The following is a 56,312-nucleotide window of genomic DNA, read 5'->3' on the forward strand; positions in this document are numbered from 1 at the left end:
GGCGAGGGCGCCGTGCCGGTGGTCGACGCGCCCCCCGCGCCGGGGGTCCGGGGTGGGGTCGTGGAGGGGAACGTGGTGGTGCTCATCGGATGGCTCCTTCGATGGCTCGAACGTAGGATCGGCTCGGTACCGGCGGCTCATCCTCCGCGTAGTGCTCCACGTCGCGTGAGTGCTGGTCGGGGTCCTGGTCGGCCCCGTCCACGCGGTAGTGGGCGCCGCAGGATGCCGGCCTCCGGGAGGCTGCGTGGACGAGCAGGCGGGCGCAGAGCAGCAGGTTCTCGGTCTCGGGATCCTCGGGCGCGTGATAGCCGGCGAGGTGCTTGCGGGCGAGTTCCAGTCCGGCACCGGTGCGCAGGACACCGGCGTGGTCGGACATGACCTCCTGGAGTTCGCGACGGGTGACGGGCTGGGTGGCGGAGCGCCCGGCGTCGACGTCTGCGTCGGCGTCGAAGGGTTCCGCGTCGACGCGAGGAGCGGCTCCGCCGCCGTCGACGATCGCCTCGGCGCAGCGCGTCGCGAACACCACTGCCTCGAGGAGGCTGTTCGACGCGAGGCGGTTGGCCCCGTGCACACCCGTGCGCGCCACCTCGCCGACGGCGAAGAGGCCGGGGACCGAGGTCCGCCCCTCGGTGTCGGTGCGGACGCCGCCCATCCAGTAGTGAGCGGCGGGCACCACGGGGACGGGCTCGGAGGACCAGTCGAACCCGTGCCGCAGCGTGAGTGCCGTGAGGCCGGGGAAGCGGCGCGACAGGAAGGCCTGGCCCAGCGCCGTCGCATCGAGGTACACGTGCTCCGCCGGACCGGTGCCGACAGGAGCGGTCATCCGTCCCGGACGTCCTCTGCCGGAACGCCGCGCGAGGTGCCGGGCGATGCTCCGGGAGACGACGTCGCGGGGTGCGAGGTCGCCGTCGGGGTGGTAGTCGTGCATGAAGGCCCTGCCGTCGGCGTCGATGAGCCGTGCCCCCTCACCGCGCACCGCCTCGGAGATCAGCGGATTGCCCGGGACGTCGAGCGAGGTCGGGTGGAACTGGAAGAACTCGAGGTCGGTGACGGCCGCGCCGGCCCGCCAGGCGAGGGCCAGACCGTCGCCGGTCGCGATGGACGGGTTCGTGGTGTGGACGAAGAGCTGGCCGGCTCCGCCCGTGGCGAGCACGACGGCGTCGGCCGGTAGGTCGCGTGACCGGCCGGCGACGACGGTGGTGACGCCTGCTGCGCGCCGCAGGGCCTCTCCTGAGCCGGTCAGCAGCACACGGGTGACCGCCGCGCCCTCCAGCACGACGATGCCCGGGTCCCGGCCGACCGCCGCGGACAGCGCCCCGACGATCCGGGCGCCGGTCGAGTCCCCGCCGAGGTGGAGGATGCGCGCGGCGGAGTGGGCGGCCTCCCGACCACGGGCGAGATCAGGCGTCGTCGTCGCCGACCGCCCTGTCTCCCCGAGATCGCGGTCCGGCTCTGCCGCGCCCCCTGGTCCGGCCCCGGCACCGGCACTGTCCGCCGCGACGGTGTCGAAGACGACGCCTGCCCGCTGCAGGGACCGGACGGCGTCGGCCCCACCGTGGCACAGCACCGAGACCGCGTGCGGATCGGCCAACCCCGCGCCGGCGATCAGGGTGTCGGCGATGTGCGCCTCCACCGAATCGGCATGCGGGGATCCGCCCTCACCGCCGTCGCGCGCCCCCTGCGGGGCCGGTGCGACCCTGACGGACGGGACGACGGCGGCGATCCCACCCTGCGCGTACCGTGTGTTGCTCTCGGTGAGGGTCCCCTTGGACACCAGGACGACAGCACCCGAGGGGTCGAGCCGGCGGAGCTCGAGGGCCGTCTGCATCCCGGCGATCCCCGACCCGACCACGATGACCCTCGATCCGCCGCGAGGCGTCGGAGCCGCGGCGGGCGCTGCGGTGCCGCGGTTCATGGCCGGACCGCGAGCATCCGGTTGAGCGCCACCCGCGCTGGAGCGGCCACGCTCTCCGGCACCGTGATGGGGTTGAGCACACGGCCCTCGACGAGTCCCTCGAGAACCCAGGCCAGGTAGCCCGGGTGGATCCGGTACATCGTCGAGCACGGGCAGATCACGGGGTCGAGGCAGAAGATGGTGTGCTGCGGGAACTGGGCCGCCAGCCGGTTCACCATGTTGATCTCGGTGCCGATCGCGAAGGTGGTGCCCGGCGCGGCGGCGTCGATGGCCTTCCTGATGTAGTCGGTGGACCCCGCCTCGTCGGCGGCGTCGACGACCGGCATCGGGCACTCGGGGTGCACGATCACCCGCACCCCGGGGAACTCCGCCCGGGCCTTCTCGATCTGCCCGACCGTGAAGCGCTTGTGCACGGAGCAGAACCCGTGCCACAGGATCACGCGTGAGTCCTGCAGGACCTGCTCGTCGGTCCCGCCCCACGGCTTGCGCGGGTTCCACAGGGGCATCTGCTCGAGCGGCACCCCCATCGCCTTGGCCGTGTTACGGCCCAGGTGCTGATCCGGGAAGAACAGCACGCGCTGCCCCCGCTCGAACGCCCACTCGAGCACGGCGGCGGCGTTCGACGACGTGCACACGATCCCCCCGTGGTCTCCGCAGAAACCCTTGAGGGCGGCGGAGGAGTTCATGTACGTGACCGGGATGACGGGGACTCGCCCGTCCGCGTCGGGCTCGGTCCCGAAGAGTTCCGTGAGCTGGTCCCAGCACTCGGTCACGGAGTCGATGTCGGCCATGTCCGCCATCGAGCAGCCGGCGGCGAGGTTCGGGAGGATCACGGACTGCCCGGCGGTCGAGAGCATGTCCGCGGTCTCGGCCATGAAGTGGACGCCGCAGAAGACGATCGCCTCGGCCTCGGGGCGTTCCGTGGCCGCACGCGCGAGCTGGTAGCTGTCGCCCACGAAGTCGGCGTACTGCACCACCTCGTCGCGCTGGTAGAAGTGCCCGAGGATGACCACGGACTCCCCCAGCGTCGCCTTCGCCGCGCGGATGCGCCGGTCGAGGTCCTCCGCCGACGCCGTCCTGTAGTCCTCGGGAAGCTCTCCCTGCCGGGGCGTCGCAGGCGGTGCGGGGTCGGCCATGGACGCCCCGGGACCGTACTGCGGCATGGGCAGGGCATCGATGGTCCAGGGATCACGCACGAGGTCCGGGGAGCAGGTCGACGCCGGGACGGCTCCGTCCGCTGCGTCCCTCGAGATCAGTTCGATGGCGGTTGACACGGACATGGGGTGCTCCCTGTGGTGGGGCCTTCCGCCCACGGGCGGAAGGCAGGGTGAGTGGGATGACGTGGGGTTCGACGGATCTGGGGAGTGCCGGCCGGGACCGGCACTGGAGCCGATGACGGGCTCAGGAGGAACCGGGGCCCGACACGACGGACGGCGGCCGGGACGCCGTGCCGTCCGCCGTCGCATGGTCTGCGTCGAGGGAGCGGGCTCGGCCCGGATGCTCCCGCCCGCCCGCCGGTGCGGGCGGAGGCAGCACGTGCGGCCCCGTGTACCGATAGAGCCGCGGCGGCCGGTTCCGCCCGCCCTGCAGGACCTCCTCCGTCGGCGCGATGTCCTTCGCGGACCGGAACTGGCGTCGGAAATTGGCGGGGTCGAGTTCCCGTCCGAGCACCGCCTCGTACACGCCGCGGAGCTGCGCGAGCGTGAACCGCTCGCCGAGGAAGTGGTAGGCCACCGAGCCGTACTCGATCTTCCCGCGCAGGCGGCCGAGGGCGTAGGCCACGATCTCGTCGTGGTCGAAGGCGAGCCCCTCGACGTCGTCGGCGCGGAACCACTGAACGTTCCGGGACGCCCTGGTGAGATCGGCCTGGTCCGGTCGGACGAGCGCCCAGTAGACGATCGACACCAGTCGCTGTGTCGCCGCCCGGTCCAGCCCGCCGAAGGCGTAGAGCTGTTCGAGGTAGGTGGGCTCGAGGTCGGTCGTGTCCCGCAGGTTCCGGGCTGCCGCGTCCTGCAGCGACTCCGTACCGCCGAGTGGACCGCCGGGAAGTGCCCACTTGCCGAGATGCGGCTGACGGATGCGGCGTACCAGGGGCAACCAGATCTCGGGTCGCTGCGACTCGCCCCCGGGCCGGAGCGCGAAGATCACCGTCGAGATCGCGACCGACGGCGCCTGGGACTGCCGTTCCGACACGTTCGCCGAGCTGTGCATGGGCTTCCTTCGCAGGGCTGTGATGGAACAGAGGTTAAAGTCATATTGACTATAACTCATCCAGCCGTAACGGTGGGACTGTCGCGGATGCCGCTTCTGGCGGGGCGGCGCGTCCGGTTGCCCCGGCAGGGAGAAGTGTCTAAAGTCACAGTCGTCGGCCTTTCGGGGCCGCACGGTGGGGATGTGTTCAAGGGCGCACATGTCTCTGCCGCCCTTACGATGAACTGATGGACCACCACTCAGTACACGCCGTCGAAGGTATCGACCCACGCCTGTCCATCACCCGCAGCGATGCCCCGGATCCCCTGCCGCTGCCGCCCGTCGTCCTGCTGCACGGTTTCGGGTCGTCGTCGCACCGGAACTGGGTGGACACGGGATGGGTGCGTGTCCTGAACGACGCCGGCCGCTCGGCCATCATGATCGACCTCCCCGCGCACGGCGACAGTGCCGCTCCCGCGGATGCGGGGGCGTACGCCCCTAGCCGCATGCGCGCGGACATCCTGCAGGCACTCTTCGACGAACGCGTCCTCCCGCTCGAGGCGGACTCGGCGACGTCGGGCGTCGACGTGATCGGCTACTCCCTCGGCTCCCGCCTGGCCTGGGAACTCGGCGCCACGCAGCCCGAGATGATCCGCCGCATGGTCCTCGGCGGACCGGGTACGGCCGATCCGCTCGCCGACTTCGATCTGGCCGGGGCGGAACGGTCCCTGGCCGGCGGCCCTCCCTCCGAGGACCCGACGACGGCGGACCTCCTCCGCATGGCTCACGCCGTGCCGCACCACGATCTCCCGTCCCTCCTCGCGATGGTGTCGGCCATCAAGACCGAGCCCTTCACCCCGGATTCGGCCGTCCCGAAGATGCCCCTGCTCCTGGTGGCCGGGGACCAGGACGACTATGCCGCAGGCATCGCCGACCTCGAACGATGGGCGCCCGACGCCCGGACGGTGCGCATCGCCGGCAGGAACCACGCGAGTACCATCACGGCCCGGCAGTTCAAGGACGCTGCGGTCGATTTCCTCTCCTGAGGTCCCCGGTGACGGTTCGGTAAAGGCGCGTTGTCCCCGGGTCCGGCGCGTTGCCCCGCCGCTATACTGTGAAACGGTCAGCAGCCTTACTGTGAGGTGACGCGCCGACCGGTCACCACAACCTGTCGCGGGAGGACACCCATGGATGTGCTCCTCGCCGACCGCTACCAGACCACCCATCTCCTCGGAGTCGGCGGGGCGGCCTCCGTCTACCGGGCGGTGGACAGGAACCTCGGCCGGGATGTGGCCGTCAAGATCTTCAACCCGACGACGTCGGACGACGACAGCTACCGCCGCCAGCACACCGAGACCATGCTGCTCTCGACGCTGAACCATCCCGGCCTCGTGACCCTGCACGACGCCGGCATCCACGAGGACGAGGACGGCCGGGCGACGGGCTTCCTCGTCATGGAGCTCGTCGACGGCGAGGACCTGCGACACCTGCTCAGGCGGGGACCGATCCCCGCCGTCGATGTCGCGCAGCTGGGCGCCGACCTGGCCGACGCCCTGGCGTACATCCACTCGGAGGGCGTCGTGCACCGGGATGTGAAGCCGGCGAACATCCTCATGTTCCACAGCGGCGACAACAGTACGCGCCTATACCCCAAGCTGACGGACTTCGGTATCGCGCGCATGGTCGAGGCGACCATGGCGACGGCCGTGGGCGCCACGATCGGCACGGCGAACTACCTCAGTCCCGAGCAGGCCAAGGGTGACGCGCTGGACGAGCGCAGCGACATCTACTCCCTCGGGCTCGTGCTGCTCGAGTGCCTCACCGGGCAGAAGGCGTTCCCGGGGCCCGTGGTGGAGGCCGCACTGGCCCGGCTCCTCCGGGACCCCGACGTGCCTGCAGCCCTCGGCCCCGAGTGGGGCGATCTGCTGCGCGGTATGACGGCGCGGGATCCGGGGCTCCGACCGTACGCCCATGACGTCGCCCTGCAGCTGCGCGGGTTCGCCGACGATCATGTCGCGCCGGCGGCGGAGGTGCAGCGGCCGGGCACCCTCGCCGGGGGAACACGCGCTCGCGTCCTGCAGGACGACGTGCCGTCGTGCGACAGCGGATCGCCTGACGTCGCCACGGGTGGGGTCGTCACGGGTGGCGTCATCACCGGGGGCATCATCACCGGCAACATCAGGATTCCCGAACCGCCCGGTCGGGCACCCAGCATCCGCTGAGCACGACGAATCCTCAGCCATGACGAACACCCCGCCGAATGCTCGGCGGGGTGTTCGTCATGGATGGTCGGGAACCGCTCTCGGCGCCTCCACGGGGTGGCTGCGGTCCGGGCCGGGTCTCGCCGGCCGACGTCCCGGCGTCAGGCCCGGAGCAGGTTCCTTGCCGTCACGGCGGGGTCAGGCTCCGTCGCCCTCGTCCTCCTCGGGCTCGAAGTGGCTGGCCTCCTCCATGGCGCCCGCCGCCACGCCGTCCTCGCCCGAGGGGATGGTGCCCTCCGGGCCCGCGCCGTCGGTGTCGGCCTGATCGTGATCCTGGTGCTCGGTACCGTCGGTACTCATGCGTCCTCCTGCATCTCGGGTGTCCTTCGATCCTAGGGGTGGCGGGAGCCGATGGACAGCCGACTGATGATGTGAACGGGTGGACCGCGGTGATGAACGCTGCTGTCAGGCGGCCCGGACGCGGCGGAGAGTGATGGCCGAGGCGACGCCGAGCAGCAGCAGGACGGCAGCGGCGAGCGCCGGGACGAGCGCCGCGCCGGCAGCTCCGCCTGCTTCGGCGAGAGTGCCGGCCAGCGCTGACCCGATGGCCGTCCCCGCCACGATGCCGCTCGCCAGGAAGGTCATGACGGTACCGAGGCGGTGCGCCGGAGCCACGGCCGATCCGATCGAGAAGATGGTCACCATGGTCGGCCCGACGAAAAGGCCGAGGACCAGGAGGACCAGCACCATCGCGCCGACCGAGCTAGGCACGACGAGCGCGGCTGCGGCTGCGGTCATGGCGAGGGCGGAGGCGGTCCAGCGGGCGGTGTGGCGGAATCGTCGCGACCAGTAGGCCACGGACAGGGCGGCAGCGGCTGAACTCAGCCCCATGACCGCGTACAGCAGACCGGACGATTCTGCAGCCCCGAACTCGCCGGTGAACGCCGTGAGGAACGTCTGCGTGGAGCCGAAGAAGGTCCCCATGGCGATCATGCCCGCGACGGGGATCAGCACGAACCACGCGCCCGCAGGCGCAGGATCGGTCTCCTCCGGCACGTCCGACCCGTGCGACCGAACGGGGTCCTGACCCACGGTGACCGTGCCCGAGGATGGTCCGGCCTCTGTCCCCTGCTGCCCGTCGACCTTCCGGGGCGCGTCCCTCCGGGTATCGCTGAAGGCTACGGTCCGGTGCACGGCGAAGGCGCTGACCAGGGTGAGCGTCAGGACCGCAGCAAGAGCGAGCGGCAGCCAGGGTGCGAGGAGGGACGCGAGCAGCCCCACGAGTGCAGGCCCGAGGACGAAGGTCAGTTCGTCGGCCGTTCCCTCGTAGGACAGCGCGGTGTCCAGCGCCGAGCGGGGACCGCGCCGGGTCATCGCCATCCACCGGACGCGCGCGAGCGGACCGATCTGCGGGCAGGTGAAACCCATCGCGAAGGAGGAGAGGAGCACAAGGGCGAGTCCCGAGCCGGCGAAGCCGGAACGGGTCATCGTCACCACGAGCAGGCCGATGATGGCCAGCGTGTTCAGCACCGCCGAGGCGAGCAGGACGATCCTCTGCCCACGACGGTCGGCGAGGTACCCCAGGAGGGGCGCACCCGTCGCGGATCCGAGTCCCACGGCACCGGCCGCGAAGCCTCCGGCGGCGTAGGAGCCGCTGGCCGTGGTGACGAGCGTCAGTGCGCCGACCGTGAGCATGGCGAGCGGGAGGCGGGCGAACAGGCCGATGACGAGGAAGGACGGGCCCGCGAGCTGCGGGAGGACACCGAAGCGGCCGAGCCTGGACCGGCGGCCTGGTGTGGCCTCGGGTGGCGTGCTCGGGGGCGGCGGAGGGGTCGGCGATACCGGGGTGGGGTTCTTGTACATCTGCTTTCCGGGGTGCATGGAATGCGCATCGTCCCCCCTCCCGATGCGCCCGACCCGGTAACGCCTCGATTTTACACGCTGACGGGCTGCTCCACGAAGCGGAGACTCGAGCCCTGCCGACCCTTCACCACCTGCAGCTGGGCGCTCACGCGCTGCTTCAACTCGGGCACGTGGCTGACGAGCCCGACGACGCGGCCGCCACTGCGGAGCCCTTCCAGGGCGTCCATCACCTGCTCGAGGGCCTGGTCGTCGAGCGAGCCGAACCCCTCGTCGACGAACAGTGTCTCGATGTCGAGTCCTCCGGCTTCCTGCTGCACCACGTCGGCGAGGCCCAGCGCGAGGGCGAGGGACGCCATGAAGGACTCTCCGCCCGAGAGGGTCGAGGTGTCCCGCCGGTTCCCCGTCCAGCCGTCGATGACGTTCAGCCCAAGTCCCGAGCGCTTGTTCCCGGCCGTCGCGTCGCTGTGGACGAGCTGGTAGCGGCCGTCCGACATCTCGAGCAACCGTTCGGTGGCCGCTGCCGCGACCTGCTCGAGGCGCGACGCGAGCACGTAGGTGGCGAGCGACATCTTGTACAGATTGTCCCCGCCCCCTCGGGCTGTCTCGGCGATCGAGGAGGTGAGCTGCGCCCGCTCGCGCAGCGGGGCGATCCGCTCCTCGATCCGGGCCAGCTGGAGCGCGTACGCCTCGAGCTGCGTGACGGAGTGGCCGAGGACTTCGGCCGTGATACCCGCCCGGTGGGCCCGGGTCCGGAGTTCCACCGCGGCAGAGTGGGCCGCCCGTTCGTCGTCCTCGGTGGGGGCGGCAAGTCCGTCCGCCTCGTCCCGGAGGCCCTGCGTGATCTCGTCGTCCTCCCACGCGGCGTCGAGCCGGTGGCCCTGCACCTCGTGGTCCGCAACCGACGTGCGGGTGCGGGCAAGCAGCGCATCCGGCATCAGTGCCGTCCGCGCCTCCTCCGCGTCGTCGAACGGCGTACCGGACAGCGCGCCGAGGAGCCGCGCCCGGCTGGCCTCGAGCATGGCGCCGGCACGGTCGCAGCCTTCGGTGGCGCGACGGACCGCGTCGAGGTCGCGTGCGGCGCTCTCCACCTCCGCGGTCCGGACCGCGAGTGACGCCGCCCCGGCCCGGAGTTCGTCGATCCGGCGCGAGAGGAGGCGGTCCTGATCCGCCAGCGAGCCCTGTCGGGCCTCGGCATCGCTGCGTTCGGCACGCGCCACGTCCTGGCGGACCCGGAGCCGCTCCTCCTCCTCCGCCGCGAGCGCCACGCGCTCCTCGACCGATACGCCTTCGGCCTGCGCCGCCTCCGCCTCCTGCAGTCTGACGCGCGCGTCGAGGACGGCGGCCTCGACGTCGTCCGCACTCCGATCGCCTCCCCGCGCGGCGAGGTCCGCGATCTCGAGCCGGACGGCATCCCGCACCCCCCTCGCTTCCTGCAGCGCAGCCTCGGCCTCCGCCTGCCGGCGGCGGGCTTCCTGCTCCTGCCCGAGGGTGACCCGGTCACCGCCGGGTGACGCGACGGGCGCGGGATGCTCCGGGCTCCCGCAGACCGGGCACGGCTCGCCGTCCTCCAGGCGCTCCGCGAGCTCCTCTGCCGACTGTTCGAGCCGCAGGCGCAGCAGGTCGAGCCACCGCTCCTTGAGGTCGAGGAAGGACTCCGACGCGCGCAGGTATGCACTGTCGGCCCGCCTGCCCTGCTCCTCCGCCGCCCCGAACTGCTCGACCACCCGTCCCACAGTCTCCACCGCGACCTGTTCCGCGCGGAGGTGCGCGAGGCCGTCAGCGGCCCTACGCAACGGTCCCAGGCGTTCGAGGTCCTCCGCCCGGCGACGCCGGAGGGCATCGAGCTCCCTGTCGACGGCGTCCATCGTCGCGTCGAGGGCGGCCAGGTCCTTCTGCACGCCGACGAGGTCGCGACGCACGTCCTGGCGTCGCCGCTCGTCCGGCAGCGCCGCTTTCAGGACGGCGGACGCGGCCGACGCCACGTCGAACGCCGCCGACACCCGGGCGCGGTCCTTCTCGGACCCGGCCCCGCTGAGCACCACGTCGGCGTCCAGGTAGTCGGCCACCACGGCATTGGCTCGGGCTCGTTCGATCGACGCGTCCTGTTCCAGGCGGGCCCGGTCCGCTGCGGACGCGGCATCATCGGCGAGGTCGAGGACGCTGCCGAGCGCGCGGGCCTCGTCGTGGCGTCGCACTGCGTCGACGGACCGGGCGATCGCCTCGGCCTTCCCCTCGTGCTCCGTCCGCTGGGCACGGAGCCGCGCGAGTGCCGCCGAGCGGCTCCGCCGCCGGGATACGGCCGCCAGGGCACCGTCGGCCAGCGCGCTGCCCTCCGCCAGCTCCGTGCTCTCGGCCGAGGCCTCCTCCCACCGCGCCCGCACGGCCTCGGTCAGTCCATGGGTCCCCGTGGCGGGGTCCGGAGCAGGGGGCGACGCCCCGGCGGACACCGTCACGGTCCCCTCGACCCCGACGCCGTGCCGCTGGGCCTCGTCCACGGCCCGGAGGTAGACGTGCCGCTGGTTCGCCTGTTCCTCCTCGAGCGCCCGGGTGGAGCGGTGGCTCTCCTCGAGGAACAACCGTTCGAGGTCCTCGAACCGCGTGGTCGAGAACAGGCGCTGCAGGAGCTCCCGTCGGGGCTTCGCGTCCGCGCGGAGGAACGCCGCGAATTCCCCCTGGGGCAGCATCACCACCTTCGTGAACTGCTCCTTGTCCATGCCGAGGAGCTGCTGCAGCTCGAGCCCCGCCTCGTCGTTCCGCGCGGACTTCTGGACCCAGTCGCCATCGACGCGCTCACTGAGCAGCGTCCTCGCCTGCTCGGTCGTGGTGCCGCTCCCACGGCGTGCGGGCCGCTCCCAGGACGGTGACCGCACCACCCGGAAGCGCCGGTCGCCGACCGAGAACTCGAGGCACACCTCGGGCGCCACCGACTCCGCGGCATGATCGCTCCGGAGCCGCTTGGCTGCCTGCCTGGCGCCGGGTACGGACCCGTACAGCGCGAAGCACACCGCGTCCAGGACGCTGGACTTGCCGGCGCCGGTCGGTCCGTTGAGCAGGAACAGGCCCTGGTCCGACAGGGCGTCGAAATCGACGTGCTGACGGTCGGCGAACGGCCCGAAGGCCTGGATCTCGAGGAGATGGAGCCTCATGGCACTCCCCTACTTCTCGTACGCGCCGCTGAGGGCGGCGTCCACGGTGGTGCGGACCAGGGCGCGCTCCTCGGCCGACACCGACCGGCCCCGGACATGGTCGAGGAAACCGCAGCAGACCTCGGCGTCGTCCCTGGCCTCGGCGATCCGCTGGCTGTAGGTGCGGTGGTCCGTCCTCTCGCCGCCCTCGGGCTCGAAGGCCAGGACGAGTGTGTCCGGGAAGCGTGTGCGCAGGCGCTCCATGGCGCGGGCGGGCCGCTCGGCATCGGTGAGCGTCACGTGACAGTAGGCCGCTTCGGCCCACTCGAGTCCATCTCGGCCCAGCAGGTCGTCGAGGGTTCCGCGCAGCACCGCCAGGTCGCGGGGTGCCGGCCACTGGACCGCGCGGACCTCGCCGACGCCGTCCTGTGTCACGTCGATCAGCCACGCGCCCTTCGCCTGATGCGCTTCCGAGAAGGAGTAGGCGAGCGGTGAGCCCGAATAGCGGACCGTCTCCGAGAGCTTCTGCCGGCCATGCAGGTGCCCGAGTGCGGCGTAGCCGAACCCGTCGAACAGCGCCAGGGGCACCGAGCCGAGGCCGCCGATGGCGAGGTCCCTCTCGCTGTCGGATCCCGTACCCCCTGCGGCGAAGGTGTGCGCCATGACGATGGAGACGATGCGCCGACCCTCCGACCGCTCGGCGATGTCCGTGCGGATGCGGCCCAGGGCCGCCGTGGTGACAGCCGTGTGGGTGCTGGACCCTGCTCCGAGGGCGTCGGCGACGACGCGCGGTTCGAGATACGGGACGCCGTAGACGGCGAGGTCGGTGTCCTCCCCGAGCTGCCGCAGCACCGGGACGGCGACGTCGTCGAGCCGCGTGCGGAGGTGCACGCCGCCGCGTGCCAGGATGCGGCCGCCGAAGCCGAGGCGGGTCGCCGAATCGTGGTTGCCGCTGCTCACCACCACCTCCGCGCCCGCGACCGTCAGTCGATCCAGGGCGTCGTCGAAGAGCGCGACGACGTCGACGGCGGGCAGCGCCCGGTCGTACACGTCTCCGGCGACGAGGACCATCTCCACGCCTTCCTCGCGCACCGTCTTCTCGAGGTTGTCGATGAAGATCCGCTGCGCGTCGAGGGTCCCGGTGCCATGGAACGAACGCCCGAGATGCCAGTCCGAGGTGTGGAGGATCTTCATGATTTTCACGCTACCGCTGGTCGCCGACATTCACCGGACCGTGCGCGGCGGGCCGCCCCGAACCGCTCAGCGCGTCGGCCCGGAGGAGCGGGGCGAGGCAGTGTCCGGGCCCTCGTCCGAGGCGTCGAAGAAGGTTGCGGCGTCGTTCCGGCCGGAGTGGATGTCCTGTGCGGGGGCCGCGGCGACATCGGCCGTCCTGGCAGTCTCGGCCGTCCCGCCGGTGCCAGCGGTATCAGCGGTATCAGCGGCACCCTCCGATTCGGGGGCCCCGCCCGCGGTGATCGATGGCGAGCCCCAGGCATCGGTGCTCCGGATGACGAGCCCGGCGATCACTCCGCCGATGACCGGCGCCGCCCAGAACAGCCAGAGCTGTTCGAGCGCCCATGGGTCCGCGAAGAGCGCCGACGCCGTGGCACGGACGGGATTCAGGGCACCGTTGGTCACGGGCAGGAGGAACGAGAGCAACCCGGCGACGGTGAGTCCGACGGCGAACGGAGCGAGGTCGCGACGTGCGCGGCGGGAGCCCGCCCCGAGGAAGACGGCGACGAGCAGCGCCGTGGCGACGACCTCCAGCAGGAAGGCGCTCGTCAGCGGGAACTGCGCCGGCGAGTGCTCCCCGAAACCGTTGGACGCCGAGCTGAAGAAGGTCCGGATGCCGGTGAGCTGTGCGTTCGCGCCGAGGGCGAGCCACATCAGGCCCGAGGCCGCGACGGCGCCGATCACCTGCGCGAGGACGTAGGGGGCGACCGATCCCCAGCGCAGGCGTCCGGCGATCGCGGAGCCGACGGTGATCGCAGGGTTGAAGTGCCCGCCGGACACATGGCCGAAGGCGATCATGGCCGCGACGACGGCGAAGCCGAACACGAGCGACGGCTGGATGGAGGTCTCTGTCGCCAGCATGGTGGCCCCGAGGCCTGCGAGGATCACGAAGAACGAGCCGACACCCTCGGCCACGGACCGGGCGAGGAGGCCGGGCGTCCGGAGCTCGCCGTCGCGCCACGAGCCACCCTCGGAGCCGTTCCCCCTGCCCTGCACGGTGTTGTGAGCGGAGGCGCGCGACTCCGGGTCGGGCGCGATGCTGTGCTGCGTCATGGGGTCGTCATCCTTTGGTCGGACGTGCTGGGAGACCACCCGGGAGGAGCACCGGGCCGCCGACGAGCTTTCCATCCTAGTCTGGGCGGGCGCTGGGAGCAGGTCCGCCTGCCGGGTGCCGGGCCCTCGCCGGTCTCCCTAGACTGATCAGGTGACCACAGATGACGCCGCTCCAGCCACCCCGACCGATCTCCCGCCGGAGGTGGCGGGCGCCGGAGGCCCGGCCCCCACGTACGAGGACCGCGTCCTCGGGTGCCTGCTGGGCATCATGGCCGGTGACGCCTACGGCGTGCTCGGAGCGGTGGGGGACGACCCGACCGGGGCGCTGGGCGACCCGGCTGATCTCGCGGTCTCCGACGCGACGCAGCTGACCCTGTACACGGTGGACGGTCTCGTGGACGCGCTCGAGTGGGCGAACGACGGCGTCGCAGCGGACGAGACGGCATGCCTCTGGCTCGCGTACCTGCGCTGGCTCACCCGCCAGGGCGAACACCTGCCCGCCAACGCGCCCGCGCCGCCCGGCCGGTGGATCGACGCGCAGGAGGATCTCCTTCCCGTCCACGAGCCCGACGGCGACACGGTGCGTGCCCTGCTCACGGGCGAGATGGGCACGCGGTCACGGCCGGTCAACCCGCAGGCGGAAGGAGCTGGAGCGCTGATGCGTTCGGCGCCGTTCGGCCTCGTCCCGCGCATCCCCGAGAGCATGGTGGAACGGCTGACGGTGGATGCCGCGGCGCTCACGCACGGGTCCGCCGCAGCCCGCGGCACGGCGGCCCTCTTCAGCGGGATCATCCGGGCGCTCGCCATCGACGGGCGCTCCCTGGCCGAGGCAGTCCGTCTCGTCCGGGGTGAAGAGCAGGATCTCGCGCGGGGAGCGGCGCACGACGCCCACGCGACCGGAGTGGCGAGCGGTTCGACGGCCCCGGTCCCTCCGGCCGGCGAGGCCGACCGGCCCGGCGCTCAGCGCGGGGACGCGGGAGACGCGGGAGGCGCGGGAATCTCCGGGGACGCGGGAGACGGCAGGGTCGCCGCCGGTGCCGTGGCAGCCACCACGGCGGACGCGACGACGACGGGGAGCCGCGCGGAGGGAACGACGGCGGCCGGCACGTTCGAGGCGGCGCTCCAGGCCGTCCTCGAAGGGGCGGACGAGGCGGCATCCCCGCGCGACCAGCTCGCGGCTGCGCTGGCGCATGCGGCGGCGGCGGGACGGCCCGACGCCTCCTCGACGATCGCCGCGTCCCTCGCGGGTGGGATGATCGGCGCACTCCACGGGACGGCCGCCCTGCCCGCCGGCTATCTCGATGCTCCGGGCGTGCCCGCCGTCGTCCGCGGCATGGCCCGGTCACTGCTCTCCGCGACCACGGGCTCCTGAACCGCCGGGGTCCTCACCGGACGATCCGCGGCATGGCCCGGGCCGGCAGCGGGCGGACCGCCTAGGCTGGCCCCATGTGGAACCCCATCGCTCTCCCCTCCCTCACGGGCCGTCGCATCCTCGTCACGGGTGGCAATGCCGGGCTCGGGTACTTCGCCTGTGAGCAGCTCGCCGGCGCCGGGGCGAGCGTGGTCATGGCGTCGCGCGACGAGACGAAGGCCCGCGCCGCGATCCGGGCCATCCGGACCCGTCACACCGGTGCCGATGTCTCCTTCCAGCAGCTCGACCTCGCCGACCTCGCGTCGGTGCGGTCTGCCGCCGGCGCCCTGGCCGCGGGGCCGCCCCTGGCGGGCCTGCTCGCGAACGCAGGGGTGGTCGGCTCGCCGGAGCGGCGGACGACGGCGGACGGCTTCGAGCTGCAGTTCGGTACCAACCACCTCGGGCACTACGCCCTCGTCGCACTGCTTCTACCCGAGCTGTCGGCCGCCGGGACGAGGATCGTGCACCTCGGGAGCATCAGCCACCGCTGGGCGCGCCTGACGCCGTCGACCCTGGACCCCTCCACCTACCGGAACGCGAGCGCCTATGCCACCTCGAAGCTCGCGGTGACGGCCTTCGGGTTCGAGCTGGCGCGCCGTCTCGACCTCACCCGCAGCGCGGCCACCAGCGTCGTGGCACACCCCGGCTTCGCGCTCGGCATGTTCACGCCGGACCGGCCGGGCATCGCCGCGCACCGCGACGCCCCCGCCTGGCGGCGCGCCGTGATGCGGCGGGTGGCCCAGGGCAAGGACGACGGCGCCTGGCCGCTCGTGCGGGCGACGGTGGACCGCTCCATCCCCAACGGTGCCTACTGCGGGCCGGACGGCTGGTTGCAGCTGAAAGGCGCTCCCGCGATCGTCCCGGCCCGGCGGCACGCACGGGAGAGCAATGCCGCGTCCCGACTGATCGACCTGTCCGCCGACCTGACGGGGATCGAGCTGCGCTTCTGACGGCTGTCGGGCTCCCGCACTCCCGCGGTAGGACGCTGCCGGCTACTGGCTCTCCACGGGCCAGCGACCGCCCGTCATCTGGAGGAATTCCGCCTCGGAGAGCACCTCGATCGCCTGCCCCCGCTCGTGCAGTTCGAGGACCCGCCGCGCCTTGCCCGTGACCCGGCCATTTCTCAGGTCCGACGCGACGAACCCGTCACCGACCACGAGGACCGTGGTGCGCCGGGTGACCGCACTCGCGGGCTGCGCACCGAGCCGCGCTGCCCGTTCCTTCGCCTGCGGCCGGGAGATGCCGAGGCTGCCCGTGAAGACGACCGTCTGTCCGTACAGCGGATGACGTGGATCGGCCTGGGCATTGGCGTGCGGGTTCTCGCCCTCCTCGGGCCACCCCGACCATCCGGTGGCCGAGGTACTGCGCCCGAGGGCGGTGCGGGTCGCCTTGGACAGTTCGTCGACACCCGGCGCGTACGGTTCGGCGCGCGACAGGGCGAGGCTGTGGGATCCGAGGACGTCCTCGACCGTGTGGGCGTCGTACCGCCGGGCGATGTCGATCATGATCCCGGCGCAGGCCCGAGCGTCCTCCACGGCGTCGTGATGGTTCACGAGGGGCACGCCCGCCGCTTCGGCGACGAAGGGAAGGGAGTAGGACGGGAGCGAGTAGCTCTTCCGGGAGAGCACCACCGTGCACGCGTAGTCCCAGGCGGGACCTGCGAGCGCGGAGACCTCGAGGGCGGACCGGATCACGCCGAGGTCGAACGCCGCGTTGTGCGCGACGATCACGTCCGAACCGATGAAGCCACCGATCTCGGGGAACAGGTCGCCGAAGCGCGGGGCGTCCGCGACCATGCCGGAGGTGATCCCGTGGATCGCGATGTTGCGGGAGTCGAAGTGGTCGTGGCCCTGCGGCGGGCGCATGAGCCAGGAGGCTTCCTCGACGATCCGGCCGTCGCGGACCTTCGTCAGTCCGACGGCGCACGGGGAACCGCGGAAGCCATTCGCCGTCTCGAAGTCGACGGCCGTGAACGCGATTCCCACGTTCTCCACTGTACTGCCGCCCACCCCCAGGACCGTTCATCCGCCGTTCACCGGGGGCTCTGCGCGTCCCTCCCGGAGTGACCGCCGCAGGGGACCGCCCGCCGACATCCCGGCGGCGGTCGCCCTCGGCACCGACGCGCTGCGCTGCGAGCCGTCCTTCGAGCTCGAGGTCCGATCCCCGATCGGCTGCCGGGCGCGGAACGAAACGGGACGCCACGGGCCGGAACCGACAGCACGACGTCGTACCTGGCATCTCGGGTCAGCGCGGTGGTTCCGGGCAGAGCAGGGCGAGGGCGGCGGCTGCACCCTGCACCTCCGCGGTCCAGACCGGACGCACGAAATCCTCACGCGCGAGCAGCAGCCTCTGCAGACACTGGGCCTGACCCGCGCGGCCTTCCACCAGGGCGGTGCCATTGTCCTGGTAGCCGAGGCGGCGGGACACGCCGAGGGAGGCGGCGTTCCAGTCGGCGGCCTCCGACGTGGCCGTCGTCGCTCCCAGGTGATCGAACGCGAACTGCAGCATGCCGGCACGCATCTCCGTGCCGAGGCCCTCGCCCTGGGCGGTGCGGGTCAGCCACGATCCCGACTCCACCTGACCGAGGAGCGGGAAGGACCGGGCGGCCAGGTCCTGCACACCGATGACTTGCCCCTCGCGCAGCACGGCGAAGTTGATGGTCCAGCTCGCCACGGACACGCCGGCGCGCAGCCGCCACTGGTGCCTGGCCGTCTCCGGGATGAGCACATCGCGTGGGGCGTCGGTCCAGGGGACACCGAACGGCATCTCGCCGGGGTCGTGGATCCCCGCGAGCACGGCATCGACCAGTTCCGGCAGGTGCTCGTCGCGCACCGGGGTGAGGACGAGGCGCGGAGTCCGGATGACCAGCCCGAACAGCGGCCAGACCGCGACGAGCGGGTCGACTGCCCGCCCCGTGCCACCGGCGACCGTCACACGTGCTTCGCCCGGTGCTTGCGCACCTTGGAGACGACGAACCAGATCGCGAACAGCACGACGGCGACGATCACGATCTTCTGGAACGTGTTCGCGTACTGCTCGACGATGTGCCAGTTCTCGCCCAGGTAGAAGCCGGCGAGGACGAAGATCGAGTTCCAGATGAGGCTGCCGGCGGTCGTGAGCAGCAGGAACATGGGGACCGGCATCCGTTCGATACCGGCCGGTATGGAGACGAGGCTCCGGAACAGCGGGATCATCCGCCCGAAGAACACCGCCCGGTAGCCGTGCCGGTTGAACCAGTCCTCCACCTTGTCGACGTCCTCGATGTCGATCAGCGGCACCTTGGACACGAGGCGCCGCATGCGGTCCCGGCCGAGCCAGGCGCCGAGGGCGTAGAGCGCGAAGGCGCCGACGACGGAACCGAGGGTGGTCCACAGGATGGCCTCGAACAGGGAGAAGTTGCCCCTGCTGGCGGTGAACCCCGCGAGCGGCAGGATCACCTCGCTGGGCAGCGGCGGGAACAGGTTCTCCAGCGCGATGGCCAGTCCCGCGCCGGGGGCTCCGATGGTCTCCATCAGGTTGACCGCCCAGTCGGTGACCGCGCCGAGTGCCGAGCCGTCCGACGATGGCGTGGTCGCTGCTGCGACGTGGACCGCCTGGGCTGCCTGGATGATGCTCACGGTGGTGTCCGTCCCTCTCGAGGTCCGCCCTGCGGGACGGCCGGTGCTGGTCGGCGTCGGTGACGCCGTTCTTCGTCGGTCAGTACTGCTGGTTGCTCGGGTGTCGCTGCGTGCTGTTCGGGGTGTGCCGGTGCGGCTCAGGACAGCGCGTCGACAAGGTGCGGCAGGAGGGCCCGGAAGGCGATGCCGCGGTGGCTGATGGCGTTCTTCTCGTCACGTGTCAGTTCCGCGCAGCTGCGATCGAGGCCGGTCGGGACGAGGATCGGATCGTATCCGAACCCACCCTCGCCGCGGGGGGACACGAGCAGCGAGCCGCGCAGTTCGCCGCGCTCGGTGTGCCCGCCCGGGACCCGCGGGCGTGCCAGGGCTGCAGCGCAGACGAAGGCCGCTCCCCTGCGGTGCTCCGGGATGTCGGCGAGCTGCGCCAGGAGCAGGTGCAGGTTGGCGGGGTCGTCCCCGTGACGGCCTGCCCAGCGCGCCGAGAAGATGCCCGGAGCGCCCCCGAGGACATCGACGGCCAGGCCGGAGTCGTCCGCGACGGCGATCAGACCGGTTGCGGCGGCTGTCTGCTCGGCTTTCAGCAGGGCGTTCTCCTCGAACGTCACGCCGCTCTCGACCACGTCCGGCGCACCGGCGGCAGCGGCATCGACGACCTGCGTGTCGACGTCGAGTCCGGGGACCTGGCCCCGCAGCAGATCCCTCAGTTCCCGGAGCTTGCCCGCGTTGCGTGTCGCGAGGACGAGCCGGGGCTCGGGTGCATCAGCCACCCTGGGTGTCCCGGAGCGTGTCGATCTGGATCTGTGCGAGCTGGGCCGTGCCGAGCAGGGCCAGGTCGAGGAGGGCGTCGAGTTCGGCGCGGTCGAAGGGTGCACCCTCGGCGGTGCCCTGCACCTCGACGAACGTCCCGGAACCCGTGACGACGACGTTCATGTCCGTCTCCGCGCGCACGTCCTCGACGTAGGGCAGATCGAGCATGGGGACGCCGTCGATGATGCCCACGCTGATGGCGGCGACGGTGTCGGTCAGCGGGGACGCCGACGCCGGGATGAGCTTCTTGTCCTTGGCGTAGCGGATCGCGTCGGCGAGGGCCACGTAGGCCCCGGTGATCGCTGCGGTGCGGGTGCCCCCGTCCGCCTGGAGCACGTCGCAGTCGAGCACGATCGTGTTCTCCCCGAGCGCCTTCGTGTCGATGATGGAGCGCAGCGAGCGTCCGATCAGGCGCGAGATCTCATGCGTGCGGCCACCGATCTTGCCCTTGACGGATTCGCGGTCGGACCGCGTGTTCGTGGCGCGCGGCAGCATCGCGTACTCCGCCGTGACCCAGCCCTTGCCCTCCCCCTTGAGCCAGCGCGGCACACCGCTGGTCAGCGATGCGGTGCAGAGCACCCGCGTGTTGCCGAATTCGATGAGTGCGGAGCCCTCGGCCTGCTTCGACCACCCGCGCGTGATGCTGATGTTGCGCAGCTGGTCGGGAGTCCGGCCGTCCGCCCGCACCACGGGTGCTGCGGCGGGAGCGGAGGCGGAGGCGGGCGTGGCGTTCGCGGAGGTCATGATTTCCAGTCTAGACGGGCGGTCATGGGAGGAAACCCGGAGCACCGCGGGAGCTGCGGTGATGCGGACGCCCCTCTCCCCCGATCCGCAGACAGGATCGCCCGGGCGGTGACCGGGCCGGACGGAGCTCCTCAGACCGTGTAGGACACGCCCGCGACGGCGACGGCGAGATGGCCGTCGTAACTCTCACGCGCCTCGCTCACCGCGAGGTTGGCGTCGTTCCAGACCGGCAGGTGGGTGAGCAGCAGGCGCTTCGCCGAGGCCCGGGTGGCGACGTCCCCCGCCCGCTTGCCCGTGAGGTGGACACCCGTGATGGCGTCGTCCCGCCCCTCCTGGAAGGCGGCCTCGCACAGGAAGATGTCCGCGTCACGCGCGGCGTCGACGAGGCCCTCGCAGGCGTCGGTGTCCCCCGAGTAGGTGAGGACGTGCGCCCGCGGGCTGCCCCCGGCGTCGGTCTCCGCGACCTCTACCCGCAGCGCATAGGCCTCGTCGATGGGGTGCAGCACCTGGAACGGTGTCACGGTGAACGGACCCACCGTGACGGGCGCACGGTCGGTCCAGGAACGGAAGTCGAAATCCTCGTGCATCCCCGGATCGGGGTCGAGCCCGTAGGCGCTGGCCATGCGGTCGGCCGTCGCCGCCGGACCCCAGACGGGGATGCGCGGCATGCCCCAGCCCGAGGGATCCCAGTGCACGGCGACATGCAGACCGCAGAGGTCCATGCAGTGGTCGGGGTGCAGGTGGGAGAGGAACACGCCGTCGATCTCGCGGAGGTCCATGTAGCGCTGGAGGGCGCCGAGGGAGCCGTTGCCGAGGTCCAGCAGGATGCGCCACGTACGGCCCTGCCACTCGGCGCTCAGCAGATAGCAGGAGGCCGGCGACTGCGGGCCGGGGAACGAACCACTGCACCCGACGATGGTGAGCTTCATGCGCGCGGGAAGCCGGCGGCGGCGATCATCTCGGGGGTGATGCGCGCCAGGCTGCCGGTCGGGTACTGGGCTGCGACATGGTCCACGTGCTGCACCGACAGCACCTCGGGACCGAGGAACCGCCGGGCCAGGACCTCGAAGCTCGCGGCATCACCCGTCGCGATGAACCGGTGGACGGCGGTCTCCGTGCTGTCGCGTTCCAGCCCGTGGGACACGAGCGCCCGGTAGACGTCCTTCGCCGTCTCCTCGGCGCTGGAGACGAGCGTGACGTCGTCGCCCATGACGTAGGAGATGACGCCCGTCAGGAGGGGATAGTGGGTGCAGCCGAGCACGAGGGTATCGATCCCGGCATCCTTCAGCGGCGCGAGGTACTCCTCGGCCGTACGCAGCAGCGCGGGCCCACCGGTGATGCCCGCCTCGACGAACTCGACGAACGAGGGGCAGGCCACGGAGGTGACCTCGAGGTGTGGAGCGGCGGCGAAGGTGTCGTCGTAGGCGCGGGAGCCGACGGTGGCCGACGTGCCGATCACGCCGATCCGGCCCGATCTCGTCGACGCGACCGCGCGCCGGACGGCGGGCTGGATGACCTCGATGACGGGGATGCCGTACCGCTCGGTGTAGCGCTCCCGGGCGTCGCGCAGCACGGCCGCGGATGCCGAGTTGCAGGCGATGACCAGCAGCTTGACCCCGGAGTCCACGAGCTCGTCCATGACGCCGAGTGCGTGGGCGCGGACGCGCGCGATCGGCAGCGGACCGTACGGACCGTTCGCCGTGTCACCGACGTACATGATGGATTCGTGGGGAAGCTGGTCGATGACCGCTCTCGCGACGGTCAGTCCGCCGACGCCGGAGTCGAAGATGCCGATGGGCGCTTCGCTGCGGTCGGTGTTCGCTCGATCTGGACTCATGATCCTCCGAGAGTATGGCGTCCCGCCCGTGAACACCACGCGCCGATCCGTGGGGTTTGTCACAGGCAGACCATCGCCCCGGGCTCAGCGATCGAGCCGCGCGGCCTTCAGCATGGCCTGGACGAGGGACTCCTGCAGCCAGGTGACGAAGTTGTAGACGAGCGCCAGGTAGGACTCGACGTCGTCCACGTCCTTGGAGTCGGCGATGTCGTGGAGACGCTCGGCGTCCTCCTCCGACTCGATGGACAGCCGGTCCGCGAGGACCAGTCGCACGTCGTTCAGTGCTTGCGCCAGCAGCCTCGCCTGTTCGTCGTTCAGGGTCATGGGGCTGGACTCGATGAGCAGCGCGCTCCCCCTGAGGGCTCCGATCTTCTGCTCGCGCAGTGAACGTTCCGTCAGGCGGCGGAAGGCGAGGGCCTCGTCGTCGTCGCCCCGGACGGCGTCGGGCAGGAGGCGGCGGACCGCGGAGTCGTCGGGAGCCGTCGCCTCGGCGTCGGCTCCGGACATGCCGACCAGGGCGGCCAGCGGATCCTCGCTCGGCGCCGTGTCGGGCTCGAGCATGGTCACGACGTCGTCGAGCAGGGCACCGAGGAGTCGAGCCTCCCCCGGCTCCAGCGCACCGGTGATTCCACGGCGCGTCGATTTGAAGGCTTTAGCCATGGGGTGGGACTACTCGCTTCCGGCTTTTTCGAAGGTGGCCCAGAGACCGTAGGAGTGGAGGGCCACGGTGTCCTGCTCCACCTTCTCCCGAGTGCCGGAGACGACGGCGGAGCGTCCCTCCTCGTGCACCTCGAGCATGAGGGTGCGGGCCTTGGCCTCCGAGTAGCCGAAGTAGGACTGGAACACGTAGCTCACGTAGCTCATCAGGTTCACGGGATCATTCCAGACCACGACGACCCAGGGCTGGCCCAGATCGGTCTTCTCGTCCGTCCGAACCATTTCCTCGGTATCGGTACCGGTGGCAAAGCCTACTGTCATAGGGTTCATTCTAGGTCGCGACGCCGACGCCCCGTGGCCGGGTACTCCCACAGCGGACGCACGGCTATCGTTCTGAGGGTGACTGACGCCCTGAGCACCGATCCGCCCGCCGCCCCGCCGGCACACGCCCTGGTGAATGCGCCGAACAGCGCCCTGTTCACCGACCAGTACGAACTCACCATGCTGCAGGCCTCCCTCCATTCCGGAGCCGCACACCGCCGGTCCGTCTTCGAGGCCTTCGCACGCCGCCTCCCGGCCGGTCGCCGCTACGGCGTGGTCGCCGGAACCGGGCGGCTCCTGGAGGCGCTGTCCACCTTCCGGTTCGACGACGCCCAGCTGGCCTTCCTCTCAGATCGCGGGATCGTCGACGACACCACGCTCGCGTGGCTGGCGGACTTCCGCTTCACGGGCTCCATCTCGGGCTACGCGGAGGGAGAGGCCTTCTTCCCCAACTCCCCCATCCTCACGGTGGAGTCGACGTTCGCCGAGGCCTGCATCCTCGAGACGCTCATCCTGTCCATCCTCAACCACGACAGCGCGATCGCCTCGGCCGCCTCCCGCATGACGGGTGCGTCCGCCGGGCGTCCGTGTATCGAGATGGGCTCGCGCCGCACGCACGAGGAGTCCGCGGTCGCGGCGGCCCGGGCAGCCATCATCGGCGGATTCGCCAGCACGTCCAACCTGGAGGCCGGGCGGCGCTACGGCCTCCCGACGGTCGGCACCGCCGCCCACTCCTTCACGCTGCTGCATGATTCGGAGCGCGCGGCGTTCGAGGCGCAGGTCGCGTCGCTCGGCAGGAGCACCTCCCTGCTGGTGGACACGTACGACGTCGAGCAGGGTGTGCGCACCGCGGTCGAGGTGGCCGGACCGGAGCTCGGAGCCGTCCGGCTCGACTCCGGTGACCTCGTGGCCCAGGCACGCTGGGTCCGCCAGTTGCTCGACGACCTCGGTAACCACTCGACCCGGATCGTCGTCACCTCGGATCTCGACGAGTTCGCCATCGGGCTCCTCGCCTCCGCACCCGTGGACTCCTACGGTGTCGGGACGTCGCTCGTCACGGGCTCCGGCGCTCCGACCGCGGGCATGGTCTACAAGCTGGTCAGCCGCCAGGACGACGACGGCACGTTCGTCCCGGTGGCGAAGGCCGCGAAGAACAAGGTCTCCGTGGGCGGCATCAAGCACGCGCTCCGCCGTCTCGACGAGCACGGCACCGCGCAGGTCGAGGTGGTCGGCATCGGCCTGACGCCGGCCGACGACGGCAACGACCGCCCGCTCATCCAGGAGTTCGTCAGGGACGGCGTCGTCCTCCCCGGCTGGACCGGCCCGGAAGCGGTCACGCGCGCAGCCGAGCGCCACGCGCACTCCATCGCGGAGCTGCCCGGAGCCGTGCTGCGCCTGCAGCGCGGCGAACCCGTCATCCCCACCGAGTACGAGGAGGCATCAGCATGACACGCGCACTGATCATCGTGGACGTGCAGAACGACTTCTGCGAGGGCGGCACGCTCGCCGTGCAGGGCGGCGCCCAGGTCGCGGCCGACATCAGCGACCACATCGACGAGCAGGCGGGCTCCTACGACTACATCGTGGCGACGCAGGACTGGCACATCGATCCGGGCGCGCACTTCTCGGAGGCCCCCGACTTCGTCGGCTCCTGGCCGATCCACTGCGTCGCGGACACCAAGGGCTCCGACTTCCATCACGACCTCGACACCGAGAGCATCGACGCCGTGTTCCGCAAGGGCCAGTTCGAGGCGGCCTATTCGGGCTTCGAGGGCGTCAAGGCCCCCGACGACGAAGTGCCGACGGGCGAGCAGAAGCTGGGCGGGGCCGCCGAGAGCGACGACGACCCGATGACGCTGGACGACTGGCTGCGCGACCACGAGGTCGACGAGGTCGCCGTCGCGGGACTCGCGACCGACCACTGCGTGCGGGCGACGGCTCTCGACGCGCTCCAGGCCGGTTACGCCGTCACCCTGCTGACCGGGCTGACGAAGGGCGTGCACGCCGAGCGGACCGACGACGTCCTCGACGAACTGGAATCAGCCGGTGTCGAGCTGGCGCGCTGACAACTGAGAACGCAGGAAGGCCGGGCTGCTGCAGCCCGGCCTTCCGTCGTCTCGCGGGCCTTCCTGGGCGGCCGGTCTTCCCTCGGTGACAGCGCTGTGTGTGCGAGCCACCTTCGACCCGCCTCCCTCAGGCGCCGGGCCGTCTCCTGCCCGCCCTACTTCTTGCCGATGAACCAGTCCTGCAGTTTCTGCAGGCGCCGCTGCAGCTGGTCCTCATTGGCCTGGGCGACGGCGGGGCCGCCGCATTGCCGCCGCAGCTCCGTGTGGACCTGGCCGTGGGGCATACCCGTGCGAGCGGCCCAGGCCGAGACGTTCTTCGCCAGCTGACCCCGCAGTTCGGTGAGCTGGCGGTGATCGACGACGAGCGGTTCCGCAGCCGCCGCAGCGGGCCCCCTGGCTTTCCGACGCGACTGCTGCTCGTGCTGGCGCTGGCGCAGCAACTGCCCCACCTGGTCGGCGTCGAGGAGCCCCGGGATGCCCAGGAAGTCCTGTTCGTCCTCGCTCCCCATCTCACCGCCCGTGCCGAACTCGCCACCGTCGAACAGGACGCGGTCGAAGGAGGCCTGCGACTCCAACGCCTCGAACTTCTGCTTCATCAGCGAGTCGGAGGCCTTGTCCTCGCGGTTCGCCGCCTCCATGAGGCCGTCCTCGAGGCCGAAGCCCTCGTCGTCCTTCTCCGGACGGTCCAGCGCGTGGTCACGCTCCAGCTCGAGCTGGTTGGCGAGGGCCATCAGGTTGGGCACCGACGGAAGGAAGATCGACGCGGTCTCGCCCCGCCGCCGGGCACGGACGTAGCGCCCCACCGCCTGGGCGAAGAACAGCGGCGTCGCGGTGGACGTGGCATAGACGCCGACCGCGAGCCGGGGGACGTCAACGCCCTCGGACACCATGCGGACGGCGACCATCCACCGCTTGTCGCCCTCGGAGAACTCCTCGATCTTCGACGACGCCTTCGCGTCGTCGGACAGGATGACCGTCGGGGACTCGCCGGTGATGCGCTTGAGCTGTCCCGCGTACGCGCGGGCGTCGTCGTGGTCCGTCGCGATGACCAGCCCGCCGGCGTCGTGCACCGTGCGGCGCACCTCGGTGAGCCGCTTGTCCGCGGCGGCGAGGACCGCGGGGATCCACTCGCCGGCCGGGTTGAGCGCCGTCCGCCACGCCTGCGCCGTGATGTCCTTCGTGACCGCGGCCTCCCCCAGGGAGGCCGCCATCTCCTCGCCGGCGCTGGTGCGCCAGCGCATCTGGCCCGAGTACGCCATGAACATGACCGGGCGCACCACGTGGTCCCTCAGCGCCTGGCCGTACCCATAGGTGTAGTCGGCCTTCGAGCGGCGGATGCCGTCGCGGTCCTCGACGTACTCGACGAACGGGATGGCTGCCGTGTCGGATCGGAAGGGCGTCCCGGTGAGGGCGAGCCGGCGCGCTGCCGGTTCGAAGGCCTCCCGGATGCCGTCGCCCCACGAGAGGGCGTCGCCGCCGTGGTGGATCTCGTCGAGGATGACGAGCGTGCGGGCGGCCTCGGTCTTGGCGCGGTGGAGCATCGGTTTGCTCGCCACCTGCGCGTAGGTCACGGCGACGCCGATGAAGGACCCGCCGTGGCGGCCGTCGGCGTTCTTGAAGTTCGGGTCGATCGCGAGACCCACGCGTGCGGCGGCGTCGGCCCACTGGCGCTTGAGGTGGTCGGTCGGGGCGACGACGGTGATCCGGTTGACGATCCCGCGGTCCACGAGTTCGGTGGCCACGCGGAGTGCGAAGGTCGTCTTGCCCGCGCCGGGAGTTGCCACGGCGAGGAAATCGCTCGGCGAGTCGGTGAAGTACTTCTCCAGCGCTTCGCTCTGCCACTGGCGCAGCTTGGGAGCCGTACCCCAGGCCGCACGTTCCGGGTAGGCGGGGGGCAGGGCTGCGCCGGCACCGAACAGGGTGTCATTACTCACGCCGGGACAGTACCTTCCATTGACTTGCTGGGGGTCGAGGTGGGGGCGGCATCCGATGCCCTGGCCCCTCTCAGACCCGAAACTATACCTGCTGCCGTGGACACCCACAGAGCCAGCCAGATCGCAACGAACGTGGGCACGTGTCCCGGATTCCCGTCGTCGTGCAGGAGGGCGAACAGTGCTCCGGCACCCGCCGTGCCGACCACTCCGCCGAGCTGGTCGGAGATCTGGAGGGCAGCGGAGTTCCGGCCCTGCTCGGTGGTCGGCGAGAGCTTCAGGACCAGGACGGACGTGCTGGAGAGCGTCATGCCCATCGCGAATCCGGAGAGACTCCAGACGACGGCGAGCACCCAGAGCGGCGCTTCGACCGCCGTCGCGAGCGCGAAGCCGCCGAGGCTCAGCGACAGGATCGAGGAGCCGGCGACGAGGAGCCAGCCGCGCTCGAACGTCACGCGCGCCTGCACGAAGGAGCCCGCACTCCACCCGAGCGCCCCGGCACTCAGCGTCAGGCCCGCGGTGCCGGCACTGATGTCCCGTGAGCTCACCAGCATCAGCGGGATGAAGGCCTCGGTACCGAAGAACGCCACGTTCACGAGCCCGCGCGTGGCGATGACACTCGGCAGGCCGCGCGCGAGGACGAGGGTACCCGGCGGCAGGAGCGCGGGGAGGACCAGGAGGACGACGACGATGCCCGCCAGGGCGAGCGACACCAGTCCGGCGACCAGTCCGGCGGCGGGAGCTTCCGTGTCGGCAAGACGGACCACGGCCCACTGGGCGGCGAAGACCCCACCGGCGAGCGCCAGGCCGCGCAGGGTGCGTGCCCTCGCCGAGCCGGCCTCGGGCGCTCCGATGGGTCCGAGCTGCCTGGTCTTCGGCCAGACGATGATCACGGCGGCGAGGACCACGGGAGCCACCCCGAGGAAAACCCAGCGCCAGCCGAACTGCTCGGTCACGAAACCGGAGACCACGGGTCCGATCAGCGCCGGAAGGACCCAGGCCGCGGCCAGCCAGCCGAACACCACGGGTTGTGCCTGCTGCGGGAAGGACCTGCCGATGACCACGTAGACGGCGACGATCATGAATCCGCCGCCGAGGCCGGAGATCGCGCGGCCCACCGTCACGAGCCAGAACACGGGGGCGGCTCCCGCTGCCAGGAGTCCGAGGATCATGAGGGCCATGCCCACGGCCAACGCCGGACGCGGTCCCCTGCGGTCACACCAGGAGCCTGCGACCACGGTGCCGAGCAGGGATGCGGTGAGGTACATCGAGAAGGCCAGGCCGTAGCTCGATTCCCCCGAGAGCTCGCGCGCGACCGACGGCATCGCGGTCACCACCGCCATCGCCTCGAAAGCGGCGCAGGTGATGATCGCGAGGATGCCGATGGTGAGCGGGCGCAGCTCGGGGGACATCGCTCCTGGCTGCGTGCTCTTGCCGTCACCCGGGGTCTTGCCGTTGGCCTTGCTCATGGCACCTGTTCTGCTGGTTGTGGATATGTGCTGTCACCCGGCCCGGTAGAGGTCCTGCCCTGGTGCGGCCGGCCTCAGGCTCCGAGACGTAGCAGTCGGTCCGTGCGCGCTTTCGACGACGCGTTCCCGATGTCCTGGAACTCGTCGTCGACCGGTAGTTCTCACCCCATCGACCTGTGATGGGACCGTCGCCGGCCTGTTTCGGACCGACGTCGGCCTGTTCAGAACCGTCGTCTCGCCCTACCCTGACGGTCATCAACCAGGTGCTGAGCGGTCACTGGCTGGGGCGCTGGACCCGAATCGAGTCCGGCTCAGACGTCGTCGCCGGGTGACTACCGGAGCACTATCCGCTGGACCAGCGGCTCTCGTCCTGCTCCCACAGGCATTACTTCTTGGGCTTGTCGTCCCCACCGGGTCGGAGCCCGTTGTAAATCTCCTTGCACTCGGGGCAGACCGGGAACTTCTCGGGATCGCGACCGGGCGTCCACACCTTTCCACACAGGGCGATCACGGGTTCGCCAGTGAAGGCGGATTCCATGATCTTCTCCTTGCGGACGTAGTGGGCGAACCGCTCGGCATCTCCGGGCTCGACTTCCTGCTGAAGTTCCTCGCGTTCGAGCGTGGCGGTCGAACCGCCCATACCCGCGTCGGAGGGATCATTTGCGAAGGGGTCGGGAGGCATCGTCATGGCTCCAGTCTATCGCTCAGGCTCCCAGCGGTCAGATGGAGCGAACTCGCGTCCGAGCGGTTCTCGGCGGCTCCGGGTAGCTCCGGGGGCGCGCCTCTTCAAACGTCCGCTGTTCGATCTTTCCGGCGGTCTCGTATTGAGCAACCGCGCCCGAACGACATCGGCGTAGAAAGAGTGGGCCCCTGATTGAGCACGGTCCTCCTCGCAGGAATGTCGGTGGGAGAAGGGATAGTAGAGCATGAACACGAATTCGGAGGACCTGAAGGAGCTCGAGCAGATCTCCGCTCTTCTCCTCGCCTTGAATTCCGAGAAAGCTCGTATCGACGCGGAGATTGCCTGCTCGGTCGAACGTATGCGAGCGCTGTTCGAACACCGCGCTCAACTTCAGTCCTTCGCAGCAACGTCATTCAGTCGCAGTCGAGCAGCGTCGAGAACCATAGTCGACGGCGTAACGTCTGCGCTCGGCTCAGCAGAACCGAAGACAGCGTTCAGGACAGGCGGTCCGAGCGGCCCCGTGGACGCCGGGTCTGCCAATCCTGGCGTGCGCATCGAACGACGGAGCAACTTGGCCGACACGACAACCGCCACCGAGATCGCGTGCCTGCTTCGCATCTCCGAACGCACGGCACATCGGCTCGTCTACCATGCGGCAGTCCTGACGAACCATCATCCCGAAACTCTCCGTGCGCTCCGCTCAGGCACGATCTCGTGGTCCCACACCACCGCCCTGCTGCACGAGTACGCCGGGCTGCCCCATGCCACAGCCCAGGAGATGGAGCGCTCCCTCCTCCCCGTTGCGGAGGCCACCACGGTCTCCCGCCTCGCGTATCGCGCCCGGCGCCTACGTACCCGCTTGCACCCGGAACACCTCGATGACCGCGCCCGCGCGGCTGCCCATCACCGCCGTGTCGACTTCGAGCCTGCGGACGACGCCATGGCCTGGCTCCACGCCTACCTCCCGGCGGCCGATGCCTCCGCCATCGACGCGCAACTCACTCGTCTTTCCCGGCAGCAGCAGGCACCGCAGGAGTCGCGCACCCTCCCGAACCTGCGTGCAGACACCCTCACCCGTCTGCTCCTCGTCACGCACCATCACCACTCCGCGACTGGCGCCTGCACACCCGGAGACGTGAGTGCCCGAGTTGGAGCAGGGACACCAGGGGCCGGTCATTCCAGTGCTCCGACCGGGACCGTCAGCAGGGATTCCTCCGGGACCATGTCGGATGCCGTGCTCGGATGTGCAGAGCATTGCGGCGACGCCGGACAGATTCAGGGGCAGTCCCATGTCCGTGCCCACATCAACGTGACCGTGCCGGTCCTGACACTTCTGGGTGTCGATGACACTCCGGCCGATCTCGAGGGCTACGGGCCCATCCCGGCGACTGTCGCCCGGCGTCTGGCGGCGCATGCCCCGTCGTTCACCCGTCTCCTGACGCACCCGGAATCAGGGGCTGTCCTGAGCGTCGGTCGTAGCAGCTATGCGGTTCCCGCTGACCTCAAGCGATGGCTGCGCGTGCGCGACCAGACCTGCAGACATCCGGGCTGCACCACGCCTGCTTCCCGCTGCGAACTCGACCACACCACGCCTTGGTCCCAGGAAGGGCGCACGGACCACACGAATCTCGCCCATCTGTGCCGCAAACACCACCGCCTGAAGTCCGAGGGCATCTGGCGCTACTCGCAGGACGAGGCAGGAACAGTGACGGCGCACTCGCCCGCCAACAACACGTACGTCGACGCGGTCGATCCTCTTCTCGCCTGAATCCGTCAGTCGATATCAGCGGATCGGGGCCTCGCAGCCGATCCCGATGGGGTTCTCGATGCAGTTCTCGCTCACACTGTTGCCCTGTGTGCGCCAGATGCTCATCAGGTGCGGCTCCGAGACCACGGCGGCTTCGCCCGCCACGGGCTGGAAAGGACCGCCGTCCACCGAGTAGTCCCCCGCGAACAATGTGGTCAGCGTGAGTTGGAAGTCGCCGGTCTCCGCATACTGGTGACTCGTCGGGGTCTGGGTATCGAAAGCATCGCCTTCAACCGGCCCACCGGGGACCGAGGTCGTCAGGCTTGTTCCGTCGCCGTAGGACCATTCGTACGAGACGGGCCGGGCTTTGAGCACGATGGTCGCCTCCTGGAAGTCGAAGATGAACTCCTGCTCGGTAGCCTCGGCATAGATGTTGGAATGGGCGTTCTTCAGTCCGAAGTTCAGGGGCTGCGAGATGATCGTCGCAGCGACGACAGGCTGCTTCTGGAACTCCTCGAGCGTGATGACGATCGGTGCCTCCTCGGCCGCGGGAGCCGCCGTTCCTTCGACCGGAGGCTCAGGAGGCGCGCCGGGATACATGCACGACGAGCGTCCGGTCGGCGTCTGCGATGCAGGCTGCACGTTGCTGTTGACCTCGATCCAGTTCACGAGCACGCCGCCCTCTTGAGCGTCGCACTGAGCATTCATCGTGGGGCAGGTAGCAGGATTCAAGGCGTCGCCGGTCGCGGCGGTACAAGCACGCTCGTATATGTACTCGATTCCGGTGCTTTGGGGCAAAGCAACAAGTTTCGGCTCGCCTACGTCGGCCGGCAGACTCGCCACCTTCGGCGCACCGGGCTTGACAGTCTTCGAATGGTTGGTTCCCGTAAAATTGTTACCTGAAGTCTCTACAATCGGGAAAGGCTCTGCGTCAGACGCTACCGCTGGCGCCAGAGCGAGAAAGACGGATATGAAAGCAAATGAAAGTATCGCTGTCTCTGCTGAGATTCTCTTCACTACTCCGTACCCTCCGGAGCGCCGTAGTCGAGCATCAACCAGCTGCCCTGATCGAATACAGCATTAACCACGTCGAAGGCTGGCGGGTTCTGAGCGGGAACAGAACGAGCAACCGTCCCATCCTTGTCGAAGTAGGTGATCTCTGATTGTTGATTCTCGACGTACGCAGTAATCGATCCGCTGGTCGTCAACTCGAAAGTCGTATTAAAAGACGACACGGTAACTTCCGCTCCGCTTAACCATCGTCCTTGATCGTAAAGCTCGTTTACCGCTGACCTTATGCTCGTGCAAGTTCGACATGCGGGGTCAGTCTCGCGATCGAAATGACTCCACTCGTTCGTTAAGTAGGAGTAGCTCAACAGCTCGAACCAGTACTTGGTGAAGGCCTCGAGGCCCGCTGCCGTGTTCTCATCGGCAAGTGCCGGTTTGACTGGAACCGGCAGATTGGTCGCGGGGCCGGCGGACGAGGCAGGAGAAGGCCGAGGCGTCGCCACGGCGGTCGGTGAAGCGGTGGGTACGTCACCCGTCGTGGTTGCCGAGGCTGAGGCCTGCGGCGCGGAAGGAGCCGCCGTGGGAGTCGGCTCGGTGTCGCCCTGACAACCGGACAGCAGCATGACCGCCACAGCACCGCCGGCCAGCGCCGCAGCTACACGCCCGAGTCTCTGGCCGTCCGTACGAACAAAGACCACGGGACTCCTCCATCGCACTCGCCCGGCACTCGAATGCCCAACAGCATAGCGTGGCGCTTTTCCACCCCTCCGTTATGCACAACCGGCGCCAGCCGGAGACCGGGGAGCCTCTGGAGCCGCGTGCCAACAGCAACGTCAGCAACGTCAGCAACAGCAACAGCAACGTCAGCAACGTCAGCAACGTCAGCAACAGCAACAGCAACGTCAGCAACGTCAGCAACAGCAACAGCAACGTCACCAACATCGGCGACGAGCACTCAACGGTTCGCCGACACCGCCAGCAGCAGCTCAGGAGCACGCCGGTCGTACCAGCGGCCGCCGACCCGTAGACCGACCACGAGCAGCACACCGCCCAGCACCACCCCTACCGCCAGCGCGAGCCACCCGAACAGGGCATCGCCGCTGACGAGGTACACGATCGCGAGGACGATCTCCGGCAGCGCCAGCACGAGCATCACGAACCAGCCGATGAACTGCACCGCGAACATCATGAAGTTGGTCCCGGGCGGCGTCTTGAAGGCGCTCTCCCCCGGCAACGGCACGTTGTAGGTGTACCTCGCGGAGACGATGCTGGACAGTCCCGCCCCCGTGAGGAGCAGTCCCAGCGAGAGTCCGAGCATCGCCGGCAGATCGCCGATCCGTCCCGCGATCACGAGCGGAACGACCGTGAAGACCAGCGTGATCGGCACCGCGAACACCAGCAGCGCCACTGCCCTGCCCAGGCGGTCGTCACGCCCGCGGACACCGGTGGAGAGATGCAGGCTGAACGCTGTGTTGTCGTAGGAGATGTCGGCGGAGATGGACCAGGCCATCAGGAACGCCGTGATGGGCCCGAGGAAGGCGAACGCGCCTCCGGTCGTCCCGCCGGAGAAGAAGAGCAGAACGGCGATGAACGGGATCACCACCAGGGACGCGAAGTACCGGGGGTCCCTGAACCAGTACGTCAGCGCCCGCGCTGCCACGGCGCCCGCCGGCGTCGCCGGGAATCGCCCGAGGAACCCGAGGTTGCCGCCGGCCCGTTTGGCGACCGCGTTGTACGGCGGCGTCACCAGGGCGTGGCTGAGGCTGCGGCTCCACAGGAGGACGAACAACGCCAGCGTGCCGGCTCCGATGAGGAGCCGGACGACGCCGAGTCCCGGAGCGCCGGCGGCGACGTCCGCCGGCGCTGCCCACAGGGCGCCGAGCGGGGTCCAGGCCAGCACATCGGCGAGCTTCGCGGCGAAGCCGGGCGAGTTCTGGAACCCTGCGGTCACGCCACCGATGATGGGCCCGAGGAAGAGCAGCGGGATGAAGGCGACGATCCCGTTGACGTCCTTAAAACGCCGGGACCCGGTCATCGAGGACACCGCCGTCGTCACGAGTCGGGACGCCACCACGCAGAGCAGGACGGCGATCAGCGCACAGACCAGCGCCATGGCCGCCGCTGCGGGGTAGCGGATCCAGGTCAGCACCTGCGCGAGGCTCGCGATGAGCGTGATGATGCCGGGGATCCCGGCCACGCCACCGAGCACCAGCCCGGCGAGGAGTTGGCGCATCGGGATGGCGAACGTGACGAATCGCGCGGGGTCCAGCGTCATGTCGATGCCGGTCGCGGCGATCGGGATGATGATCCAGCCGAGAACTGTCGCCGAACCGCCGATCACCAGGATGGTGCGGATGAGCTCGAGGTCGGCCGAGCCGAGGAGCACCAGGCCGACGACGATGAAGCCGAGGATACCGAGGCCGTACAGTCCGCCGAGGATCACCCCGACGAGCTGAGCGGTGCTGCGTCGGAAGGAGTTGCGCAGCAGGAGGAGCTTCAGTCTCAGGAGGTCCGCAACCATGACAGGCCTTCCGACGTCGTACGCCCGCCGACGAGTTCCACGAAACGGTCCTCGAGGGAGCCGTCTCCCCGGACCTCGTCGATCGTCCCGGCCGCGAGCACCGTCCCGGCGGCGATGACCGCGACGTGATCGCACATGCGCTGCACCAGATCCATCACGTGGCTCGAGACGATCACGGACCCGCCGGACCGCACGTACCCGCTGAGTATGTCGCGGATGTTCGCCGCAGACACCGGATCGACGGATTCGAAGGGTTCGTCGAGGACGAGGAGCTTCGGCGCATGGATCAGCGCGGAGGCGAGGGCGATCTTCTTCGTCATGCCGGCGGAGTAGTCGACCACCAGCGTCCCGGCATCCTGTGTGAGGTCGAGCGCCCGCAGGAGGTCACCCGTCCGCTCGACCACGGTGTCCCGGTCCATCCCCCGCAGGAGGCCGGCGTAGGTCACGAGCTGTTCTCCCGTGAGCCGGTCGAACAGGCGGACGCCGTCGGGCAGGATGCCCATCAGCTTCTTCGCCTCGAGCGGCTGGCCCCAGACGTCCACGCCGTGGACGAGCGCCTGCCCGTAGTCCGGACGGAGGAGGCCGGTCGCCATCGAAAGCGTCGTGGTCTTGCCGGCGCCGTTGGGGCCCACCAGCCCGTAGAAGGAACCGGACGGGACCTCGAGGTCGACACCGTTGACGGCGATCTTCTCGCCGAACCGCTTGGCGAGACCGCGGATGCTCAGCGCCGCTGTGCCGGCCTTCGCCTCGGGATTGTTCTCATCGGACGGAGGAGGCACGAGGGAGCTCATGGATCCACGCTAGCAACGCGTGCGCGGCCCACTCGTCATCCCAAAGGAGGAGAAGCGGACCCGGTTCCGCTGCCGGGGCGCCGGGTCAGAACGCTCCGGCCCGCTCGTACTGCGGCGCGGGCACGAGCTCGTGGCCCAGCTCGTGGGCCGCACGCATCCACCAGTGCGGATCACGCAATGCCGCCCGCGCGATCAGCACGACGTCGGCACGGTCCTCGCGGACGACGGCGTCCGCCTGGCGCGCGTCGCTGATCAGTCCGACGGCACCGGTGGGGACACCGGAGCCGCGTACCTCTTCGGCCAGCGCCACCTGGTAGCCCGGCCCGACGGGGATCGTGGCTGCCGGGACCGCGCCGCCCGAGGAAACGTCGACGAAGTCCACGCCCTCCTCCGCCGCACGCTTCGCGAGCCTCGCCGAGACCGCACCGTCGATCCCGCCGTCGCTCCAGTCGGAGGCCGAGATGCGCAGCAGCAGCGGCATGGTCTCCGGGATGACCCGCCGCACCTCGCGGACCACCTCGAGCGTCAGACGGAAGCGGGCCTCTTCCGATCCACCCCACCCGTCCGTCCGGGTGTTGACCAGGGGCGAGAGGAACTGGTGCAGTAGGTAGCCGTGGGCCGCGTGGATCTCCATGGTGTCGAAGCCTGCATCGACGGCCCGCACCGCCGCGGCGCCGAAGTCGGCGATGACCTTCGCGATGTCCTCCTCGGTCATCGCCCGGGGCGCGGCGTACGACCCGAACGCCTCGTCGGTCGGGCCGACGGTCTCCCAGCCGCCCTCGGCCGCGGGAACCGAGTTGCGCCTGCCGCTGAAGGGCCAGTAGGTGGACGCCTTGCGCCCCGCGTGGGCCAGCTGGATGGCCGTCTTCGTCCCCACGGCGCTGTGCTCGTGGACGAAGTCGTTGATCCTGCGCCACGCATCGGCCTGCTCCTGCGTCCAGATCCCGGCGTCGCGCGGGCTGATCATGCCCTCGTGGCTGACGGCGGCCGCCTCCGTGATGATCAGGGCGGCGCCGCCGGTGGCGAACTGGCCGAGGTGGACGAGGTGCCAGTCGGTGGGGACACCGGGGGCGACCGCGGGGTCGCACGAGTACTGGCACATGGCCGCGACCCAGCCCCGATGCGGAAGCTCGAGCGATCGGAGGGTGATGGGATCGAAGAGGCCGGCGGTGCCGGTCGGCGTGGCGGCGTGGGTCATGGCGTCCTTCGCGGGAGGTCTCGGCAAATGTGGTCGGGTGCTAGAAGAGGGCGCGCGCGAGGGCACCCCGGGCCTTGACGACGCGCGGGTCGGTCACGCCCACGACGTCGAACAGGTCGAGGAGCCGCTTGCGTGCGGTCTCCCTGTCCTCGCCAGGGGTCCGGCCGATGAAGGTGATCACGCGCTGCAATGCGTCCTCGACGTGCCCGCCCGTCAGGTCCAGGTCGGCGACCGCGAGCTGGGCCTGCACGTCGTCGGGACTGTCCGCCCCGCGCCGGCGCACGTCCGCGGCGTCGAGATGCTGCACGCGCTGCATCAGCTCGACCTGCGCTAGCCCGGCCTTGGCATCGGCGTCCGCGGGCTGCTCCGCGAGCGCGCGGCGGTAGGCCGCTGCCGCCGTCGGGTAGTCGCCCTCCTCGATCGCGTCGAAGGCCTCCTGGTGCAGTGGTGGCAGCGGCGGCTCCTCGGCCTCGGCCGGTGCAGGCTGTGAGCCGTCGTTGAGGCTACCGGTCACCCCGTTCGCTTCGGCGACCTTCATCAGCTCGTCGAGGTAGGCGAGGATCTGCTGTTCGGGCAGTGCGCCCTCGAACAGCGGGACCGGCTGGCCCTTGACCACGGCGACGACGGTCGGTGCGCCCTGCGCCTGGAAGGCCTGGGCGATCTGCGGCTGCGCCTGCAGATCGACGTTCGCGAGCAGCATGGTGCCGTCGGCCGCCACGGTCGCCGCCTCGAGCACCGCGGTGACCTGGTTGGACTGGTCGCTCCAGGTGGCGCGGAGGTTCACGACGACGGGCACCTGGGACGAGAGCTGCACGAGCTGCGGGAAGGTCTGCTCCGTCACCTCGACCACATAGGGACTCGGGGCGTCGGACGCAGGACGTGCCGGGGCGGGTCGTGCCGCCGCATCCGCGCGCGCCTTCAGGGCGGACAGGTCCACCGCTCCCCGCAGGTTCATGCTCGACGGCGGCATTCCGCCCCGCTGTGCTGGTGTGGACAATGCTCTGCCTCTCTCTGGCGGACTGCTGGTGGTGGATGGTTCTACGGGCTCGGGGTGCGTCAGCGCAGGGTGGCGGATACCAGCTGCTGCGCGGCACCGATGACACGGATCTTGTCATCACTGCCGGCCGGGGGTACGTACATCATGACCGCCTCGCCGTAGTTGACGTCGATCCCCTTGGTGCTGACGGCCTTCCCGGTGAGGGCCTGGTACACGGTCCCCTTGAGGTCGATCGTGTCACCCTTGCCCTTCGGAAGACTGGTGTAGGTGTGGGTGAGATATCCGAAGACCATCGCACCGCCGTCTCCGGTCAGGAGGGCATGGGTCCCGTCCTCCTCCGCGGCGTGCGTGAAGGTGATCTTGGCGGCCTTGTTGCCCGGGTCCGCGACGACGCCGGACTGGAACTCCGTGATGGCCTCGGCGAAGGAATTCTCCTCGAATGTCTCGGCGTTGGCTCCCGAGGGCTTCGTGAGGAAATCGGCGATGGCGTCGACGGCGGCCTGCGGAGCCGTGGCGAGCGCCCCTGCAGTGTCCAGGGGGACGGACCCGGTGGCTCCGGGCGCAGGTGCCGAGGGGAAGGTGCTGCCCGGGAGCATCTGCACCGCGGACATCAGCCGGTAGTTGTCCCGGGGTGTCTCCTGCACCAGCAGGAGCGCCTGCGGCACCGGGTTGTCGTCACCCTGCGTCAGCGCGACGACGGTCCGCGGCCATTCCGTACCGGTCGGGATCATCTGGAGCAGCAGCGGAGCATCGGCGACCGGGACGGGCGCCGTCGCCTTGGCGTCCTTCGCTGCCACTGCGTAGGAGGCGGTGCGGAGCTCCAGCGCGGCTCCTGCGACACGGGGCTCCAGGCGGTCGGCATCGGATGCGGCGTCGGCGTCCGCGACGGTCGAGGCGACCGAGCCGAGGATGCGCTCCAGCTGGCTCTCGAGCACGACCGGGGGTCCACTCGCGTCACTTCCGGCCGAGGGTGCGCCGCCCTGGACGGACGTCGGCTCGGCCGAGGCCGAGGGAGAGGCGGAGGCCGAGGCGGAGGGAGCGGCAGAGGCGGAGGGACTGCTCGACGCGCCGGACGGGGCCGACGGCGACGTCGTCGCCACGCCAGGGGCGATCCCCAGGAACGATCCGGCGCCGACAAGGCCCGCGACGACGACGGCAGTGGGTGCGGCGGCGAACGGGGCGGCGCCCTTCACCCCGGCCTGTCCGTGGCGTCGCGCGTAGGCCCTCGTCCCCTCGACGGGCTCGCGGCCGTTGCCTCGCGAACCTCCGCTCCGGTCGGAACGCGGCGCGATGAAGAGCAGGGCGATTCCGAGCACGACGACGAGCGCACCGCCGATGATCAGGGGCAGGGCGAAGGGCGTGGATCGGTCATTGGGGCGCGTGACGGACACCTCGGTAGGTGCAGGTGCCTCACCGTCCGCCGCGAGGAGGATCGACCAGTCACCCTCGAGGGGCTCGCTCCAGCGGTAGGTCAGGGTCCCGTCCCCGGGCTCCTCGCTGATCCACAGGTCGCTCCCGCTCGGATCGGGCACCGTCTCCTCGCCGTCGATCCGCTCGCTGGACAGGGTGTCCTCACTGACGCCGGTGACCTCCAGGTGGGCCGCCTCGCCCACCCACGCCTCGACGTCGGACGTCCTGCCGACCGCGAGCGTGAACGGACCGTCCGCGGTCACCGTCACCTCGACGGCTCCGTCGGCGCTTCCGCGTGCACCCGGCTCGATCACCGTGACCGGGGCGGCTTGCGCATCCTGCGCGACGCTCGCCGTCACGGTCTCCGCGGGTGCCCACACCGTCCGCTGCCCGATGCCCAGGAGCATCAGCAGGAGCCCTGCCACGATGATCGGAACTGCTGTCTTCACGCGCACTGATTGCCTATCGTCGTCCGTTACGGCGGACCACGTGGCCCCCTCCGCTCTGGCGGTCCGGCATGCAGCCCGTGACCTGCTCAGGAATGATCACCCAATGGTAACGAAGTTCTGTCCGGGTCCGCCGGGCATGTGCGGTGCCTCACCCCGCGGGATGCTCGCTCGGCCCGGCTGCGGTGTCCGCGTCAAGCACCTCCGCGGCGATGCCCGACTGTTAGGGTTTCGCTAGACCGCGGTGGAGGCACCGCTCACGTGAAAGCAGAGCTCTTCGTTGACAGACCACCAGGACGTCCCACTCGATCAGCCGCTTCCACGGCCCGAGTCCGTCGCCACCGGCGTCGAGGCATCGCCCACCGCGGAGCGGCCCGCGACCCCGACCGCCCCGCCGTCCACCCTGCGCTCGCTGTTCTCCCTCGCCCGCCGGTCACTGCCTTCGGCGCAACCCCGTCCGCGCTTCGAGTTCCCGCCGGAGGTCGACCGCGGTCCCGTCGCCGTCGACCCCGACGTGGCCCTGAGCGACGAGCGGCTCAAGTTCGGCGGTGCGTATCCCCGCAGCATGCGCTCCCACCCCATCCACTTCGGCTTCATGATGAGCGTCGGCGTCGGTCTCGCCCTGCTGGCCTTCTTCATCATCACCAACGTGGGCGAGCTGCTCGTCTGGATCGGCGCCGCGCTGTTCATCGCCCTGGGGCTGGACCCGATCGTCCGCTGGCTCGAGACGAAGCACGTCCCGCGTCCCGCAGGAATCGCGGTGGCCCTCTCGATCCTCGTGGGGATCGTCGCCGGCTTCTTCGCGCTCCTGATCCCGACGATCGTCAGCCAGACCTCGCAGATCGTGGACCGCGCGCCGGGCTACGCCGACGACTTCCTCAGCTCGGAGTTCTTCACCACCCTCGACGCCCAGTTCCAGCTGCGCGACCGCGTCAGCTCCGAGATCGACCGGTTCTTCGCGAACAGCGAAGCCGTCGGCGGGATCTTCGGTGGGGTACTGGGCGTCGGGTCGGTCATCCTCAACGGACTCTTCGGCACCCTCGTGGTCCTCGTCCTCGCGCTCTACTTCCTCGCCTCGCTGCCCGGGATGAAGAAATGGGCGTACCGCCTGGCTCCGAGGTCGCGCAGGCCGCGGGTCGAGGTGCTGTCCGAGGAGATCACGCGCAGCGTCGGCATGTACGTGATCGGACAGGCCTGCGTCGCCCTCCTCAACGGGACCTTCGCCTTCATCGTGATGTCCATCGCGGACGTCCCCTTCTCGGTCCTCCTCGCCTTCGTCGTCGCGCTCCTGGCCTTCATTCCGCTGGTCGGCGGGACCATCGCCGCGGTCCTCGTGAGCCTGATCGCCCTGACCGTCGGCTGGCACACGGCCCTGCTGTTCGCCATCCCCTACATCGCCTACCTCCAGTTCGAGGCCTACTTCATCTCGCCCCGCATCATGCAGCGCGCCGTCGCGGTCCCGGGTGCCGTCGCGGTCATCGCGGTCATCGCCGGCGGAAGCCTCCTGGGCGTGCTCGGCGCCCTGATCGCCATCCCCACCGCCGCGGCCGTCATGCTGCTCCTCAAGGAGGTCTTCATCGCGCGGCAGGACAGCCAGTAGCAGCGACCGATCGGCCGGCGGGCCGGTCGGGCTCTGGTCAGCGGGAGATGACGGGCGAGGGCGCGACGGCGGCCGGCCCCGTCCACCTGGCCGGCAGCGGAACGGCTACGTCCGGACGCACGACGGCGACGATCTCGTCGAGCGCGCGGGCCGCGTACTTCTCCCCCACCCACAGGTGCTTGGCGCCGTCGATACCCGTGACGTCCGCCTGCGGTACCCGGGCGAACCGTACCGCGGCGTCCTCGGGCACGAGGTAGTCGTCGAACTCGGGGACGAGGACCTTCAGCGGCAGCCCGCTCGCGGCCCAGGTGTCGAGATCGGCGTCGCCGGCGCGGTGCAGCGGAGGGGAGAGCAGGATGGCGCCCTCGATGAGCTCAGCCACCGGATCCTGCGCCCCGTACTTGAGGCACAGCTCGGTGCCGAAAGACCAGCCGACGAGCCAGATATGGTGCAGGCCCTCGGCGACGGCCCAGTCGACGGCGGCCTGGAGGTCGAGCCGCTCGCCGTCCCCGCCGTCGAACGCTCCGTCGCTGCAGCCCCTCGGCGAGCAGGTACCGCGGGTGTTGAACCGCAGGACGGCGATGTCCGCGAGGGCCGGGAGGCGGAAGGACGCCTTCCTGTAGACGTGCGAGTCCATGAAGCCGCCGTGCGTCGGCAGGGGGTGCAGGGTGACGAGCGTGGCTTTCGGTGCCCGGCCCCCGGCAGGAGCGGCGTATTCTCCCACCAGCGTGAGCCCGTCTGCCGTCCGCAGCTCGATGTTCCGGCGATCGGCGGGCAGGACCGTCGAGGCCCGGATCTCGATCTCCGCACCGCTCGTCGTGAAGGTGTACTCGGGAGTGTCGCTGCTGGCCATCCGTCCAGTCTAGGCGGGCGCGGACCGTCGCCGCCCGTCACGGATCCGGGGCCGGGGCGGGCGCCTCAGTACCGGAAGCTGCGCGTCTGCCAGCACCGGACGTGCCAGTGGCGGCGGTCGGCCAGGGCTGCCTCGGTCCCGAAGAACGAGTCCTCCCGCCAGACCACGAGGTGGGCGATCCCGGGCAGGATGAACGAGTTGCAGCCCGGGCACGTGTAGGTCTTCGCGGCGTTCCGCTCCGTGATCCGCCGGACGGACCAGTCGCCGTCGGGCGCCGACTCGCGCTGGGGCAGGCCCGCCCGGGCACGTTCGAGGTCCAGCTCCGGCGGGGCGGCCCACTTGGGCCGGGAGGACCCGCGCGGGCGGTTCGGTCGGTTGGAACGGGGCACCCTCCCAGTCTGCCATCCGGACCGTACCCGCCCGCTCCGGCCCTGCGGGGGCCACGGCGCTCCGGACGGTAGAGTCTTCGTCGTGCGTCTTGTCATAGCCCGCTGCTCCGTCGACTACGTCGGCCGCCTTCGCGCCCACCTCCCCCTGGCCACGCGACTCCTCGTGGTGAAGTCCGACGGCTCCGTCCTGGTGCACTCGGACGGCGGCTCCTACAAGCCGTTGAACTGGATGAGCCCGCCCGCGACGCTGCGCGTGACGGCTCCGGACGACGCCGACCGCGCCGAGGGCATCACCGAGGTCTGGACCGTCCAGCACGGCAAGAGCGACGACAGGCTCGTCATCAGCATCCGTGAGCAGCTCCACGACTCCTCCCACGACCTCGGCGTCGATCCCGGCCTCGTCAAGGACGGCGTCGAGGCCGACCTCCAGCGCCTCCTCGCCGAGCAGATCGAACTCCTCGGTGCCGGGTTCACGCTGATCCGCCGCGAGTACATGACGGCCATCGGCCCGGTCGACATCCTCGCGCGGGATTCCGCCGGGCGGACCGTCGCCATCGAGCTCAAGCGGCGCGGCGACATCGACGGCGTCGAGCAGCTCACGCGGTACCTCGAACTGCTGAACCGGGATCCCATCATGGCGCCGGTCCGCGGCGTCTTCGCGGCCCAGCAGATCAAGCCGCAGGCCCGCGTCCTCGCCACCGACCGCGGGATCGACTGCCTCACTCTGGACTACGACGCCATGCGCGGCGTGGACGACAGCGCCGCACGCCTCTTCTAGCCGCCCGGCGGTACCCGCGCGGCTTCGCACCCTACGGAGCCTTTCCTGCCCCCGGTGCCGGGAAGGGCGACTGCCTAGAATCGGACCATGGCCCTTCCCCACGGAACCTCCGATGCCCTGTCCGGACGACTCGTGACCGACGCGGGGATCATCGACGACGGCGTGCTGCGCTGGGACGGCTCGCGCATCACCCGGGTGGGCCCGGCGGACGGGCATCCCGCAGGATCGCGCCTCCCGGAGGACCACCTGATCCTCCCGGGACTCGTCGACCTGCACTGCCACGGCGCGGGCGGCGGGGACTTCACGTCGGGGTCGGCGGCGGACATCGAGGCCGCGGCCGCCCACCTGCACCGCAGTGGCTCGACGACGGTCCTGGCCAGCACGTGCGCCGCACCGCTCGACGAGCTCGAGGCCGCCTTCGCCCGCCTCGCGGATGCGGCCGAGGCCGGCCTCGTCGCCGGTATCCACGCCGAGGGCCCGTTCCTCTCGAAGGAGCGCCACGGAGCGCACGATCCGGCCTTCCTCCTCCTGCCCACGCAGGAGGATGTCGCCCGGCTCGTCACCGCGGGGCGTGGCCGGCTGGCCTCCATGACCTATGCCCCGGAGCTGCCGGGCAGCGACGTGCTCGTCTACGAGCTGGTGATGCACGGCGTGATCCCGTCGATCGGGCACACCGACAGCTCGACCGAGGAGACGGCGGCCGCGCTGGACCTCATCAACGAGGAGCTCGCCTCGACGGGCTTCGCCGGCTTCAGCGGGAGGCCGACGGCAACCCACCTGTTCAACGCGATGCCGGGCATCCACCACCGGTCGCCCGGTCCTGTCCCGCTCCTCCTGCAGCGCGCCCGTGCAGGGGAGATCGCCGTCGAACTGATCGCGGACAACGTGCACCTGCACGCCGAGACAGTGCGGATGGCCTTCACCATCGCGGGCTGCGAGAACATCTGTCTCGTCAGCGACTCGACGTCGGCCGCCGGCCGCACCTCGGGTGCCTACCGACTGGGTCGCAGCGAGGTGAGCGTGATCGGCGGATCGGCGGTGCTGACGGCGACGGGGGCGCTGGCCGGGGGTGCGGGCAGCCTCCTCGACGTCCTGCGCTGCACGGTGCAGGCCGGCGTGGGGCTCGTGGACGCGGTCCGCTCGGCGACGGCGGTTCCGGCGGGGGTCCTGGGTCTCGCCGACGAGGTCGGGAGCCTCCGGAGTGGCCTGCGTGCCGACGCGCTGGTGGTCACCGAGGACCTGGAACTGAAGGGCGTCCTGCGCAACGGAGCGTGGATCAGGCCGCTCGAGGTCTGACGGTCGAGCCCTCCGCGCCGCGACCGACGACGCCGGTGAGCCGCGCGGTCAGCGCCAGGTGCCGGTGAGCCGCGGTCAGCGCCAGGTGCCGATACCGATGACCGGGCCGGCCTCGATCCAGGAGGAGAGGCCCGCGTACACGTCGTACTTCATCGCCAGATCGAAGGACTCGCCCTCGTAGGCCAGGTGCACGATGATCGCTCCGGGCTGCACGCGCACGCGCTCGGCCTCGGTGGGCGGGCGCCATCCCTCGACCTCGAGGGAGCTGCGCAGGAAGCGGAAGCGTGCCAGGGGGCTCAGCGACAGGAGGCTGAGCCACTCCAGGTGCTTGTCCGTATAACGACAAACCCCCACCCGCCAGCCCTGGGGAGGGAGGCGGATGGAGGCGTCGAAGGTGCCGAGGGCACGGTTGAGCTGATAGCGGCGGAGGAGGAACGCACCGATCACGAGCACGAGCAGGCCGAACAGGACCGCAAGGCAGATGAACGTCACACCCAGAGCCTCCACGCTCGGGATCCTAGGCGGATTCCGGAGTCACCGAACCGCCGACCCTGGCGTTGTCCGCCACGATCACGACCCGGTTGGAGTCGACCGAGAAGAAGCCGCCGTCGACCCCGACCACGAGGCGCTCACCGTTGACAGGCTCCACGGACAGTTCGCCTGCCTCGAGGATCGCCAGGATGGGTGCGTGGCCCGGCAGGATGCCGATCTGGCCGTTCGCGGTGCGGGCGTTGACCGTGCGCGCCGCGCCCGACCACACGAAGTGGTCGGCCGCGACGATTTCGACCTCGAGTTCGCCGTGTGTCGCCATCGGCGCTACTTACCGGTCTGCTCTTGGATCTTGGCCCACTGGCGCTCGACGTCGTCGAGGCCGCCGACGTTGAAGAACGCCTGCTCCGCGATGTGGTCGAGGTCGCCGTTGCAGATGGCCGAGAAGCCTTCGATGGTGTCCTTGATGGAGACGGTCGAACCCTCGACACCGGTGAACTGCTTGGCGGTGTAGGTGTTCTGCGAGAGGAACTGCTGAATGCGGCGTGCTCGCGCGACGATCACCTTGTCCTCCTCGCTGAGCTCGTCGATACCGAGGATCGCGATAATGTCCTGCAGTTCCTTGTTCTTCTGGAGGATCTGCTTGACGCGGACGGCCGTGTTGTAGTGGTCGTGGCCGATGTACTGCGGGTCCAGGATGCGTGAGGTCGACGCGAGCGGGTCCACGGCCGGGTAGAGGCCACGGGACGCGATCTCGCGGGAGAGCTCGGTGGTCGCATCGAGGTGCGCGAAGGTGGTCGCCGGCGCCGGGTCGGTGTAGTCGTCCGCGGGCACGTAGATGGCCTGCATCGACGTGATCGAGTGACCCTTCGTCGAGGTGATGCGCTCCTGCAGGAGACCCATCTCGTCGGCGAGGTTCGGCTGGTACCCCACGGCCGACGGCATGCGACCCAGCAGGGTCGAGACCTCGGAGCCCGCCTGGGTGAAGCGGAAGATGTTGTCGATGAAGAGCAGCACGTCCTGGTTCTGCACATCGCGGAAGTACTCCGCCATGGTCAGTGCGGACAGTGCCACGCGAAGGCGCGTTCCGGGCGGCTCGTCCATCTGGCCGAACACGAGGGCGGTGTCCTTGAGGACGCCCGCCTCCTCCATCTCGACCCAGAGGTCGTTGCCCTCACGGGTGCGCTCGCCGACACCGGCGAAGACCGAGGTGCCACCGAAGTTCCTGGCGACACGCGTGATCATCTCCTGGATGAGGACGGTCTTGCCGACACCGGCACCGCCGAAGAGACCGATCTTGCCACCCTTGATGTACGGGGTGAGCAGGTCGATGACCTTGATACCGGTCTCGAGCATCTCCGTGGAGCCCTCGAGGGACGCGAAGCTCGGCGCCTTGCGGTGGATGGGCCAGCGCTCGGTGATCTCGAGCGCCGATTCCTCGACGTCGAGCGGCTTGCCCAGGACGTTGAAGATGTGGCCCTTGACGCCGTCGCCCACCGGCACGGAGATCGCCGCGCCGGTGTCCTGCACCACGGTGCCGCGGACGAGTCCGTCGGTCGCCTGCAGCGAGATGGCACGCACGAGGTTGTCGCCGAGGTGCTGCGACGTCTCGAAGGTGATCAGGCGGGTCTCACCGTTGAGCGTGATCTCGGTGGTGAGGGCGTTGTACATTGCGGGGATTGCGTCGGCCGGGAACTCGACGTCGACAACCGGGCCGATGACACGTGCAATACGGCCGGTGGCGCCGGGGGCAACTGAGTCCGTACCGTGTTCAACAGTCTGGGCAGTCATCTCTCTCACTTCATTTACGTAGATGGCGTGGAACTAAGTCTAGCTGTGCCACCCGGCGCCCCTGCGGGGCCCGGGCGGGGAGGATGTCAGGAGGCGTTCAGCGCGTCCGCGCCGGCCACGATCTCGGAGAGCTCCTGGGTGATCTCGGCCTGGCGTGCGGTGTTCCGCAACCGGGTGTACTTCTTGATCAGCTCGGTGGCGTTGTCACCCGCGGACTTCATCGCCCGCTGGCGGGCGGCGAGCTCGCTGGCTGCTGCCTGCAGCATCGCCGCGAAGATCCGCGATTCGATGTAGCGCGGCAGCAGTGCGTCGAGCACCTGCTCGGGCTCGGGCTCGTACTCGTAGAGGGGCAGGAGGTCGCCCTCCTGCGTGACCTGCTCGTCGACCACTTCGAGCGGGAGCAGGCGCATGACCGACGGCTCCTGCACCACCATCGAGCGGAACTTCGTGTAGACCACGTGGATCTCCTCCACGCCGCCGTCCTCGTAGTCCTCCAGGAAGGAGGACAGCAGAGCCGCTCCGACCTCCCGGGCGGTCTCGAACTCGGGAGCATCGGTGTTCCCCGTCCAGACCTTCTCGTAGCCGCGGCCGCGGAAGTCGAAGTAGGACTGCGCCTTGCGTCCGATCAGGTAGGCCTTGACGTCCTTGCCTTCGCTCCGCAGTGTCTCAAACAGGCCTTCGGCCTGCTTGAGCGCACTCGCGGAGTACGAACCCGCCAGGCCGCGATCGGACGTGAGGACCAGGACTGCTGCACGCCTGACCTCGCCGCGCTCGGTCGTGAGGGGGTGGTCGATTTCCGACTGCGACGACACGGCCGACACGGCGCGGGTGATCGCATTGGCGTACGGCAGGGCCGCGGCGACACGCGTGCGTGCCTTGCCGATGCGAGAAGTCGCGATCAGCTCCATCGCCTTGAAGATCTTCCGCGTGGACGTCGTCGACGCGATCTTCTGGCGGTAGACCCGGATCTGGGCTCCCATTCTTGTCCTTTCCTCCGCTCCCCCCGAGGGAAGCGTTCAGGCCAGGGTCCTGCAGGCCGGGAGGGGCGGTGCCCCTCCCGGCAGCAGATCCTCTAGCGCTTCTGCCTGACGATCTTTTCCTGCTCGACCGAATCGGCGTCGATCGCCTCGTGCTGCTCGCTGCCGACCCCGAAGCCATTGGCCCCGGCACCGAAGAAGCCCTGCTTGAAGTCGGTGATCTGCGTCTTCAGCTCCTCCGCCGTCGAATCCTCGAGCTTGCCCGTCTGGGCCAGCGTCGTGAGGATCTGCGACTTGTGGCCGAGGTGCTCCAGGAACTCCGTCTCGAAGCGGTTGATGTCCTCGACGGGGACGTCATCCAGGTAACCGTTGGTGCCGGCCCAGATGGACACGACCTGCTGCTCGACCGGCATCGGCGAGTACTGGCCCTGCTTGAGCAGTTCCATCAGGCGTGCACCACGCGTCAGCTGCTGGCGCGACGCGGCATCGAGGTCCGACGCGAACATCGCGAAGGCCTGCATGTCGCGGTACTGGGCGAGGTCCAGCTTCAAGGTGCCCGAGACCTTCTTCATCGACTTCACCTGAGCGGCGCCACCCACGCGGGACACCGACACGCCGACGTCCACGGCGGGACGCTGGTTGGCGTTGAAGAGGTCCGACTGCAGGAAGATCTGGCCGTCGGTGATCGAGATGACGTTGGTCGGGATGTACGCCGAGACGTCGTTCGCCTTCGTCTCGATGAGCGGGAGACCCGTCATCGAACCGGCACCGAGCTCGTCGGAGAGCTTGGCACAGCGCTCGAGCAGACGGGAGTGCAGGTAGAACACGTCGCCCGGGTAGGCTTCGCGTCCCGGCGGACGGCGCAGCAGCAGCGACACGGCACGGTAGGCCTCGGCCTGCTTGGACAGGTCGTCGAACACGATGAGGACGTGCTTGCCGCCGTACATCCAGTGCTGCCCGATGGCGGAACCGGCATAGGGCGCGAGGTACTTGAAGCCTGCGGGGTCGGACGCAGGAGACGCGACGATGGTCGTGTACTCCAGGGCGCCCTTGTCCTCGAGGGTCTGGCGGACGGCGGCGATGGTGGACGCCTTCTGGCCGATCGCGACATAGATGCAGCGGACCTGCTTGTTCACGTCACCGGAGGCCCAGTTGGCCTTCTGGTTGATGATGGTGTCCACCGCGATCGCGGTCTTACCGGTCTGGCGGTCACCGATGATCAGCTGGCGCTGCCCGCGACCGATGGGGATCATGGCGTCGATGGCCTTGAGCCCGGTCTGCATGGGCTCGTGTACCGACTTGCGCTGCGTGACACCGGGAGCCTGGGTCTCCAGCGCACGGCGCCCCTCGGAGACGATCTCGCCGAGGTCGTCGATGGGCTGACCCAGTGGGTCGACGACGCGACCGAGGAAGGCATCGCCCACGGGAACCGAGAGGATCTCGCCCGTGCGGTGCACTTCCTGGCCTTCTTCGATGCCGTTGTAGTCACCGAGGACGACGACACCGATCTCGCGGGTGTCGAGGTTCTGGGCGAGTCCGAGCGTGCCGTCCTCGAACCGCAGCAGCTCATTGGCCATGACCGAGGGAAGCCCCTCGACACGGGCAATGCCGTCGCTGGCGGTGGTCACGCGGCCGACTTCGACGCGCTCCGCGTTCCCGGGCTCGTAGGACGCCGCAAAGTCGTTCAACGCACTACGGACGTCTTCGGCGTTGATGGTCAATTCGGCCATCTCAGTCCCTGCTCTCCTGTGTTGTGGTCACCGCAGGATGCGTGGCGACCGATGGGTGATTCAGTGTGTGTGGCACGGAACGGGGCGCGAACGCCTATCCCGCCAGCTTCCGGCGAAGCTCGGACAGGCGTGTGACGACGGTCGAATCGACCATCTCGTCACCGACGCTGACGCGGACGCCACCGATGAGGGCCGGATCGACCTTCACGTTGACCTTCAACTGGCGGCCGTACATGGCATTGAGCCCTGCCTCGAGGCGCTCGAACTGGCTCGCCGACAGCGGACGGGTGACGCTGACATCGGCGATCCAGCGCTGCTGACGCGCCGCGACCAGTTCCAGGAACCGCTCGACCAGCGCAGCGGGCTTGAGTCCGCGCGGCGACCGGACGGCCTGCGTGATGAGCAGGCGGCTCGCAGGCCCTGCCGACGGCACGAGCTTCAGGCCGAGGGTGACCTTCGACTCCGACGACGCCTGCGCCTCGGAGAGCGCCCTCTGCAGGGCGTGGTCCGAAGCGACGACCTGGATGAAGGAGTACAGCTCGTTCTCGAGTTGCTCCAGACCCTCGACGCCGCTTCCCTGCTCGGCGACCGAGATCACCACGGTGGCCGCCAGGGTCTCCAGCGCATCACCGATGTCACGGGCATTGGCCCAGCGCTCACCGACGAGGTCGCGCACGACACCGGCCGCCTCCGGGGACACGCGTCCGGCGATCAGCTGATCGACGAGCACGGCCTTGTCCTTCCCGGTGCGGGACGGATCCGTCAGCGCCCGGCGGAGGCCTGCGTTGCTGTCAAGGATCGCCAGGACGCCGAACAGGTCCTCGGCCAGCGCGAGGTTCGCGCCCGCCAGGCGGGACTCGAGTCCTTCACGGACCGTTGCCAGGGAGACGCTCGATACTCCGGCCATTACTGCGATGCACCTGCGCTCGACGAGGTCTCGAGGTCGGCGAGGAAGCGATCGACGACGCGCCCGGAGCGGGCGTCGTCGGCGAGGGATTCACCGACGATACGGCTCGCCAGATCGGTCGCCAGCGTGCCGACCTCGGCGCGGAGCGAGACCACGGCGGCCTGGCGCTCGGCCTCGATCTGGACGTGGGCCTGCTCGGTGATACGAGCCGACTCCGCAGCCGCCTTCTCCTTCAGGTCCGCGAGGATCTGCGCACCTTCGGCACGTGCTTCCTCACGGATGCGGTTGGCCTCGGTGCGTGCGTCGACAAGCTGCTGCTTGTACTCGTCGAGGGCCGCGTTGGCTTCGGCCTGTGCGGCCTCCGCCTTGGCGATACCGCCTTCGATCGCCTCGGTGCGCTCTGCGAACGTCTTCTCGAACGCCGGCATGACGTACTTGAAGACGATGAACAGCAGGACGGCGAAGCCGACAACGGTCACCAGCAGTTCCCATAGGTTCGGGATCAGAGGATTGGAGCCCTCTTCCGCCGCCATAATCGCTGCGTTAAGCATTTTTCACCCGTCTTTCTTCAACTGGTCTTCGGTCGGTCAGGACGGCTGTGTCAGGCGCCGATGACGAAGGCGAAGACGAGGCCCAGGATCGCGAGGGCTTCGGTCAGTGCCAGGCCGAGGAAGGCGATGGGCTGGAGGACACGCTGTGCCTCAGGCTGGCGAGCCACGCCATTGATGTAGGCCGCGAAGACGAGACCCACACCGATACCACCGCCGATTGCGGAGAGACCGTATCCAACGAGGTTGAGGCTACCCTGTACTTCCATTGTGTTCCTTTCAAGATGCCGCCTTGATGCGACAGGTTGTTTGGGATCATCCCCGACGGGGAAGACATGTGTGAATCAGTGGGCGTCGGCGTGCAGTGCGCCTTCGATGTAGATCGCGGCCAGCAGCGTGAAGACGTAGGCCTGCAGGATCATGATCAGTGCTTCGAGCATGTACATCGCGACGGATCCGACGAGGACCAGGACGCTGGTTCCCTGCAGCAGGATGTTGCCCGTCATGACCATGTACTCGATGGCCGAACCCGCGAGGGTCACGATCAGGTGGCCCGCGAGCATGGTGGCGAAGAGTCGGAGCGAGTGCGTGACCGGCCGGACGATGAAGTTCGAGATGATCTCGATCGGCACCACGATCAGCAGGATGTACCAGGGGACACCCGAGGGGACCACGGCCAGCTTGAAGTAGCGGATACCGTGCCTCTTCAGGCCGATGCCGACCCAGAGGAAGAAGAAGATGGCGGCGATGCCGTAGGCGCTGCCGGGGTGGGAGAACGTCGGCAGCTGCAGGAAGGGAACCGCGCCGAAGATGTTGTTCACCAGCACGAAGAAGAACGCGGTGAAAAGCCACGGCACATACTTCAGGAATTCCTTGCCGCCGATGATGTCCTTGCCGATGGAGTTCCGGACGAATCCGTAGGCGGACTCCCCCAGGAACTGCAGCTTGCCGGGCACCAGCTGGTTCCGCCTCGAGGCGACGAGGAAGAAGGCGGCGATGAGGACCACCGAGAGGATGGTCAGCAGCATCTGCTTCCCGAAGCCGCCCTCGAGGAGGACGCCGTATTCCCCGCCCCAGGGCAGGATGTCCCGGTAGTGGGTGTCATCGATAGTCGGGGCTACGAATCCCTCTTCGGTAGTTGCGGCCGGGAGCGCAAGCGCGATCAACGCGTTTCCTCTCTGCAGTGTCCATCGTTGGGCAAGATCTGTTCGGCCGCGTGACTGGTCCGACTCGTTGAGTTATGGGGAGTCACTCGGGTCCTGTACCGGCATCGGGCGTCGGCCGGGATCCGCTCTGCGGATTCGGCGTATGGTCCCGGGTGAGGTTGTGCATGTGGGAGAGGTAGAAACCGCCCGCTGCACCTAAGAACGCTCCCGCCAGCACCAACCAGCGCGTGTCGAGGAGATTATCCAGCCACCAGCCTATCAAACTCCACACCAGGATCCCGCCAATGATGTAGCTGAAGACGGCCATCCCGGCGTTGTAGCCGCCGTTGGAATAGCGGGCGTCGCCGCTTCCGGGCGGCGTGCCGGGGCCACCGCCAGCTTCCGGTCCTGTCATCGGCATGTCAGTGTCCTTCCGGTCCGTGCGGGGTGGGCCGGGCGTCGGCCGGCCCCTCTACAGGCGGCTGCGCGGGGACGTGCCCGGGCTGGGTCCGGGGCTCCTCGCCGTCGCCGTACAGGGGGGTACGGAGGCGCGAGAAGGCGATGACCTCGGCGACCTGCCAGGCGATGACGGTGGCGAGTGCCCCGCTGAAGAACCAGGTGCGGTCCAGCCATCCCGGCGTTCCCAGGAAGAACAGCACGGCGGCGAACCCCACGACCTTGATGGCGTAGGTGACGGCGAAGAGGCCGAGTGCCCCGGACGGATTGGTGCGGCCCGCATAGTGGCCGATCAGGAGGCTGATACCGAAGAAGGCGACGACGAGCGCCGCTCCGGAGAGGACGCTGAGACCGGCTGCGGGCGACGTCGCCACGGTCGCGACGACGGCCAGGCCCACGGCGATCGCTCCCCCGGCCCCGGCGCTCCGTGCCAGGATCCCGAGCCAGGGTGACGCCGTCGCTCCCGATGCGGGCACGATGTGGGCCTGGTCGGGTCCTGTGGCCGGCTCATCCGGTCGTGGCACGTCATGTCCGCTCTGTCGGCTGCGCCGTCCGGCGCCCTGCTGGTCCTCCACCGACGGCGTCGGGAGGGCTGTACCGGATCGGCGGGACGGATAATCACCGCGCCCGGCGCATGGAATTCTACCGTACCCGCGCTGCGCCCCCTCTGCCGTCCGGCCTCCGGCACCGGCTCCCGCCGCCCCACCGGACGTCCCCGGCGATCCGCCGCCCCCGGCCCTTCACGGCTTCCTGGGCTCCCGCCTCCCCCGCCACAGTGCCTGCGATCAGGCGCCCGCAGCGACCCGTCGGCGGGCCGCGGCGCGGAAGATCCGCGGCGAGTAGAGGTACACGGCGACGACGGCGGCGGCGAACAGGGACGCCGACACCGCGAGCGGCGCGGGTGCCGTGGCGAGCACGAAGCCCGCTGCTCCGGTCAGGGCGGACAGCACGGAGACGAGGACGGAGACCTGTACGTGGGAGAGTCCCGTGTCCGTGAGTCGCTGGTAGACGTGCTGGCGGTGCGCCGTCGAGAGGCGTTCGCCGCGCCGCGCGCGCCGGAGGAACGTGGTGAAGGTGTCGGCGAGGTAGATGAGGACCGGCGAGAGCAGGTATTCCAGGTACACCCCTGCGAGCAGGCCGGTCACGGCGATCGCCGCGATGGAGGCGCCGAGCAGATAGCTGCCGACGTCGCCGAGGAAGACGAACCCGCGGCCGAGGTTCCAGGGCAGGAACCCCGCGAAGGCCGCCGCCACCACGAGTCCGGCGACGGTGAGCCAGAGCTGGTCCGACAGCACGCCGGCCCAGGCATAGAAGAGGCCGACCACGAGGCCGTGCATACCGGAGATGCCGTTGATGCCGTCCATGAAATTGGCTGCGTTGATGTAGGTGGCGACCGCGACGGCGCCGACCGGGATCCACCAGTAGCTGCTGTCGTCGATCGTCGTCGCCAGGGCGGCGGTACCGACCGCACCGATGAGCAGCTGGGTCGCCAGCCTGACCCGGACGGACAGTCCGCGGAAGTCCTCGATCCACCCCAGGGCGGACGCCGCGGCCACCAGCATGAGGATCACCAGGATCAGCGACCGGTCGACGGCGACGAGGCCCGTCGCGAGCGAGAGGGCGAGGGCCACGAGGATCGCGAGCGAGACCGCGAGGCCCATGCCGCGCAGGACGACCGTGCTGTGCGACGAGCGGGTGTTCGGGATGTCGATCACGCCGAGCCGCCGGAGCAGCGGCCTGACGGCGAAGGGCAACAGGAGCGAGAGGACGAGCGCGATCAGGCCGATCACGACCAGCAGCGTGGTCATGGCGTCGTCCCGCCGGACCCCGAGGTGGAGGACGCGGACGGACGGGATGCCGCGGAACGTGCGTCGTGACCGCGGTCGTCGGACCGCGTCGGACCGTCCGGCGCCGATCCTGCGGGAGCCTCCAGCTCCGTCGCCGCATCGAGGGAGGCGATGCTGCGGTGATCGTGGCCGAAGCCGCCCTCGGCCTTCCACGCCTGCAGGTCCAGCTGCTGCGGGTCGAGGGCCACGACGGAGGTGTGCGAGATCTTCGGATGCAGCGGGCGCGAGTCGTCTTCGCCGACGCCCATGAGGTCCTCGTGCATCTTCTCGCCGGGGCGCAGCCCGGTGAAGACGATGTCGATGTCCTTGCCGGACATCGCGATCATGCGCTGGGCGACGTCGAGGATCCGGACCGCCTCCCCCATGTCGAGGATCAGGACCTCCCCGCCCCTGCCGATGGCGCCGGCCTGCACCACGAGCTGGCATGCCTCGGGGATGGTCATGAAGAAGCGCGTCACTTCCGGGTCCGTCACGGTGATGGGACCGCCGGTGCGGATCTGCTCCGTGAACAGCGGCAGCATGGAGCCGCGGCTGCCGATCACGTTGCCGAACCTGACGGAGACGTACTGCTGCCCGGTCCGCTGGGCGTGGTGGGACGTGAGCTTCTCGGCGACGCGCTTGGAGTGGCCGAGGACGCTGGTGGGGTCCGCCGCCTTGTCCGTCGAGATGTTCACGAAGTTCGTCACCCCCACCGAGGCGGACGCCCGCAGCACGTTCAGCGAGCCCTGCACGTTCGTCTTCCAGGCCTCCTCCGGGTACTGCTCGAGGAGGGAGACGTGCTTGAGTGCCGCGGCGTGGAAGACGACCTGCGGCTTGCGGTCCTCGAAGATGTCAAGCAGTGCGTCCGCGTCCCGGATGTCCGCGAGGACGGTGTCGCGGCCGGTCAGCAGTCCACGTCCCGTGAGGGAGATCTGCGTGGACTGCAGGCCCGTCTCGTCACGGTCGAGCATGATCAGTTCGGCCGGGGCGAACGCGGACAGCTGGCGGCACAGCTCGGAGCCGATCGAGCCGCCCGCTCCCGTCACGAGCACGCGCTTGCCGGTGATGTAGCCGGCCACCTCGTCCGGGTGGATGTCCACCGGACGGCGTCCGATGAGGTCCTCGACCGCGACCTCACGGAAGTCGGCGATGGCCGGGCCCGAGGCACCCAGCATGTCGCGCAGCGGCGGGAGGACGAGCACCTTGATACCGAGGCCCGCGACGAGGTCGGAGACGCGACGCACCTGGGCGGCCTCGACCCCGGCGAAGGCGATGACCAGGAGCGAGGCCTGCGTCCTCGCCACGACCTCGCGCAGATCGTCGATCCGTCCGAGGACCGGCACCGAGGAGAGGCGGAGGTGCTTCTTGGCGGGATCGTCGTCGATCAGGCCGACGGGGAAGTAGGGCGATCCGGGGTCCTGCATCATGCGGACCACCAGGGAGTTGCCGAGGAAACCGGCACCGTAGATGAGCGTCCGCTGCGCATCCTCGCCCGGCTTGGCCTTGCTCTCCACGTACATCCGCTTGAGGTACCGGGTCGCTGCGAGGAACATGCAGGCGAACGGGAAGGCGATGATGCCGATGCTGCGCGGGACCTCGATGACGGTGAAGAAGGCGACGCTGACGAGGACGAGGATGACGCCGACCAGCACCGCGACGATGACGAGGAGCTTCGCCTCGTGGAAGCTGCCGAAGCTGTACCTGCCCCGGTAGAGCGCGAAGCTCAGTCCGACGACCAGCTGTGCCAGGACCGCGACCGCGCAGAAGGCCGCGATACCAGGGACATTGACCTCCTTCACGAGCAGCTCGTACCTCAGGATGAGGGCCAGGAGGATCGCGACGATCCAGGCGGCGGCGTCCAGCAGGTACTGCGACCACAGCCAGATGGCGGGTTTGTCGCCGCTCGACCCGACGGCGGTGGAGCCGGATGTCCGGGCCGCGGCCCGTCCTTCGTTGAGTCCCATGATTCCTAACGATGTCTTGCAGGCCGGGACCGCGTTCCCACCGTCGGACCTGCCGTCTCCGGGCCCGCCGGTGGTGACGGGCGGGCCGGTCCGGCAGTAGCTGGAACACGGTGTAATAGACTGCTACTACCCGAGAATACTAACTGCACGGCCTGTACCAGGCCCGTCGCGCACCGCCCTGGCGCGGCCCGGAAGGAGCAGTTTGCACGCCCCTGACGCCGGCTCCCCCCGCGTGTTCATCGTCATCACGACGTACAACCGGGCGTCCTTCCTGAGGGATCTCCTCGACTCCATCGCAGCCCTGGACCCCGCCCCGGCGGGGG

General features: G+C 69.7%; 54 protein-coding genes (1 of these 54 running past the window's edge). 12 read left to right on the forward strand and 42 right to left on the reverse strand.

Annotated elements, in window-relative coordinates:
- Positions 1-82: 82 nt before the first annotated feature.
- From ACTIMO_RS13085 to ACTIMO_RS13095, 3 genes are all read right to left on the reverse strand, one after another.
- Complete coding sequence (locus ACTIMO_RS13085) at positions 83-1,915, reverse strand: L-aspartate oxidase (protein ID WP_448182684.1); 1,833 nt, start codon at positions 1,913-1,915, stop codon at positions 83-85.
- Complete coding sequence (gene nadA, locus ACTIMO_RS13090) at positions 1,912-3,195, reverse strand: quinolinate synthase NadA (RefSeq protein ID WP_448182685.1); 1,284 nt, start codon at positions 3,193-3,195, stop codon at positions 1,912-1,914. Before nadA ends, ACTIMO_RS13085 begins: the two co-directional genes overlap by 4 nt.
- 121 nt (positions 3,196-3,316) lie before the next feature.
- Positions 3,317-4,126 carry an NUDIX hydrolase gene (locus ACTIMO_RS13095; protein WP_448182686.1) on the reverse strand — a complete coding sequence of 270 codons (810 nt, stop codon included), beginning with the start codon at positions 4,124-4,126 and terminating at the stop codon, positions 3,317-3,319.
- A 227-nt stretch (positions 4,127-4,353) separates the two neighbouring features.
- On the opposite strand from ACTIMO_RS13095, the gene ACTIMO_RS13100 reads away from it, so the two are divergent.
- Together ACTIMO_RS13100 and ACTIMO_RS13105 are read left to right on the forward strand one after the other, a co-directional pair.
- The gene (locus tag ACTIMO_RS13100; RefSeq protein ID WP_448182687.1) at positions 4,354-5,151 is read left to right on the forward strand and encodes an alpha/beta fold hydrolase; all 798 of its coding nucleotides are present in this window, start codon (positions 4,354-4,356) and stop codon (positions 5,149-5,151) included.
- Between the two features lie 141 nt (positions 5,152-5,292).
- Complete coding sequence (locus tag ACTIMO_RS13105) at positions 5,293-6,327, forward strand: serine/threonine-protein kinase (protein WP_448182688.1); 1,035 nt, start codon at positions 5,293-5,295, stop codon at positions 6,325-6,327.
- A 177-nt stretch (positions 6,328-6,504) separates the two neighbouring features.
- On the opposite strand, the gene ACTIMO_RS13110 is transcribed toward ACTIMO_RS13105, so the two are convergent.
- From ACTIMO_RS13110 to ACTIMO_RS13130, 5 genes are all read right to left on the reverse strand, one after another.
- A complete protein-coding gene (locus ACTIMO_RS13110; protein WP_200914847.1) occupies positions 6,505-6,666 on the reverse strand; it encodes a hypothetical protein in 162 nt (53 codons plus the stop codon).
- A gap of 105 nt (positions 6,667-6,771) precedes the next feature.
- Entirely contained in the window at positions 6,772-8,187 is a 1,416-nt protein-coding gene (locus ACTIMO_RS13115; protein ID WP_448182689.1) for an MFS transporter, read from the reverse strand.
- Between the two features lie 53 nt (positions 8,188-8,240).
- Positions 8,241-11,315 (reverse strand): AAA family ATPase, encoded by a 3,075-nt coding sequence (locus ACTIMO_RS13120; RefSeq protein ID WP_055772896.1) that lies wholly within the window; start codon positions 11,313-11,315, stop codon positions 8,241-8,243.
- Positions 11,316-11,324: 9 nt separating this feature from the next.
- On the reverse strand, positions 11,325-12,488 hold the full coding sequence (locus ACTIMO_RS13125; RefSeq protein ID WP_448182690.1) for an exonuclease SbcCD subunit D: 1,164 nt from the start codon (positions 12,486-12,488) through the stop codon (positions 11,325-11,327).
- Between the two features lie 66 nt (positions 12,489-12,554).
- Positions 12,555-13,580, reverse strand: coding sequence for an aquaporin (locus ACTIMO_RS13130; RefSeq protein ID WP_055772902.1), 1,026 nt, complete (start codon positions 13,578-13,580; stop codon positions 12,555-12,557).
- A gap of 151 nt (positions 13,581-13,731) precedes the next feature.
- Between ACTIMO_RS13130 and ACTIMO_RS13135 the strand changes: the two genes are divergently transcribed.
- Together ACTIMO_RS13135 and ACTIMO_RS13140 are read left to right on the forward strand one after the other, a co-directional pair.
- Entirely contained in the window at positions 13,732-14,952 is a 1,221-nt protein-coding gene (locus ACTIMO_RS13135) for an ADP-ribosylglycohydrolase family protein (protein ID WP_448182691.1), read from the forward strand.
- A gap of 74 nt (positions 14,953-15,026) precedes the next feature.
- Complete coding sequence (locus tag ACTIMO_RS13140) at positions 15,027-15,941, forward strand: SDR family NAD(P)-dependent oxidoreductase (RefSeq protein ID WP_448182692.1); 915 nt, start codon at positions 15,027-15,029, stop codon at positions 15,939-15,941.
- A gap of 42 nt (positions 15,942-15,983) precedes the next feature.
- On the opposite strand, the gene ACTIMO_RS13145 is transcribed toward ACTIMO_RS13140, so the two are convergent.
- The 9 genes from ACTIMO_RS13145 to clpS all read right to left on the reverse strand — a co-directional run bounded on the left by ACTIMO_RS13145 (position 15,984) and on the right by clpS (position 22,974).
- Complete coding sequence (locus tag ACTIMO_RS13145) at positions 15,984-16,976, reverse strand: exonuclease domain-containing protein (protein ID WP_448182693.1); 993 nt, start codon at positions 16,974-16,976, stop codon at positions 15,984-15,986.
- A 259-nt stretch (positions 16,977-17,235) separates the two neighbouring features.
- On the reverse strand, positions 17,236-17,925 hold the full coding sequence (locus ACTIMO_RS13150) for a GNAT family N-acetyltransferase (protein WP_448182694.1): 690 nt from the start codon (positions 17,923-17,925) through the stop codon (positions 17,236-17,238).
- Positions 17,922-18,608, reverse strand: coding sequence for a DedA family protein (locus ACTIMO_RS13155; protein ID WP_448182695.1), 687 nt, complete (start codon positions 18,606-18,608; stop codon positions 17,922-17,924). The genes ACTIMO_RS13150 and ACTIMO_RS13155 overlap by 4 nt, the downstream gene beginning before the upstream one ends.
- Positions 18,609-18,745: 137 nt before the next feature.
- Positions 18,746-19,375: an RdgB/HAM1 family non-canonical purine NTP pyrophosphatase gene (rdgB, locus tag ACTIMO_RS13160; protein ID WP_448182696.1), complete on the reverse strand. Its 630-nt coding sequence runs from the start codon at positions 19,373-19,375 to the stop codon at positions 18,746-18,748.
- Positions 19,368-20,159, reverse strand: a complete 792-nt coding sequence (gene rph, locus ACTIMO_RS13165) for a ribonuclease PH (protein WP_448182697.1) — start codon at positions 20,157-20,159, stop codon at positions 19,368-19,370. Before rph ends, rdgB begins: the two co-directional genes overlap by 8 nt.
- Before the next feature lie 131 nt (positions 20,160-20,290).
- A complete protein-coding gene (locus tag ACTIMO_RS13170; protein ID WP_448182698.1) occupies positions 20,291-21,088 on the reverse strand; it encodes an MBL fold metallo-hydrolase in 798 nt (265 codons plus the stop codon).
- On the reverse strand, positions 21,085-21,996 hold the full coding sequence (gene murI / locus ACTIMO_RS13175) for a glutamate racemase (protein ID WP_448182699.1): 912 nt from the start codon (positions 21,994-21,996) through the stop codon (positions 21,085-21,087). Before murI ends, ACTIMO_RS13170 begins: the two co-directional genes overlap by 4 nt.
- Before the next feature lie 84 nt (positions 21,997-22,080).
- Complete coding sequence (locus ACTIMO_RS13180; RefSeq protein WP_055772927.1) at positions 22,081-22,656, reverse strand: DUF2017 domain-containing protein; 576 nt, start codon at positions 22,654-22,656, stop codon at positions 22,081-22,083.
- 9 nt (positions 22,657-22,665) lie between these two features.
- Positions 22,666-22,974: an ATP-dependent Clp protease adapter ClpS gene (gene clpS, locus ACTIMO_RS13185; protein ID WP_448182700.1), complete on the reverse strand. Its 309-nt coding sequence runs from the start codon at positions 22,972-22,974 to the stop codon at positions 22,666-22,668.
- A 129-nt stretch (positions 22,975-23,103) separates the two neighbouring features.
- Between clpS and ACTIMO_RS13190 the strand changes: the two genes are divergently transcribed.
- On the forward strand, positions 23,104-24,423 hold the full coding sequence (locus ACTIMO_RS13190; protein ID WP_268753712.1) for a nicotinate phosphoribosyltransferase: 1,320 nt from the start codon (positions 23,104-23,106) through the stop codon (positions 24,421-24,423).
- A complete protein-coding gene (locus ACTIMO_RS13195; RefSeq protein ID WP_448182701.1) occupies positions 24,420-25,040 on the forward strand; it encodes an isochorismatase family protein in 621 nt (206 codons plus the stop codon). Before ACTIMO_RS13190 ends, ACTIMO_RS13195 begins: the two co-directional genes overlap by 4 nt.
- A gap of 155 nt (positions 25,041-25,195) precedes the next feature.
- On the opposite strand, the gene ACTIMO_RS13200 is transcribed toward ACTIMO_RS13195, so the two are convergent.
- The 3 genes from ACTIMO_RS13200 to ACTIMO_RS13210 all read right to left on the reverse strand — a co-directional run bounded on the left by ACTIMO_RS13200 (position 25,196) and on the right by ACTIMO_RS13210 (position 29,128).
- On the reverse strand, positions 25,196-26,974 hold the full coding sequence (locus tag ACTIMO_RS13200) for a DEAD/DEAH box helicase (protein ID WP_448182702.1): 1,779 nt from the start codon (positions 26,972-26,974) through the stop codon (positions 25,196-25,198).
- Entirely contained in the window at positions 26,971-28,440 is a 1,470-nt protein-coding gene (locus ACTIMO_RS13205; RefSeq protein ID WP_448182703.1) for an MFS transporter, read from the reverse strand. Before ACTIMO_RS13205 ends, ACTIMO_RS13200 begins: the two co-directional genes overlap by 4 nt.
- A gap of 385 nt (positions 28,441-28,825) precedes the next feature.
- A complete protein-coding gene (locus ACTIMO_RS13210) occupies positions 28,826-29,128 on the reverse strand; it encodes a DUF3039 domain-containing protein (RefSeq protein WP_055772942.1) in 303 nt (100 codons plus the stop codon).
- A 565-nt stretch (positions 29,129-29,693) separates the two neighbouring features.
- Here ACTIMO_RS13210 and ACTIMO_RS13215 point away from each other — a divergent pair.
- Positions 29,694-30,890: an HNH endonuclease gene (locus ACTIMO_RS13215; protein ID WP_162237554.1), complete on the forward strand. Its 1,197-nt coding sequence runs from the start codon at positions 29,694-29,696 to the stop codon at positions 30,888-30,890.
- 15 nt (positions 30,891-30,905) lie between these two features.
- Here the strand turns inward: ACTIMO_RS13215 and ACTIMO_RS13220 are convergent, their stop codons facing one another.
- Entirely contained in the window at positions 30,906-31,712 is an 807-nt protein-coding gene (locus tag ACTIMO_RS13220) for a PKD domain-containing protein (RefSeq protein ID WP_157365931.1), read from the reverse strand.
- 173 nt (positions 31,713-31,885) lie between these two features.
- Positions 31,886-32,575 (reverse strand): DUF6318 family protein, encoded by a 690-nt coding sequence (locus tag ACTIMO_RS13225; RefSeq protein WP_157365932.1) that lies wholly within the window; start codon positions 32,573-32,575, stop codon positions 31,886-31,888.
- A 50-nt stretch (positions 32,576-32,625) separates the two neighbouring features.
- Between ACTIMO_RS13225 and ACTIMO_RS13230 the strand changes: the two genes are divergently transcribed.
- Positions 32,626-32,904, forward strand: a complete 279-nt coding sequence (locus ACTIMO_RS13230; RefSeq protein WP_448182704.1) for a hypothetical protein — start codon at positions 32,626-32,628, stop codon at positions 32,902-32,904.
- Here ACTIMO_RS13230 and ACTIMO_RS13235 read toward each other — a convergent pair.
- The 5 genes from ACTIMO_RS13235 to ACTIMO_RS13255 all read right to left on the reverse strand — a co-directional run bounded on the left by ACTIMO_RS13235 (position 32,833) and on the right by ACTIMO_RS13255 (position 39,243).
- A complete protein-coding gene (locus ACTIMO_RS13235; protein WP_448182705.1) occupies positions 32,833-34,398 on the reverse strand; it encodes a transporter in 1,566 nt (521 codons plus the stop codon). The genes ACTIMO_RS13230 and ACTIMO_RS13235 overlap by 72 nt on opposite strands.
- Entirely contained in the window at positions 34,380-35,189 is an 810-nt protein-coding gene (locus ACTIMO_RS13240; protein ID WP_082471616.1) for an ABC transporter ATP-binding protein, read from the reverse strand. The genes ACTIMO_RS13235 and ACTIMO_RS13240 overlap by 19 nt, the downstream gene beginning before the upstream one ends.
- Positions 35,190-35,274: 85 nt before the next feature.
- On the reverse strand, positions 35,275-36,387 hold the full coding sequence (locus ACTIMO_RS13245) for an NADH:flavin oxidoreductase/NADH oxidase (protein WP_422390065.1): 1,113 nt from the start codon (positions 36,385-36,387) through the stop codon (positions 35,275-35,277).
- Between the two features lie 40 nt (positions 36,388-36,427).
- The gene (locus ACTIMO_RS13250; RefSeq protein ID WP_448182706.1) at positions 36,428-37,384 is read right to left on the reverse strand and encodes a co-chaperone YbbN; all 957 of its coding nucleotides are present in this window, start codon (positions 37,382-37,384) and stop codon (positions 36,428-36,430) included.
- A gap of 59 nt (positions 37,385-37,443) precedes the next feature.
- Positions 37,444-39,243: a hypothetical protein gene (locus ACTIMO_RS13255; RefSeq protein WP_448182707.1), complete on the reverse strand. Its 1,800-nt coding sequence runs from the start codon at positions 39,241-39,243 to the stop codon at positions 37,444-37,446.
- Positions 39,244-39,520: 277 nt separating this feature from the next.
- Here ACTIMO_RS13255 and ACTIMO_RS13260 point away from each other — a divergent pair, with 277 nt between their 5' ends.
- Entirely contained in the window at positions 39,521-40,840 is a 1,320-nt protein-coding gene (locus tag ACTIMO_RS13260) for an AI-2E family transporter (protein ID WP_422390067.1), read from the forward strand.
- A gap of 37 nt (positions 40,841-40,877) precedes the next feature.
- Here the strand turns inward: ACTIMO_RS13260 and ACTIMO_RS13265 are convergent, their stop codons facing one another.
- Both ACTIMO_RS13265 and ACTIMO_RS13270 read right to left on the reverse strand, forming a co-directional pair.
- Complete coding sequence (locus tag ACTIMO_RS13265) at positions 40,878-41,693, reverse strand: alpha/beta hydrolase (RefSeq protein ID WP_448182708.1); 816 nt, start codon at positions 41,691-41,693, stop codon at positions 40,878-40,880.
- Between the two features lie 65 nt (positions 41,694-41,758).
- Positions 41,759-42,082, reverse strand: coding sequence for a hypothetical protein (locus ACTIMO_RS13270; protein WP_448182709.1), 324 nt, complete (start codon positions 42,080-42,082; stop codon positions 41,759-41,761).
- Between the two features lie 82 nt (positions 42,083-42,164).
- On the opposite strand from ACTIMO_RS13270, the gene nucS reads away from it, so the two are divergent.
- Both nucS and ACTIMO_RS13280 read left to right on the forward strand, forming a co-directional pair.
- Entirely contained in the window at positions 42,165-42,860 is a 696-nt protein-coding gene (gene nucS, locus ACTIMO_RS13275; RefSeq protein ID WP_448182710.1) for an endonuclease NucS, read from the forward strand.
- 87 nt (positions 42,861-42,947) lie between these two features.
- Positions 42,948-44,156: an N-acetylglucosamine-6-phosphate deacetylase gene (locus ACTIMO_RS13280; protein ID WP_055772978.1), complete on the forward strand. Its 1,209-nt coding sequence runs from the start codon at positions 42,948-42,950 to the stop codon at positions 44,154-44,156.
- Between the two features lie 75 nt (positions 44,157-44,231).
- Here the strand turns inward: ACTIMO_RS13280 and ACTIMO_RS13285 are convergent, their stop codons facing one another.
- The 13 genes from ACTIMO_RS13285 to ACTIMO_RS13345 form a co-directional block, all read right to left on the reverse strand.
- Positions 44,232-44,663, reverse strand: coding sequence for a DUF2550 domain-containing protein (locus tag ACTIMO_RS13285; RefSeq protein ID WP_055772981.1), 432 nt, complete (start codon positions 44,661-44,663; stop codon positions 44,232-44,234).
- A gap of 10 nt (positions 44,664-44,673) precedes the next feature.
- Positions 44,674-44,967 (reverse strand): F0F1 ATP synthase subunit epsilon, encoded by a 294-nt coding sequence (locus ACTIMO_RS13290; RefSeq protein ID WP_055772985.1) that lies wholly within the window; start codon positions 44,965-44,967, stop codon positions 44,674-44,676.
- A 5-nt stretch (positions 44,968-44,972) separates the two neighbouring features.
- On the reverse strand, positions 44,973-46,436 hold the full coding sequence (gene atpD, locus ACTIMO_RS13295; RefSeq protein ID WP_055772988.1) for a F0F1 ATP synthase subunit beta: 1,464 nt from the start codon (positions 46,434-46,436) through the stop codon (positions 44,973-44,975).
- Between the two features lie 86 nt (positions 46,437-46,522).
- On the reverse strand, positions 46,523-47,416 hold the full coding sequence (locus ACTIMO_RS13300) for a F0F1 ATP synthase subunit gamma (RefSeq protein ID WP_055772991.1): 894 nt from the start codon (positions 47,414-47,416) through the stop codon (positions 46,523-46,525).
- Positions 47,417-47,508: 92 nt separating this feature from the next.
- Positions 47,509-49,143, reverse strand: coding sequence for a F0F1 ATP synthase subunit alpha (atpA, locus tag ACTIMO_RS13305; protein ID WP_055772994.1), 1,635 nt, complete (start codon positions 49,141-49,143; stop codon positions 47,509-47,511).
- A gap of 94 nt (positions 49,144-49,237) precedes the next feature.
- Positions 49,238-50,050, reverse strand: a complete 813-nt coding sequence (locus ACTIMO_RS13310; RefSeq protein WP_448182711.1) for a F0F1 ATP synthase subunit delta — start codon at positions 50,048-50,050, stop codon at positions 49,238-49,240.
- Entirely contained in the window at positions 50,050-50,601 is a 552-nt protein-coding gene (locus ACTIMO_RS13315) for a F0F1 ATP synthase subunit B (protein ID WP_055772999.1), read from the reverse strand. Before ACTIMO_RS13315 ends, ACTIMO_RS13310 begins: the two co-directional genes overlap by 1 nt.
- A 50-nt stretch (positions 50,602-50,651) precedes the next feature.
- Positions 50,652-50,867, reverse strand: coding sequence for an ATP synthase F0 subunit C (locus tag ACTIMO_RS13320; RefSeq protein WP_019481292.1), 216 nt, complete (start codon positions 50,865-50,867; stop codon positions 50,652-50,654).
- Positions 50,868-50,942: 75 nt separating this feature from the next.
- A complete protein-coding gene (gene atpB / locus ACTIMO_RS13325) occupies positions 50,943-51,764 on the reverse strand; it encodes a F0F1 ATP synthase subunit A (RefSeq protein ID WP_055773003.1) in 822 nt (273 codons plus the stop codon).
- 82 nt (positions 51,765-51,846) lie between these two features.
- Positions 51,847-52,164, reverse strand: a complete 318-nt coding sequence (locus ACTIMO_RS13330; RefSeq protein ID WP_448182712.1) for an AtpZ/AtpI family protein — start codon at positions 52,162-52,164, stop codon at positions 51,847-51,849.
- A gap of 1 nt (position 52,165) precedes the next feature.
- On the reverse strand, positions 52,166-52,675 hold the full coding sequence (locus ACTIMO_RS13335) for a hypothetical protein (protein WP_448182713.1): 510 nt from the start codon (positions 52,673-52,675) through the stop codon (positions 52,166-52,168).
- A 309-nt stretch (positions 52,676-52,984) separates the two neighbouring features.
- Entirely contained in the window at positions 52,985-54,007 is a 1,023-nt protein-coding gene (locus ACTIMO_RS13340; RefSeq protein ID WP_448182714.1) for an MraY family glycosyltransferase, read from the reverse strand.
- Entirely contained in the window at positions 54,004-55,989 is a 1,986-nt protein-coding gene (locus ACTIMO_RS13345) for a polysaccharide biosynthesis protein (RefSeq protein WP_082471618.1), read from the reverse strand. Before ACTIMO_RS13345 ends, ACTIMO_RS13340 begins: the two co-directional genes overlap by 4 nt.
- 202 nt (positions 55,990-56,191) lie before the next feature.
- Between ACTIMO_RS13345 and ACTIMO_RS13350 the strand changes: the two genes are divergently transcribed.
- Positions 56,192-56,312, forward strand: partial view of a glycosyltransferase gene (locus ACTIMO_RS13350; RefSeq protein WP_448182715.1) — the beginning only. The gene runs 854 nt beyond the window's last position; only the first 121 of its 975 coding nucleotides appear in the window; the start codon lies at positions 56,192-56,194; its stop codon lies off the right edge, out of view.

This window comes from Arthrobacter sp. CP30 (genome assembly GCF_053470025.1).

Excerpts from the sequence above, each read along its gene's own strand:
- ACTIMO_RS13310 (WP_448182711.1), bottom strand. The coding sequence starts at position 50,050 with ATGGCCGGAGTATCGAGCGTCTCCCTGGCAACGGTCCGTGAAGGACTC.
- ACTIMO_RS13340 (WP_448182714.1), bottom strand. The coding sequence starts at position 54,007 with ATGACCACGCTGCTGGTCGTGATCGGCCTGATCGCGCTCGTCCTCTCG.
- ACTIMO_RS13180 (WP_055772927.1), bottom strand. The coding sequence starts at position 22,656 with ATGGCTAAAGCCTTCAAATCGACGCGCCGTGGAATCACCGGTGCGCTG.
- ACTIMO_RS13330 (WP_448182712.1), bottom strand. The coding sequence starts at position 52,164 with ATGCCGATGACAGGACCGGAAGCTGGCGGTGGCCCCGGCACGCCGCCC.
- ACTIMO_RS13315 (WP_055772999.1), bottom strand. The coding sequence starts at position 50,601 with ATGCTTAACGCAGCGATTATGGCGGCGGAAGAGGGCTCCAATCCTCTG.
- ACTIMO_RS13300 (WP_055772991.1), bottom strand. The coding sequence starts at position 47,416 with ATGGGAGCCCAGATCCGGGTCTACCGCCAGAAGATCGCGTCGACGACG.
- ACTIMO_RS13320 (WP_019481292.1), bottom strand. The coding sequence starts at position 50,867 with ATGGAAGTACAGGGTAGCCTCAACCTCGTTGGATACGGTCTCTCCGCA.
- nadA (WP_448182685.1), bottom strand. The coding sequence starts at position 3,195 with ATGTCCGTGTCAACCGCCATCGAACTGATCTCGAGGGACGCAGCGGAC.
- atpA (WP_055772994.1), bottom strand. The coding sequence starts at position 49,143 with ATGGCCGAATTGACCATCAACGCCGAAGACGTCCGTAGTGCGTTGAAC.
- ACTIMO_RS13140 (WP_448182692.1), top strand. The coding sequence starts at position 15,027 with ATGTGGAACCCCATCGCTCTCCCCTCCCTCACGGGCCGTCGCATCCTC.
- ACTIMO_RS13110 (WP_200914847.1), bottom strand. The coding sequence starts at position 6,666 with ATGAGTACCGACGGTACCGAGCACCAGGATCACGATCAGGCCGACACC.
- ACTIMO_RS13265 (WP_448182708.1), bottom strand. The coding sequence starts at position 41,693 with ATGGCCAGCAGCGACACTCCCGAGTACACCTTCACGACGAGCGGTGCG.
- ACTIMO_RS13085 (WP_448182684.1), bottom strand. The coding sequence starts at position 1,915 with ATGAACCGCGGCACCGCAGCGCCCGCCGCGGCTCCGACGCCTCGCGGC.
- ACTIMO_RS13120 (WP_055772896.1), bottom strand. The coding sequence starts at position 11,315 with ATGAGGCTCCATCTCCTCGAGATCCAGGCCTTCGGGCCGTTCGCCGAC.
- ACTIMO_RS13290 (WP_055772985.1), bottom strand. The coding sequence starts at position 44,967 with ATGGCGACACACGGCGAACTCGAGGTCGAAATCGTCGCGGCCGACCAC.
- ACTIMO_RS13100 (WP_448182687.1), top strand. The coding sequence starts at position 4,354 with ATGGACCACCACTCAGTACACGCCGTCGAAGGTATCGACCCACGCCTG.
- ACTIMO_RS13210 (WP_055772942.1), bottom strand. The coding sequence starts at position 29,128 with ATGACGATGCCTCCCGACCCCTTCGCAAATGATCCCTCCGACGCGGGT.
- ACTIMO_RS13240 (WP_082471616.1), bottom strand. The coding sequence starts at position 35,189 with ATGAGCTCCCTCGTGCCTCCTCCGTCCGATGAGAACAATCCCGAGGCG.
- ACTIMO_RS13280 (WP_055772978.1), top strand. The coding sequence starts at position 42,948 with ATGGCCCTTCCCCACGGAACCTCCGATGCCCTGTCCGGACGACTCGTG.
- clpS (WP_448182700.1), bottom strand. The coding sequence starts at position 22,974 with ATGACAGTAGGCTTTGCCACCGGTACCGATACCGAGGAAATGGTTCGG.
- ACTIMO_RS13195 (WP_448182701.1), top strand. The coding sequence starts at position 24,420 with ATGACACGCGCACTGATCATCGTGGACGTGCAGAACGACTTCTGCGAG.
- ACTIMO_RS13130 (WP_055772902.1), bottom strand. The coding sequence starts at position 13,580 with ATGACGCAGCACAGCATCGCGCCCGACCCGGAGTCGCGCGCCTCCGCT.
- rph (WP_448182697.1), bottom strand. The coding sequence starts at position 20,159 with ATGACCTCCGCGAACGCCACGCCCGCCTCCGCCTCCGCTCCCGCCGCA.
- murI (WP_448182699.1), bottom strand. The coding sequence starts at position 21,996 with ATGAGTCCAGATCGAGCGAACACCGACCGCAGCGAAGCGCCCATCGGC.
- atpD (WP_055772988.1), bottom strand. The coding sequence starts at position 46,436 with ATGACTGCCCAGACTGTTGAACACGGTACGGACTCAGTTGCCCCCGGC.
- ACTIMO_RS13205 (WP_448182703.1), bottom strand. The coding sequence starts at position 28,440 with ATGAGCAAGGCCAACGGCAAGACCCCGGGTGACGGCAAGAGCACGCAG.
- ACTIMO_RS13170 (WP_448182698.1), bottom strand. The coding sequence starts at position 21,088 with ATGAAGCTCACCATCGTCGGGTGCAGTGGTTCGTTCCCCGGCCCGCAG.
- ACTIMO_RS13245 (WP_422390065.1), bottom strand. The coding sequence starts at position 36,387 with ATGACCCACGCCGCCACGCCGACCGGCACCGCCGGCCTCTTCGATCCC.
- ACTIMO_RS13105 (WP_448182688.1), top strand. The coding sequence starts at position 5,293 with ATGGATGTGCTCCTCGCCGACCGCTACCAGACCACCCATCTCCTCGGA.
- ACTIMO_RS13095 (WP_448182686.1), bottom strand. The coding sequence starts at position 4,126 with ATGCACAGCTCGGCGAACGTGTCGGAACGGCAGTCCCAGGCGCCGTCG.
- ACTIMO_RS13345 (WP_082471618.1), bottom strand. The coding sequence starts at position 55,989 with ATGGGACTCAACGAAGGACGGGCCGCGGCCCGGACATCCGGCTCCACC.
- ACTIMO_RS13115 (WP_448182689.1), bottom strand. The coding sequence starts at position 8,187 with ATGCACCCCGGAAAGCAGATGTACAAGAACCCCACCCCGGTATCGCCG.
- ACTIMO_RS13125 (WP_448182690.1), bottom strand. The coding sequence starts at position 12,488 with ATGAAGATCCTCCACACCTCGGACTGGCATCTCGGGCGTTCGTTCCAT.
- ACTIMO_RS13235 (WP_448182705.1), bottom strand. The coding sequence starts at position 34,398 with ATGGTTGCGGACCTCCTGAGACTGAAGCTCCTCCTGCTGCGCAACTCC.